This window comes from uncultured Halopseudomonas sp. (assembly GCF_963977355.1).
GTDB lineage: Bacteria > Pseudomonadota > Gammaproteobacteria > Pseudomonadales > Pseudomonadaceae > Halopseudomonas.
Window position 1 is genome coordinate 56909 of the sequence record NZ_CAXBOV010000014.1, and the last position, 55223, is coordinate 112131.

The window sequence follows — 55223 nt, forward strand, 5'->3', positions numbered from 1 at the left end:
ATCCACCGCCACCGGTTATCAACAAAGCCTGCAATGCAGCGCGGCGGGATTCGGATTTTTCGTGGTTGAAGCTGATCAAAAGATAACTGGCAATGCTGGTCAGTTCCCAGAATACGAACATCACGATCAGATTATCCGCCAGCACCAGGCCGAGCATGGCCATCATGAAGGTCAGCAGGTAGGCATAGAATCGACCAAGTTGCGGGTGGCCTTGCAGGTAGGCGCCAGAGTACATCACGATCAGCGTACCGATACCCGTGATCAGCAGTGCAAACAACAGGGCCAGGCCATCGAGTCTTAAAGCCATTTCCACATCAAGTAGTGGCACCCAGGCAAGGCTTTCGTAGATCACACCACCGCCCGCCACGATGGATATCTGGAAAGCAAACCAGGCGAAGCTGGCAGCCGGCACCAACGCCAGAAGCAAACCCGAGAAGCGTCCCGCAAAACGGAACAACATGGGCGCGCAGAGACCGTTAATGAAAATAGCTAGTAGGCTGGCCAACATATCAAACCGGCCCTGGTAGATGGTGTGACGACATCAAGCGCGCTCCCGCAAATTCTGGAAAGCTCAATTTACACTTTAAGGAATTAGGGGAATATCTTGACTAACGACTACAACTGTCAGCACGACCAGTTTTTACGAGGCGTATAAATAAGCAGGAGAGTAATCGGATTTGTAGCATTTTGAATCAAAATGCCCGGGGAAATGGCCACGACAATGCATTAAAAAGGCGTCAGGCCGTTGAATCCAACGCACCCAACACCATGAATAACAACCGCGCTCGGTTTATTTGACCACCCTTGTCTGCCCATTGAGGGTCTGTATCCTGACCCGATCGCCTGGTCGAAAAGTAACCTCGGGAGAGGCTTCCTGCACATAGGCGCGCAAACTGCCGTCTTCTTCCTGAACGGTAATCTCGACACCCTGGGCTCGGGTGATGCCCTCTTCTGCAGCAGCACCAGCCATTCCGCCCGCTACTGCACCGATCACTGTGGCAATCGCCGCGCCACGACCGCCACCCACCCCACTACCGGCCACCCCGCCAATAGCTGCGCCGGCAGCCGGCCCGATAATAGTCTTGCTGCCTTCAATCTGAACCGGGCGCACTGCTTCTACAACACCGGTGCGCACAACCTGTGGCTTGCGAGCGTCGTCGCGACTGTAGGTTTCACCTGTCAGTGACGAGGCGCAGCCTGACAGAACGAGCAGGCTACCGAGCAAACAGATCAACACACATTGCTTTTTCATGGGGAACTCCAATTGATAAGGCCTGAACGTTGGACGACGAAAATCCGCCGATGTTGCGAACTGATGAAATTAATCCATGCCTGGAGCGTAATCCTCCGTCAAGATTACCCCGATTAGGGACGTTAGTATGCCTGTAGAAATGTATCTTCAGCTCGCACACACAATAATTTGCTGCAACAACCTGTCGAAAAAACCAAAGGTGCGCGCTATAATTTCGTCCGTTTTAGAGCGGGCCGCCAACAGTGTGGCAAGGTCGCTCACTTTAATTGAATCTGGGTTTCGTCGTAGCCAGGCCAATACAAGAACAATTCCGGGCAGGTTGCCGAACATCATATTGTCCGGAGGTTTTTGCATGCCCCTGTTTCAGGCAGCCTGGTCGTATTACCTGAGCAACCCGTCGCTGGTCATCAATGGTCTGGCGCTTTTTTACGCACTGTCCGGTAGCTGGCTGGTGTTTGCAGCGCAGTGGCGCTTTGCGCGCGGAAGTGTAAGGCTGGCCGCAGGCTTCGCCAGCAGTCTGGACAATGACGAAATGCCCCTCGACCACCGGGTTAATCGCCTTTTCTACCGAGTTGGCCTTGGTTGCCTGACGCTCGCGCTGATATTGAGCCTGTTAAGCACCCGCATCTGATGCAGCGCTCGGCGCGCTTGTCGCCGTCGCTGGCGCCGCCATGCACGCACTGACAACCGGGTTGGCGTACTGCAACAACCACCAGTGTTGCTCGGAGGCAGAGCACCCAGCCAGACGCCTCTCGAACTGCGCCTTCTCGCTCATCAGTCGCTCGGGCTCAAAGTCTGCGCGCCAGTTGTCGATGAAAGCCTCCATATCCGGCAGCGAAAATACTTCGGGCAGATTTTCTACCGCCATGAAATTGCTCGGCCGAAGTTTGTAATTCTGTAATATTTGCCTGTCTACCTCACGGGCAACGGCTTTTGCATCGGGATAGTCGCCTGTCAGGGGCTCACCAAACGCCACATGCACATGTCCCTTGTAGCCGGTCAATCCCTTGGCGATTGAACGGTCATCCTCCCCCGACTCTTTCGTATAGGTACCTGTGCGATCACGCTGCTCCAACTCGCGCGCCTTCATCTGATCACAGGGGTCCCATTCATAGGCTATGGATACGGGAACTATATTCAGACTGCGAACGACCTGTGCGAAGTCCTCTCCCTTGCGGCTCATGCAGAGCATCTTGATAATCGCGGTATCGGTTTCGTCTACTCCATCCTTGGCGCGGCCCTCGGCCTGGGCGATCCAGATGGAGTTCCCGGTTGCAATGGACTGATTGATATACGCCGACAAGGTCTGATAAACGGTGAGCTTTTCCCGTCGGCCAGTTACTGAACGATGCACAATAAAGCTCTTGTTCAATCGCATCAGATCACTGACAAAAGGCCTCTGCAGCAGATTGTCACCAATGGCAATACGCGGTGTGGGATGACCCGCATGGTAAAGCGCATAGTTGACGAACGCCGGATCCATAACGATGTCACGGTGGTTGGCAAGGAACAGATGAGGACGGTTCTTGGCCAGACCATCCAGCCCGCTGTAGCTGACATCCGCGACACTGCGTTCAATAAGACGATCCAGGTATGGCTCCATGCGATGCTGCAGCTCGTCCACGCTATCTACTCGACGAGTCTGCCGGCGCAAGCCGGCTCCTACCGCTCCTTTGGCCAGGCGCGGAAACCACCGATTCAGCCGTGGAAAGTGATGGCTTGCCAGGATACCCAGAAGCTCATCGTCACGGGTCAGTCGCTGCAGCACTGCAGGGACTTCTTCATCGGTGTAGGGTCTTATAGCGTCGAACTCGAGCATGTCATCCTCGTTTGAACGTGTTTCAGCCGCGCATTATGCGGTTCGACGGCCGGTTTCGCCAGATTGACGATAGGACTACACTGCCGGTAAACCGAAAACAGGAGCAAAATCACATGCAGGCGATCGAAGAAGCTCAATTGAACTGTCCGCACTGTGATGAGCCCATTTCACTGCTGCTGGATCTGTCCGGTGGTACTCAGGCCTATGTTGAAGATTGTCAGGTCTGTTGTCAGCCGATCCATGTCAGTCTCTGGATTGACCATGGTAATGATGAGTACCACGTAGACTTGCGCAGGGAACAGGACTGATCATGTTATGTGCCTACCGACCGCAGGATATGTCTGAAGCCCATCTGTTGCGCCAAATGCTTAACGACCATCAGGTCACCTGTCACCTCAGTGGTGAGTACCTTCAGGGTGGTATCGGCGAACTACCCGCAATGGACCTGCTTGGCCTCTGGGTAACAGCCCAGGATCTCGGGCTCGCAAGGGAGTTGATACATGCCTGGCAACAGGCCACTCCGATCATGCCTGAAATGGACGACATATGAGTGGTCGACTGGCGCAATTTACCGCGCCCTTGAAAGAGATACCGGAGGATTGGAAACCACAGTGGAATCTGGCGCCAGGTCAGCGACTTCTGATCCTGCGCAAAACTGCTGGCAAGCTGGAAGGTGCCAGGGTGCTATGGAACCTCACACCCAGTTGGCTGCGTCAACTCGACCGCGCCGCCTTCAGCGCTCAGGCTGAATTTCTTCACGAAAAACCCATGTTCGGAGAGGCTCTTGCGCAGCGGCGCTGCATCATTCCGGTCGATGGTTTCTTTGTCTGGCATGCCCAGGGCAAGCGCAAGCAACCCTGGTACCTGAGGCGTCATCAGGGTGGACTGGCAATAGCCGGATTGTGGGAGCGCTACAGCCTGGACGATGGTAGTTTCTGGGACAGTTGCGCGCTGGTAACGGCACCTGCCAAGGGGCTTCCTGCTCGTCTGTCAACACGGATGCCAGTGACTTTCAATCAGGCCGAGCAGGCCATCTGGCTGGCCTCCGCGACAGCGGTCAGCGCCCTGCAGCCTTTGCTGCTGAACGCTGCCTCCCAGGTAACCATGATGCACCCGGTCAACCCCTCAATGAGCAGCCCGACAACACTGGGCGCCCAGTGCTGCGCGCCCAGCGGCAAGGCCATCACTCTGGACTGATTCTGGCGAATCAGACCTTGAACTGGTTGATCAATCTGCGCTGCTGCTCAGCCAGGCGCGTCAGGCCTGCACTGGCTTCGGATGCTTCCTGCGCACCACCAGCAACGGATTTGGCTACCTGATCGATGGTCGCCACATTGCGATTGACATCCTCGGCTACCGAACTTTGCTCCTCGGCAGCGCTGGCAATCTGGGTGTTCATCTCGGTAATGATCGATACGGCCTGGGTTATGGATGTCAGTGCAGCGTCGGCTTCTTCTGCCTGGAGCACACTTTCCTCGGTCCGACTGCGGCTTTGCTCCATGACCTTGACGGTATCGCGAGTACCCTTCTGCAATTGTTCGATCATCGTCTGGATTTCTTCAGTCGAACTCTGCGTCTTCTGCGCCAGGTTGCGGACCTCGTCGGCAACCACAGCGAAACCTCGCCCCTGCTCGCCCGCCCGCGCCGCCTCGATGGCCGCATTCAACGCCAGGAGATTGGTCTGCTCTGCGATACCGCGGATGGTCGCCAGAATACCGGTGATGTTATCGCTGTCGCGGGCCAGTGACTGCACACTGGCTACCGCTTTCTTGATGTCCTCCGCCAGGCCCTGCGTAGCGGCCGCACTGGCCTTGACAACATCACGGCCGTGACTCGCCGAGCCATCGGCGTTTCTGGCCGCTTCTGCAGCCTGGGAGGCGTTACGGGCAACGTCCTGGGCAGTGGCCGTCATCTGCGTAACAGCAGTCGCTACCTGATCGATCTCGCTAAGCTGACGCTGAATGCCGTCATTGGTACGCATGGCGATATCTGCGGTGTGCTCGGAAGCGTCGGTGACCTGGGCAACAGATCCGACTACTTCGCGGATCATCGCCTGCAACTTGTCGAGAAATCTGTTGAAGCCTACGGCTATGGAGCCCAGCTCATCCCCCCTGTCTACCGTCAAACGCTTGGTCAAATCGCCCTCCCCCTGGGCAATATCATCAAGCATCGCTACCAGACGGCGCGCTGGGCGAGACAGGCTGAGGCCCAGCAAAACCATTACCAGCAAGCCGGCCAGCGCGACAATAACGCCAATGGCAATCAGGGTTGCAGTATCACTAGCCTGGCGGGATTTCATCTCACCGGTCAACGTAGCCACGTCGCCCATGACAGCATCCAGTGGCAGCGTGATAAGCAGAGTCCAGCGGCTACCCGTCTCACCAATGGGAACCGGCATCACCAGCTCGATATGACCACCCGCTTCATCCACATCGTATATGAGCTCGTCACCCAGGGCTCCGATATTGGCGATCTCATTATCGTCAAGGATCTTGCTTGCGGGATCACCAGGGCGAGCATCATCACCGGTGTATGCAACCAGCCGACCATTACTGCTGATCAGCGCCTGCTCTCCAAGTCCGTTGAAGAGCTCCGCATTGTTTTCCAGCAGGGTCTGCTGAATGAAATCAAGGGACAGATCAACGCCCACGATTCCACGGAATTCGCCATCGGAAATGATCGGTACCGTGAATGAGGACAGCATGACCTGCTTGCCGCCCAAATCGTAGGGCGCAGGATCAATCACGCAGGGTTTGAGGGTGTCGCGCGGGCACAGATAATATTCCCCCGCGCGCACGCCGGTAGCCGTTATGGTCTCACTCTCAAGATCAGAAAGTGCGTCCAGTTCGGGCTCTCCACCTTCGCCTCTGAACCACCAGGGCATGAATCGGCCGGTGCCGTCATACCCGTCGGTTTCAACACCCTCGAAATACTGGTCCAGATCATCGAACGCATTGGGTTCCCAGCCGACATAAACGCCCAATAGCTCAGGGTTTTGCACGAGGGTATTTCGCAACACCCGAACCATTTCCTCCCGGCTCATCATCAGCGTGGATAAGCCGTCAGGCTCAATCTCACCAAGCAAACGGTTAAGCTGCGAGAGTTGATCAGCGACCATGAAAGGGTCACTCAGGCGACGACGTATACGCTGACTTTCAGCAGAAGCGACGGCTGTTAGCTGACCCTGGACCTGGCGCTCGATCAGCTCACGGCTGCTATCCTGTACAAACTGCTGACTACGGTCCGCCGAGTTGACGCTGTAAAGCGTTACCAGGCCAACGGCAGCGAACAGGCACGCCCCTGCTAGTACTACAATAGCGGACTGAATGGATTTGAATTTCATGCGTTACCCCGGCTGGACGTGTTCCCTATGAACTTATCGGCTGGCGCACGCAGATCTTCAGCACCATTTTGAATTGATAGGCATTTTAATCAATCGGCTGATAGCTAACTGACGCACAATGCCAACCATACAAACGGATCAAGCTGTTTGATCCGTGGTATTCACAACACAGGATTATCCCCAAATGCGCAGTCGTCTCATATTACTCTTGTTACCGTTATTGATACTGACCGGGTGCCAGGCAGTGCAAACCACGCAAGGCGGCGCTGTTGGCGTTGATCGCACGCAATACATGTTCGGCGGACTATCCAGCGACGAAGTCGACAAGATGGCAGCGCAGTCCTACGCCAAGCAGTTGGCAGAGGCCCGCGCCAAGGGACTGCTCAATACCGACAAGGCAATGCTCAATCGTCTTCGCCGAATATCGAGCCACCTGATACCCGAGGTTACGCACTTCCGGCCGGATGCGAAAAACTGGAACTGGGAGGTCAATCTGATCAAGAGTGACCAGATAAACGCCAGTGCAGCCCCTGGTGGCAAGATTCTGTTTTATACCGGCATTGTCGACAAGCTTAAACTCAGTGATGCGGAGATAGCCCAGATCATGGGCCACGAGATCGCCCACGCCCTGCGCGAGCACGGACGCGAGGCAATTTCCCGCGCCTACACATCACAGATGGGTACCCAGATCGCCGGCGCCCTCCTCGGCCTCGGAGAAGGCAGCATGCAGGTAGCCGATGCCGCGGTGCAATATGGTCTGATGCTGCCAAACAGCCGCTCGAATGAAACCGAGGCAGATCTGATCGGCATGGAGCTTGCTGCGCGGGCTGGATACTCACCGGAAGCTGCTGTGAGCCTTTGGCAGAAAATGGCCAGCGCCTCCCAGGGCAGTCCACCGCAGTTTCTCAGCACCCACCCATCGACAGGCGGGCGCATCCAAACCCTGCGAGCGACCATACCGAGTGTCAGACCTCTGTATGAGGCATCGAACAAGCGTTGACATACCCAGGTCCAAACATGACCAGCGCCCGCCACCGGTAAGCGCGTAAGGTATAGAAACTGGAACGGCAAAAACCACAAAGCCGGAAGTCGCCTTTGGCACTTCCGGCTTTTGTGCATCTAGCCCGTGTTCAATGCCAGCCAACCGGCATATAGTCCCATCAGCAAAAAGGCGAAGGCTGCGACACTGCGTATCAGGCCCAATGGTAATTTCGCCGCAGCAGCATTGCCCATGAACACTACCGGCACGTTGGCCAGCATCATGCCCAGGGTGGTTCCCATGATCACCCATACATAGGCTTCAAATTGCGCCGCCAGTACCACGGTCGCGATCTGAGTCTTGTCACCCATCTCGGCAATAAAGAAAGCCACCACTGTCGCCATGAAAGCACCGTAATGACTGATAGGTGGAGTGTCGTCATCGTCCAGCTTGTCGGGCACCAGCGTCCAGGCTGCCACGGCAAAAAAGGACACCGCGAGAATGCCGTAGAGCCAGGTATCGGTTAGCAGGGAGCTGACAAATTGGCCGAGAGCACCGGCAAGCGCGTGATTGGCCAGGGTGGCGACGAGAATGCCCAGCACGATCGGCCAGGGTCGACGAAAGCGCAGCGCTAATACCAATGCCAACAACTGGGTTTTATCGCCTATTTCGGCGAGAGCAACGATACCGGTCGAGACCAGAAAGGATTCCACAGATTTTCCAGAGAGGGCGGGTCAGACAAACCATTGACACATGTCTACCCCCCGCCCTCGGTTGGTCGATATGTGTCAAAGGTCTCGTCAAACCCTGTCGGCTTCATGCTGAATACATGAGCGACGGCGGGTCGCAAGTACCATGGTCTGCGGACCAATTATGTTGATACTTGCCTCTATTGAGAGACTACTCCCCTAAGACGAGCTGAAAGATAACCCACACCCGCCACATGGTCAACCGGGAGCGACAGCGGAGTAGACCTTGAATCGGCTGTTCTCCCTGAGTACGTCGCATGGGCCGATATGCGCTTCGATGAGGGCGGGATAGCGCAGAAACCCATTGGCCACGATACGCATTTCGCCGCCGGGTAGCAGGTGGCGCGTCATCTGCTCGAAAAAGCGCTCGGCGATACTGGTGTCGTGTTTGATGCCGGTATGAAACGGAGGATTGCTGACCACTGCTGCCAGCCGCCCGTGCACATCACTCAAGCCATCAGAGGGGTAGACCTCCGCCTCCACGCCGTTGCGCTCCAGTGTCTGACGCGCGCAGTAAAGCGCCAGGGCGTCAACATCGACCATCTCGAAACGGCTACCCGGATTACGCCGGGCCAAAGCGGTGGCGAGCACACCTGCACCACAACCAAAATCCAGCACTTTTCCACTTGGCAACGGGGCAAGTTCTTCAAGGAGCAACTGACTACCTTCGTCCAGCCGACCGTGGCTGAAAACGCCAGGCAGACTGACCAGGTCTATGCTCTGGTCAGCCAATTCGATGTGAACATCACGCTGCCAATTGGCCAGGTCGAATGGCGACGCGCTGCCACTCACCGGCATGCGCCATAACTGGCAGTGCCGCGCGGAGTCGAGTTTCTCTGCACCGCTGCCGTAGGGCTGCATGAGCTTTTCGGCACGGCTGATCCCACCTTTTTTCTCGCCTACCAGATACAGCGGGCAACCGGCGGTCAACATGGGCGCTATTTGCGCCAGTGCATATTCGGCGCGTTCCAGAGCCTTGGGTACGACCAGAATGGCAGCATCAAGGCCTTCGATCTGGGGGCAGAGGTGCGAAAAGCTCAGTTTATCTTCGTCAATCTGACCAACCAGGCTGCGCTGCACCGACCAGTCCCAGGTCCATACCTGCCAGTCGGCGTCGATGCTGCTGACCAGGTCGTCCGCGGGAGGATTGACCAGCAGCACGCGCTTTCCAGCAAAGAGCTCATCGCTGCGCTCAAGTATCTGGCTGATATTTTCCATAAAAACTCCGCTTCTAGGTGAAAGCTGATTGCCCGGGGCTGGAGATTGTAAGCGTGGGCTGCGCAGACTGAAAGCGCAGAAGGAGGTACTTGTCGCCCTTAAGCTTGAATTCAAAACCCATTTTGGTTGAGCTCTGTGATCAACACTCCCAGCCTGCCAGGCTGTGCGCTCAACTGGCATCGGCGTGATGCAGGGTTTGCTGTCCAAGGTCAAAAACAACCCCCACCTGACCGCGGAACGGTTTGGTTTTATCTCGGGCTACTCAGTAGCTGGTAGCAGACGCAGGGCGATAGGACTAAGCCGACCGTCGATGGCAGGGATGCCATCGTCGAGCCTACAGGGACGTATTTACGGCGTGTCGGCGTGGACTTTCGGTCTGGGGATGTTTGACTCGATATTCAAGAATCATTGGGCCTCGCTGTTCAGGATCAAAAGCCAAGCCTCGGCAGGATAGGGATCGCTGGGGTCAGTTTTTGCGGGGCTTGGCGCGCGTGGTTGGCTCTGCCTGCAGGGGATCATCCGGCCAGTAGTGCTTGGGGTAACGTCCTTTCATGTCTTTTTTGACTTCAAGGTAACTACCGGTCCAGAAACCGGCCAGGTCCTGGGTGACCTGCACTGGGCGTCGGGCCGGCGACAGCAGATGGAGCTTGAGCGCGACCTGGCCACCGGCAATCCGGGGGGTATCGCTGCTGCCAAACATCTCCTGCAGACGCACCGCAAGCACCGGCGGGCTGTCACTGTAATCGATACGAATCTGCGAGCCTGTGGGTACCATCCAATGGGTTGGTGCCTGCTCATCCAGTTCACGGGGCAAGGGCCAGGGCAGCAGGCCCGTCAGAATAGAGCTCAGGTCCAGGTTGCCGAAATGCGCCAATCGGGTGACCTTGTCGAGCCATGGCGCGAGCCACTGCTCCAGCGTATCGAGCAATGCCTGGTCGGAAAGGTCAGGCCAACGACTGTCCGCTGTTGTCTGCATATCCAGATCGCGTAGCAGATTGACGCGCGCCTGCCACTGACGCAGGGCCGGTGTCCATGGCAGCAGCTCCAGACCCTGCTTGCGTACTACCTGGCAAAGAGCCTGGCTGCGCTGCGCCGGGTCGATCTGCTTTAGGGGCTGGCGGCTGAAGACCAATGCACCCAGCATCTGCTGGCGCTCGGCAACCAGGGTTTCACTCCGGGCATCCCATTCCAGGGTTTCACGGGAGACAAGCAACTCGGATAAGTGTGCTTCTATCTGCTCTGGCAACAGCGCTGCGGCGAGAAAGATTCGCGCGCTGCTCTGCCCTGCATACCCTCCAAGACTGGCTACCGCTAGCCACTGCTGGCCTTGCAGGCTATCCACGCTGGCAAAGGCGGCGGCCCGGCCGTTGGCCAGTCGGTATTCGCTTCCCGGTTCTGCGCGCCGGCTGGCTATACGATCGGGATAGGCCATGGCCAAGAGCACGCCCGCCCAGGACTCGTTATGCGGATCACTCACAGGGTTGGTAACGGGCGAGCGCTCGACCAGTCTGTGCCATTGCTTTGCCAGGGTTCGCGCCCGCTGCAATGCTCCGCGATCTGCTGAGGGTTCCGCGCGGGGATCGTCAAATAACGCAAGACGGCGAGCCAGGTCAGCATCCTCCACACCACGCAGCAAGTCGCGCTCGCTGACCACTGCTGCCACCCGACAGGCCATTTCGCCCAGACCCAGGCGCTGCCCCTTCAAAAGCATATGCGCCAACCGCGGATGTACCGGCAAACCAGCCATCGCCGCCCCATGCTGCGTTTGCAACCAGCCGGCTTCCCCTTGTTGCAATGCACCCAGGCGCTCCAGTAAGTCACGACCCTGCTGCAGCGCGGCAGAAGGTGGCTGATCAAGCCAGGCCAGCTCGTCCGGATTCTGTACGCCCCATCCAGCCAACTGCAAAGCCAAAGGCGCCAGGTCCGCCTGTAATATTTCCGGTTCGCTGCGCGCCGCCAACTGATCCTGCTGGCTAGCCGACCAGAGACGGTAGGCGACGCCAGGTTCGAGGCGGCCAGCGCGGCCAGCTCTCTGCTCCGCAGTTGCACGGGACACCCGGACTGTATGCAAGCGCGTCATACCCGAGACGGGATCAAAAGCTGGCTGCCGGGCAAGACCACTGTCGATCACTACCCGCACCCCGTCTATCGTCAAGCTGGTCTCGGCTATAGAAGTGGCCAGCACCACCTTGCGCTGCCCCGGGGAGGCGGGCTCGATTGCCTGACGCTGGCTGGCAAAATCCAGCTCGCCGTGCAGCGGAATCACCCGAATCTCGCCCTGCCCCACCAAAGCATCCTCCAGCTGACGCTGCACCCGACGGATCTCGCCGACGCCCGGCAGAAAGGCAAGAAAGCTGCCGCCCTCCTCCACCAACGCCTGGAGAATGCATTGCACCACCAGTGAATCCACAGGCTGACCTGGCCTGAACGGATTTCCGTAACGAACATCAACCGGGTATTGACGGCCCTGACTGCTAATCAGCGGCGCGCCATCGAGAAGATCACACACCGCGGCCGTATCCAGGGTTGCCGACATAATCAGCAATTTCAGCGGCGCGTCATCGCGCAGGTATTGCTGAGTCTGCAAACAAAGAGCCAGTCCCAGGTCGGCATCCAGGCTGCGTTCGTGAAACTCATCGAATATAACCAGCCCGACCCCCGGCAGTTCGGGGTCAGCCTGGAGCATGCGCTGCAAAATACCCTCAGTGACCACTTCAATCCGGGTAGCAGCACTGACCCGACTTTCCAGGCGGATGCGATAACCTACAGTCTGCCCTACCGGCTCGCCGAGCAATTGCGCCAGACGCTCGGCCGCGGCACGGGCTGCAAGCCGGCGTGGCTCGAGCATGATGATCTTCTGACCGCGGAGCCAATCGCTGTCGAGTAGCGCCAAAGGCACCATCGTAGTCTTGCCAGCACCCGGCGGCGCCTGGAGCACAGCGGCAGGATTGGCAGCCAATGCGTGCTTGAGCTCAGGCAAGATCAGATTCACGGGAAAATCATTCATTCGGTTGCAGCACCATCGTTAAAAGCCGCTATCATACCCCTACAGGACTCGGGCTGATGACTGTCGCCCCGTCAACTCTCCTGAAGCTTACCCATCAACACCAAGGGACTTGATCATGCGAATGAAAACTCTGGCCTCCGCCCTGCTAGTAACCGCTCTTACCAGCCAGCTGGCCGCCTGCGGCACCCTTTTCTATCCAGAACGCCGTGGCCAGATAAGTGGGCAGATCGATTCGGGTGTGGCAATACTCAACGGCATCGGCCTGCTGTTCTATGTCATCCCCGGTGTCATCGCCTTTGCCGTCGATTTCGCAACGGGTGCCATTTACCTTCCAGACAACCGCTACAGTATTGCTCCTGAGCAGCTGAACAAGGCCATTGGCGCAGATGGCCAGGTGGACACCGTTAAGCTCAAAGCCCTTATTCAACAGGAGATCGGCGTGGACCTGCCGCTTGAGCGCGCCCAGCAACTGGATCGCCCCGATGCTATGCAGTTGGCAGCATTGGGTCTGCAGCCCCGCGCGTGATGACCCAGCCCCAACATCTGGAGCTCCCGGAACGGGAACGGCTACTCAAACTCGCCACCTACGCTTCGGTAGCTGTGGCCCTGAGTCTGATAGCCCTCAAGAGCGGCGTCTGGATGGCCTCCGGATCAGTGAGCATCCTGGCTTCACTTATTGATTCGTTGATGGATAGTGCTGCGTCTATCATCAACCTGTTTGCTGTGCGTTATGCGTTGAAACCGGCAGATCAGGAGCATCGTTTCGGTCATGGCAAGGCCGAGGCGCTGGCGGGGCTGGCGCAGTCGGCCTTCATCACCGGATCAGCTTTACTGGTTTTGCTGCAGGGCATCGAACACCTACTCAACCCACAGCCCATCGCTGCAACATGGCTTGGCATCGGGGTCATGATTCTTTCGATCGTCGCCACCCTGGGCCTGCTGGCTGTTCAGAAGCATGTGATTGCTCGCACCGGATCTACCGCAATTGGTGCCGATGCACTCCACTACCGCTCAGACCTGCTCCTCAACGGCAGCGTCATAGTCGCGCTACTGCTGGCCAGCTACGGCATACAGCGTGCTGACGCTGTAATGGGACTGGGAATAGCGGTGTATATCGGTTACAGCGCAATGCGAATCGGACAGGATGCAATTCATATCCTGATGGATCACGAGCTTCCCGATGAGGTACGCACGGAAGCCTTGGCTCTGGCGCGTGCGGTACCCGGTGTGGTGGACATACATGATTTTCGCAGTCGACAGTCAGGGCACCACTGGTTCATGCAGATGCACGTGGAGTTGCCCGGCGACATGCCATTACTAGAGGCCCACGAGCTCGGCGAATCGGTTCGTGCGGCGTTGGTTGAGCGCTTTCCGCAGGTCGACGCGCTGATCCACACTGATCCGGTCTAGGGGTGACGACCTGTAATACCTGCTTAAGGGATAGCACTCCAGATAAAAGAACGGCCGACTTCCCATTGGAGCCGGCCGTTCTTTTTAGCGTCCTGTACACATCCGGATAGGAGGCTGCCTGATTCCCGGGCCTTGTGAGCTGGGAGGCCGGCTGGCGAGAATCCGGTAGGATTTTTACCTTCCTCTCCCCGGATAAGGGAGAGGACTGGACGAACCGGCCTTGGCTTCGAACTTGGGACTATATTACCCTGCCACCCATGGCATTTCTTGCCTAATATTGCTCATTTAGACTACCTTAAAGCAATATTATCTGCCTATTACCCTAATATGAGCAATTAGAGGCGAAAACAGGATGAATGAACACAATCTCGACCGTTACGACCTGAAAATACTGGCTGCCCTGCAGAGCGATGCCCGCATCAGCAATCAGGAGCTGGCAGAGCATATCGGTTTGTCACCCTCACCCTGCTCCAGACGGGTAAAGCAATTGGAGGACAGCGGCTATATAAGGCGCCAGGTCGCACTGCTGGAACCTCGTCGACTGGGTCTGACCCTCACAGCCTTTGTGATGATCGGCATGGATCGGCACACGCCCGAGCGATTTGCCGGCTTCGAAGCCGTCATCCGGGACTGCCCCGAAGTGCTCGACTGCTGCCTGGTGACAGGAATGGACGCCGATTATCACCTGCGTGTCGTGGTCCCCGACATGGAGCACTACCAGCAATTCCTGCTGGGGCGCCTGACCCGCATCGATGGCGTATCCAGCGTACGCTCAAGTTTCGTGCTCAATCAGATCGTTGACAGTACAGAGCTGCCGCTTGGGCACCTGCAGAATAAAACGTCCTAGAGCCTCTTCCCTGCGACAAGGCGCCACAGGCCGCGGCATGGAAAATGGTTATAATGCTGATCCAGGTCAATGACATTTATCGCAAGGGAGATCTTTGTGAACTATCAAGAATTTGAAGCCCTCGCCATGCCGCTGATGATCTTCGCCCTTGTAGCATTCATGGGCTATATCGTCTGGGATCTGGCGAAGAAGTCCAAGGCCGGCCGTTATGGAACTATTGTTCTGTTCATGGGGCTGGGCCTCGGCGTCATGGGCTTTGTAATCAAAGCGATCATCATCGAACAGGTCGGCGGCTAAAAACCCCGCCAGATTGGCACATTCCCCTCCTGCTCCAAGACCTGAATCCTGATTCACTGATTTAATCCATGAATCAGGATTCATACAATGGCGTACCGTACTACACAAGCCCGACTAGAACGGGACCATGCCCTGCGCGAACACATTCTGAATTGCGCTCTGCACCAGGTAGCCGACGGCGGCTTTGCTGCGCTGACCATGAATGCCCTGGCGGAAAATGCGGGGATAGCCACTGGCAGTCTGTACCGTTATTTCCCCGGCAAAGCGGCACTGGCCTGCGAGGTGTTCGCCCGCGCCACCCGCATAGAAATAGACAGCCTGAAAATCGCTTTCGCTGGCCAGGGCACAGCCTCCCAGCGGTTGCGCCGGGGTATTGCCCAATTCGCCACACGAGCCTGGCACAGCAGGCAACTAGCCTATGCGTTGATCGCCGAGCCGGTAGAATCGGAGGTGGATGCGCAGCGACTGCGCTACCGCGAAGCCTACGCCGAGCTGTTTACTCGATTGATTCGCGAAGGTAACGCCGACGGTAGTTTCAACGTTCTGAACATCCCTGTCACGGCCGCTTGCATGGTCGGCACCGTGGCCGAATCACTCATCGGCCCCCTCTCACCTCAAGCACGTGCGCTGAGGGCAAGCGGTCTGCCCAGTGAGAGTCTCGAAAGCGTTACCAGCGCCCTCACCCTTTTCTGTCTGCGCGCCCTGGGCGCCAAGGAGCCTGACAATGCAGCCCTCTGAACACGCCATGTCGTTTGCCGAAACCCACGAGGTAACCAACCAGGCTCCACCCCTGGAAGGTATCAATCTGTATCGGGCCGACCTGCCACTACAGGAGTGGCTGCATCGCTTTGGCGGAGGCTGGGCCGAGGACCACCTGGATACCTATGGCAAACTGACCGGGGATCAACTGATGCAGGCAGGATTTCTTGCCAACGAGAACAAACCGGTTTTTAAAAGTCATGATCGCTTCGGCAACCGTATCGACGTTGTCGAATTTCACCCTTCCTACCACGAGCTGATGAACGCTGGCATCACTCAGGGCATTACATCGGCCCCCTGGAACAACCCGCGGCCTGGTGCGCACGTGGCTCGAGCCGCGAGTATGTACCTGCATAATCAGATCGAGTCGGGCACCTGCTGTCCGATGACAATGACCTACGCCTGCATCCCGAGCCTGCGCATGCAGCCAGATCTGGCAAACGCATGGCTGCCAAAAATCCTCTCGGGTCATTACGACCCACGCAACCTGCCAATAGCACAGAAGACCGGCGCGACCATCGGCATGGCAATGACCGAGAAACAGGGCGGCACCGACCTGCGTACCAACACCACCCGCGCGCAGCCGCTTGGTGCTGGTGGTCCAGGCCAGACCTATGAGCTGATCGGCCATAAATGGTTCTGCTCGGCGCCTATGTGCGATGCTTTCCTGACCCTCGCGCAGACCGACAAAGGGTTGAGTTGTTTTTTGCTGCCGCGCCACCGCCCGGATGGCAGCCGCAATCAATTCTACATCCAGCGCCTCAAGAACAAGCTGGGCAACTGGGCCAATGCATCAAGCGAGGTGGAGTACCGTGGCGCACTGGCCTGGATGGTTGGCGAAGAAGGCCGCGGTATTCCAACCATTATCGAAATGGTCTCACTGACCCGATTCGATTGCATGATCGGCTCCAGCTCGCTGATGCGTCAGGCGCTATCCCAGGCAACACACCACTGCGCCCATCGCTCTGTGGGCGGCCGCCCCTTGGCCGAACAACCATTGATGCAGAACGTTCTGGCTGATCTGGCACTGGAGAGCGAAGCAGCGCTGGCTTTGACCATGCGTATGGGTAAGGCGATCGACAGCGGCAGCGACCCGCACGAGAAGAAATTTGCTCGCCTGGTTACAGCTATCGGCAAGTACTGGATCTGCAAACGCGCTCCGGGAATGATCAACGAGGCCCAGGAGTGCCTGGGCGGCGCTGGCTATGTGGAGGAGAACATCATGCCGCGACTGTACCGCGAAGCACCGGTAAACTCGATATGGGAAGGCTCTGGCAACGTGCAATGTCTTGATGTATTACGCGCACTGTCCAAGGAGCCTGGCGTTCTGGAAGTATTGTTCAGCGAACTGGGCGACGGCCACGGTGATGCGAAGCTGACTCGGCATATCGAGAAGATCAAAGCGGATTTCAGCGATACCGACGATATTCAATATCGCGCTCGACAGTTGACTGAGGACTTGGCCGTGGCGCTGCAGGCTAATTTGCTGTTGGAGGCAGGCAATGATGTCGTATCCGACGCCTTTATAGCCAGCCGCCTGGCCGGCCATGGCCGCGCATACGGCACCCTGCCACGCAGTGCTGATGCCGCGGCTCTGGTAGCCAGGGCCACCCCGAGCTGGTGAGCGCCATAGGTGAAAGTCGAGTTACATCTAGACCGGCAGATCGACCCAACATCTTCGGCCGACCTGGGGCTCGGCTTCCGGCGGAATGAGAGACGCGCCTCGACACGATCACTGGCGCACACTAGGATCAACTGCCCACCCACTGTCAGATTCGCGCATGCCTCCAAAAAGTCCACGACGTCCTGTCCGCCCTGCCGCTACTAAATCGGTTCAAATACGCCGCAAGGCACAGCCGCCGCCCGCCGTCAGCCTGCTCGTGGCGCTGAACAAACCGTTCAACGTGCTCACTCAGTTCACCGACGGCCAGGGCCGACAGACTCTGAAGGACTTTGTTGATATACCAGGCATCTACCCAGCCGGCCGGCTGGATCGAGACAGCGAGGGACTATTGCTGCTGACCAACGACGGTCGATTGCAGGCCAGCATCGCGGATCCGCAACACAAATTGCCCAAAACCTATTGGGTGCAGGTAGAGGGAGTCCCATCTGCCGATCAACTTAGCCAGCTCCGCAACGGCCTACAGCTCAAAGATGGCCCTACACGGCCAGCTGAAGTGATACCGATGGAGGCACCCGACCTGTGGCCCAGGCACCCTCCTGTGCGATATCGCGCGAGCATCCCCACCAGTTGGCTAAGTATCTCGATAAGTGAGGGACGTAACCGCCAGGTACGTCGCATGACGGCGGCGGTAGGCTTACCCACACTCAGGCTTGTACGGGTACGAATCGGCGATTGGCAGTTGGACGGACTTCAGCCCGGCCAATGGCGGGAGCTGACACTCAACTGAACCGGACGCCTCAGTAACGCAATCCTAAAGTGCGAAAAAAAGTGCCAATCAGCCAGATAGGGCCTATCAGCAGAAATTGCAGATCCTTGAGGAAGGACGGCTTCTTGCCCTCCAGGTGATGGCCGATGAATTGACCAATCCAGGCCAGTACGAAAATCGCGACGCAGGGCCAGAATACAAAGGTCATATTCCATAGGATCAGCAGCATGAGCAGGCTAACCACTAGCATCACAGCCGCAATCCGCCACGAGAGCATTACATAGAAAGCCATTCCCGCGGCTACTACGATTACCGACACCCACGGATCAATCGCCCAGGATATCCCCAACACACTGAATGTAATCAGTGGCACGCAGATCCAGTGCAACACTTTGTTGATGGGGTTTTGATGACTCTCGCCGTACTGATCGAACCACTGGTCTATCGCACGCATGCTCTGCTCCATCCGTTTTTTGTAGGTTATGCGCTGGGAGTTTGCCTCCGACCCATGGCGGTCGAAGATACGTCCGGTGATAATTACCCGTTGCAAAGCACTGCCGCTACCCTGCCGGCGTCCAACGCATAATGGTAAGCTTAGTCTATGAAAACACTACTCCCTTTTCGTCCCGTCGTACTCTGTCTTTCCGGCCATGATCCAAGCGGCGGTGCCGGACTGCAGGCCGATATCGAGGCTTTGATCGCCCAAGGCTGCCACGCAGCGCCAACAGTAACAGCCCTGACGGTACAAAATACCGTGAACGTCAGCGACTTCCGCGTCCTTGACCGCGAATGGGTGCTGGCTCAAGCCAATGCGGTGCTTGATGACATGCCGGTGTCAGCAGTAAAACTCGGCATGCTCGGCAATATAGCCATGGTAGAGACAGTCATTGAATTGATGCAGGACCATCCGGAACTTCCGCTGGTGTGTGACCCGGTACTGCGCGCGGGTGGTGGTGGCTCATTGGGCAAGGATGATGTCGCTTTTGCTCTGCGAGAAAAGCTCTTGCCCATCGCGCTCATTGCCACACCCAACTTGCCAGAGGCACGCATTCTTGCAGAACTCCCCGACGGCACAGCTGACGAATGCGCCGGCAAGCTATTACCCTACTGTCGCCACTTGCTGATTACCGGCGGGCACGGGGACGAAAGCGAGATTCACAACCGCCTGTATTGCCGGGACGGCAGCCAGCACACCTTTACTTGTCAACGGCTGCCGGGCAGCTACCACGGCTCTGGTTGCACTCTGGCCAGCGCTCTGGCTGGACGTCTGGCATTGGGAGAGGAGCTGGTAAGCGCCGTCCGCTCGGCGCTGGATTATACCTGGCGGACCCTGCGTGACGCTGAACAGCCCGGTCTGGGCCAATACGTACCCCGGCGGCTACCGCTGGATTTCTGTTCATGAGTGACCCGCTTCATGGTCTGTATGCGATCACAGACAGCCAATTGCTCACCGAGGATAGACTTCTGCCCTGGGTAGACGCGGCTCTCGCAGGGGGCGCACGATTACTGCAGTACCGGGACAAGTCAGGGGATTCGGTACGCCGTCTCGACGAGGCCAAACAGCTCAAAGACCTGTGTCAGTATTACGGGGCGACACTGATCATCAATGATGATCTGCCCCTTGCAGCAGAGCTTGGCGTGGGCCTGCACCTGGGCCGTGATGATGGCTGTCTGCGCGAGGCGCGAGAGGCGCTCGGCAATAGTGCAATCATCGGCGCAACCTGCCACGCCGACCTGATGTTTGCCGAGCAAGCCCAGGCCGCCGGTGCAAGTTACATTGCCTTCGGCCGGTTCTTTCAATCCGTCACCAAGCCCGGCGCCCCACAGGCAACTCCGGTACTGCTGGAGCAGGCACGCCAGCAATTCAGCCTGCCCATAGTTGCGATCGGCGGCATCACGCTACATAACGCCCCGCAACTGATTGGCGCCGGCGCCAGCATGCTCGCCGTGGTTAACGGCCTGTTTGGCGCGCCCAGCACGGGCGAAGTCGAACGACGCGCCCGCGGCTTTACCGAACTCTTCCAGTCAACTTCCTGAAGGAACCCTCAATGTCACGCTCCGAAACGCTCTTTGCCAACGCCCAGAAACACATACCCGGCGGTGTGAACTCGCCGGTGCGCGCCTTCAAAAGCGTCGGCGGCACACCGCTGTTCTTCAAGCACGCCGAGGGAGCTTATGTAGTAGACGAAGACGACAAGCGCTATGTCGATTATGTCGGCTCCTGGGGCCCGATGATTCTCGGGCATAGCCACCCGGCGGTGCTGGATGCGGTTCGCGAGCAGTTACAGCATGGTCTTTCCTTCGGCGCACCGACGGCAATGGAAACCGAAATGGCCGACCTGGTATGCAGCCTGGTCCCCTCCATGGAAATGGTTCGCATGACCAGCTCAGGCACCGAAGCCACCATGAGCGCCATCCGACTTGCGCGCGGCTATACCGGACGAGACAACATCATCAAGTTCGAAGGCTGCTATCACGGGCACTCAGACAGCCTGCTGGTCAAGGCAGGTTCTGGAGCCCTGACCCAGGGCGTGCCAAGCTCAGCCGGGGTGCCTGCCGACTTTGCCAAGCACACCCTGACGCTGCCCTTCAATGACATCGCTGCCGTCGAAAAAATGCTCATGGAACTGGGCAGCAGCGTGGCCTGCATTATTGTCGAACCTGTAGCGGGCAACATGAACTGCGTACCACCAGTGCCCGGCTTCCTGGAAGGTTTGCGCCAGCTGTGTGATCAGCACGGTGTGGTTCTGATATTCGATGAAGTAATGACCGGTTTCCGCGTCGCCCTCGGCGGCGCCCAGGCGCACTATGGTGTCAAACCGGATATCACCACCTTCGGCAAGATCATCGGCGGTGGAATGCCCGTTGGCTGCTTTGGCGGCAAGCGCGAGATCATGGAAGTGATCGCCCCAATGGGCCCGGTTTATCAGGCAGGTACCCTGTCAGGGAACCCACTCGCCATGGCCGCAGGCCTGACTACATTGAAGCTGCTGAATCGTCCCGGATTCCACGCGGAGCTGACCGACTACACCGCGCGAATGCTTGCTGGTCTGCAAGCGCGGGCCGACGCAGCATCCATCCCCTTCGTGACCACTCAGGCTGGCGGTATGTTTGGCCTGTATTTCTCCGCGGCCGATGACATTCAGACCTTTGATGATGTGATGGCAGGCGATATCGACCGTTTCAAGCGCTTCTTCCATCTGATGCTCGCTGGCGGGGTTTACCTGGCGCCCAGCGCGTTCGAGGCTGGCTTCACCTCCATTGCCCACGGCGAAACCGAGCTCAAGCTGACACTCGATGCGGCGGAAAAGGCCTTCGCCGCCCTATGACCTCCATCGTCTACCTGCTACTGGGGGCCAGTGCACTAGGACTTTGCTTCTGGCTTTGGCGCCATCGCGCAGACCGACGTGAAGGCGCCCGTGGCGCAATTACCGCCGGCCTGGTAGCTCTCGTAATGGTGGCCGGTAGCGCCCTGCCCCTGGCATTCGTCCAGTGGGATCTGGTTGGCAAGAGCCTCGAGCATGCCCAGCGCATCATGGGTCTTGCTGCGCAGCATATGAGCCTTCCGCTGCTGGGCTTGGCATGCCTCTATCTGGCCAGCGGCTGGCGCTGGCAACCCATTATATGGAGCCGCATCATCCTGGGGATTCTGGCCTTTTATGAGTTGTCCCGGTTTCTGGAATGGCAGACGGGCTACCTCTGGCTATTGACCCTGACAGGCGCGGTGGCACTAGCCATCAGTGGCTTCCTGAATATCGGCCGGGACCGTCGGGTGGGTATTCTCTGCCTGGCTGCGATCGCCTGCCTGCTGGCGCCGTCGCTTATCAACGGGCTTACCGGACAACTGCCGTTACTAGGCCTACTGGACGCGTCCAGTCACGCGAGCTGGTTGATACCCGGTTTTATAGCTGCCGGAATGGCGGTTGGCGTGCTTGCAGAACAGGCGCACAATGAAGACCAGAAACCGCCTGAACACGAGACATCCTGAGAGTCATGATCACTTACATGGGAAAATCCGTTATTTTCGTTTGCCTGCTGGCCGGTATTGCCAGCCCTTCAGCGCATGCGCAGGAGCAGAATGGCAATCCCTTGCTGGTCAGTACGCAGGAAAGGTGCGCCTTCAACCGCGTGGATGACGAGAGTCTGGAGCTGGCACTCGACGCGTGCTACGAAGCCGCTGAAAATGGCGACCTGCAGGCACAATATGAAATGGGGGAGTTTTTTTACCAGGGTGAACGTGTCGAGCGCGATCTGGAGAAAGCCCTTGAGTGGTTCGAGCGTGCTTCAATCCAGGGGCACCCTCGCGCCCAGTACCAGTTGGGTCTTATGCACTACCAGGGCGATGGCGTCACCCGTAACCTGCCCCAGGCCTACATCATTCTGAAAATGTCGGCGGTCAACGGTGAGGAAGCAGCCATGGATGCCAGCGACCGTATAGCGCTGCAAATGAACGAGAACGAGTTATCCGTAGCGACCCATGTTCTGGGCACACTATTTCGGGACTATCTCACCCAGCTTCGAGAGGAGCAGCTTCAGAATCTACAGAGTCAGCCATCTGCTCCGATGGGACCCTCTGTTCCTGCCGCAAACGGAACCGTCGACAACCCCTGAACATAGCAAAATATAGCGTTTGAAGACCGATCAGCTTGGCGGCGGCATCGGGAAGCTCATGACGTTACCGCCGCCCTTTGCCTCGCTGATCTTCGCCTGACCAATCCGCTCTACTTCATCGATACGGACGATCGACTGCAGAGGAATAAAGCTGCGCTCGACACCCTCGAACTGGGTCTTGAGTTTTTCTTCCGCAGGATCCACGAGCAATTGCGAGCGCTCGCCGAAGAGCAGCTCTTCTATTTCGAGAAAGCCCCAGAGATCACTCTGGAATATATTGCGCGCATACAACTCGTATACCTGCCCCTGATTGAGGAAGATCACGCGGAAAATCGGTTGTTTGTCTTTGCTCATAGCTGAACTGTAAGAACCTGTGGCAAGCAAGCCGGACCAGTGCATCCGAAGGGCGCGGATGATACCACAGCGCAGGACATCGGCCCTCCCATCAGTGTATAATTTCGCTTTTGACGAGGCTACGCCCAAGCGCATCCCATGGCCAAGAAACTCTTTATTCAGACCCACGGCTGCCAGATGAACGAGTATGACAGCTCGCGCATGGCTGACCTGCTTGGTGAAAACCAGGCAATGGAACTCACCGATCGTCCGGATGATGCCGACATCATCCTGCTCAATACCTGCTCGATTCGCGAAAAAGCCCAGGAAAAGGTCTTTTCCGAACTCGGCCGCTGGCGTCCGCTGAAGGAAAAGAATCCGGATCTGATCATTGGTGTGGGTGGTTGCGTGGCTAGTCAGGAAGGCAGCGCTATTCGTGATAGAGCGCCCTACGTGGACGTGGTCTTCGGACCCCAGACCCTGCACCGCCTGCCCGAGATGATCGATGCCGCGCGCACCAGCCACCAACCGCAGGTAGATGTCTCGTTCCCGGAAATCGAGAAATTCGATCGCCTGCCCGAGCCCCGCGTTGACGGCCCCACCGCATTTGTTTCGATCATGGAAGGCTGCAGCAAGTACTGCAGCTTCTGCGTGGTGCCCTATACCCGCGGCGAAGAAGTCAGTCGCCCATTTGATGACGTGCTCGCCGAGTGCATTCACCTGGCTGAAAACGGTGTGCGTGAAATCACGCTGCTAGGTCAGAACGTCAACGGTTATCGCGGCCAGACCCATGAAGGCACGATAGCCGACCTGGCCGACCTGATTCGCGTCATCGCCGAGATCGACGGCATCGACAGGATTCGCTATACCACATCGCATCCGCTGGAATTCTCCGACAGCCTGATACGCGCCCATGCCGAGGTACCGGAACTGGTCAAGTATCTGCACTTGCCAGTTCAGTCTGGCTCAGACCGCGTCCTGGCTGGCATGAAGCGCAACCACACTGCCCTGGAATACAAGTCGCGGGTGCGCAAGCTCCGTGCTGCAGTACCGGACATGATACTGAGCTCGGATTTCATCATTGGTTTTCCCGGTGAGACAGACAAGGATTTTGAGCAGACGATGAAGCTGGTGGAAGATGTAGGTTTCGACTTCTCCTATTCTTTCATCTACAGCGCTCGTCCCGGCACGCCGGCCTCGGACCTGCCCGACACAACGCCTGTCGAGATAAAGAAGCAGCGGCTGCAGATCCTGCAGAGCAGACTCAATCAGCAGGGATTCGACAACAGTCGCCGCATGGTCGGTACAGTCCAGCGTATTCTCGTTAGCGATTACTCGAAAAAGGACCCCGGAATGCTCCAGGGCCGGACCGAGCACAACCGTATCGTCAACTTCCGCTGCGACAATCCGCGCCTGATAGGCCAGTTCGTTGATGTGGCTATCGACGAGGCCTTACCCCATTCTCTGCGCGGCACCCTGGTGGCCGAGACCGTCCACTGAACCGTCCATTCAACAATGCACACAATGCTATACGGAACGCGCACTTTTGGTGCGCGCAGACCGCTGATCGCGGCATCTTTGCATCGCGCCTTTGGCGCGCTATGCTGTGATTTCCAGACTTTCACGAGGTTACTGACAGATCATTTTGAACGCTCCCCTGCACATACATCGCTTTAGCATCGAACCCGTCGATCCTCGCCGCCTGGCCAGTCTATGCGGCCAGTTCGATGAACATCTTCTGCTCATCGAGCAGCGCCTGGGCCTGGAAGTTCGTAATCGTGGGAATCAGTTCGAGCTGATCGGCGACGCAGAGCTGGCTCGTTCAGCCGAAGCCGTATTGCGCCAGCTTTATCGGGAAACCCGCGACCAGGCCGAACTGACCCCTGACACCGTCCACCTTTTTCTGCAGGAATCAGGGCTGGAGAATCTCAGCGAGACGCTGCACAACGGCGCAGGTAATGCCCCGGTGGTATTGCGCACCCGACGCATGGCGATTCAGCCACGCGGGCCCAATCAGCAGAGCTATGTGCGCTCGATCCAGGAATACGACATCAACTTCGGTATAGGTCCTGCCGGCACCGGCAAGACCTACCTCGCCGTCGCCTGCGCTGTTGATGCCCTTGAACGCGAACAGGTTCGCCGCATCCTGCTGGTTCGTCCAGCGGTCGAGGCAGGCGAGAAGCTGGGTTTTCTGCCCGGGGATCTCGCCCAGAAGATCGACCCCTATCTGCGCCCGCTATATGACGCCCTGTATGAAATGCTCGGGTTCGAGAATGTCGCCAAGCTGATTGAAAAACAGGTCATTGAGGTAGCACCATTGGCCTACATGCGCGGCCGCACACTGAATAACAGCTTTATCATTCTGGATGAGAGCCAGAACACCACCCTGGAGCAAATGAAAATGTTCCTCACACGGATCGGCTTCGGCTCCACAGCCGTGATTACCGGCGACGTGACCCAGGTCGACCTGCCCCGCGGCACCAAGTCGGGCCTGGCCCACGTAGTGGATGTTCTAAAGGACGTGAAAGGCATTGGCTTCACCCATTTCAAATCCAAGGATGTGGTACGCCACCCGCTGGTTCAACGCATAGTCGAGGCTTACGACCGCTTCGAGTTACGCCAGGAAGGCGAGCGCAAGGAGCGCAGCAATGAGTCCTGAGCCGGCGTCCCTTGACCTTGAACTGGATATTCAGCGCGCAAGCACATCAGCAGACTTGCCCGATGACGAGAGTTTCAGGCTCTGGGCCGGGTTGGCACTTCAGAATCGGCCCGGCCACGAACTGACTATCCGCCTTGTCGACGAAGAGGAAAGTCAGGCCCTGAACCGTGACTACCGTCACAAGGACTATCCGACCAATGTGCTCTCCTTTCCTGCAGACCTGCCCCCCGAGCTGAATATCCCACTGCTAGGCGATCTGGTTGTCTGCGCACCAGTGGTGGCCCGCGAAGCACAGGAACAGGGAAAGCCACTGCAGGCGCACTGGGCACACATGGTTATACATGGCTGCCTGCACCTGACTGGCTATGATCACATTGAAGATGCCGAAGCAGATGAGATGGAGTCCCTCGAGCGCCAACTGCTGGCGCAATTGGGCATTGCCGACCCCTATTTGAGCGAATCCCTGTAACACAACAGTGATTAAAACTGACTTTAAACGCAGTACCCATTTCCACAACGAGTAGAAAGGAACCATGAGCGAAGATCGATCGACCAACGGACACAAGACCTGGCTGGACAAACTGGTCCAGGCTTTTGTCCATGAACCCCAGAACCGCCAGGAACTGCTGGAGTTGTTGCGCGAAGCGCATGCCAACGAAGTACTGGATATCGAGGCCTTGTCGATTATCGAGGGCGCGCTGCAGGTCTCCGACATGCAGGTGCGCGACATTATGATCCCGCGCTCGCAGATGATCACCATTCGATCGAGCCAGTCGCCCCGCGAGTTTCTGCCCGAAGTCATCGAAGCGGCCCACTCGCGCTTTCCGGTCACCGGTGAGAGCCTGGACGATGTGCTGGGCATCCTGCTCGCCAAGGACCTGCTGCCACTGCTGCTCGAGGAAAACACCGAGCGGTTCAATATCAAGGAAATTCTCCGCCCGGCGACCTGCGTGCCGGAGTCCAAACGCCTGAACGTACTCCTCAAGGAGTTCCGTGCCACACGTAATCACATGGCTATCGTGATTGACGAGTACGGTGGTGTCTCTGGCCTGGTGACCATTGAGGACGTACTTGAGCAGATTGTCGGTGATATCGAAGACGAGCACGATATCGATGAGGACAGCCAGATCAAGCCGCTGCACAGCGGGGATTTTCTGGTCAAGGGCCTTACGCCGATCGAGGATTTCAACGAGCATTTCGGCACCGAGTTTCCGGATGAGGAGTTCGACACCGTGGGCGGCCTGGTAATGAACGCCTTTGGTCATCTGCCTCGCCGCAACGAAGTGGTTGAACTGGATGGTTTCCGTGTACGCGTGCTCAACTCAGATAGTCGCCGGGTACACCTGCTGCGCGTAACCGTCGTCGAATCCTGAGAATACCATGCCCCTGCTGAACACCCTTCTCCACTGGCTTCGCGCGCCCGGTTGGCCTGGTCACCTGCTGGCTCTGCTCGCGGGGGCACTGAGCACACTTGCACTCAGCCCTTTCGGTATGTGGCCCCTGGGACTGCTCTCGGTGGCTTTGCTATACCAGGGGCTTGGACAGTTGAAACCCGGCCAGGCTGCTCTGCGCGGCTGGGTCTGGGGGCTTGGGCTGTTCGCCAGCGGTGTATCCTGGGTTTATATCAGTATTCACGTACATGGCTACGCCTCACCTGTTCTTGCCGGATTGCTAACAGCTGCTTTCGTGTCTGGACTTGCTCTGGTAATCGCCCTGATGGCATGGCTTTGGGCCCGCTGGCTTAGGCCCGAAGGCACTCCTTGGTTCGCCTGCCTGGGGTTCGCCGCACTATGGGTGTTGCAAGAGGTCTTCCGCGGCTGGTTTCTGACCGGGTTTCCCTGGCTGTACCACGGATATGCGCACACAGACACCTGGCTGGCCGGGTGGGCACCGGTTGGCGGTGTCTGGCTGTTGAGCTTTTTAAGTGTCCTGACAGCCTGTCTGTTGAGCGATAAAGCGCTCTGGATGCGCATGCGCTCGGCCTGCTCAGGCGCGGCTCTGCTGGTGTTGATCTGGCTGGGCGGCATGGCCCTCTCTACCCTGGAATGGACCCGTCCTACCGGTTCACCCCTGTCGGTTGCATTGATCCAGGCTGATATTCCCCAGTCGCGAAAATGGGATCCGGCCCACATTGATCATACCCTGACACTCTATCGTGATCTTAGTGTCGCACAGGACCCCGTTGACCTGATCCTGTGGCCTGAGACAGCCGTCCCGGTCCTGCAGAGCCAGGCGCTAGCGTTCACCAACGGAATGGCTGCGCGGCTTGCAGAGCAAGGCACCACGCTGATTACCGGCATTCCGGTGGATGAGTACGACAACGATGAACTACAGATCTACAACGGCATCATGGTCGCGGGCAAGGAAGATGAGCAATACCTCAAGCACAAGCTGGTCCCATTCGGAGAGTATGTTCCACTGCAGGAGGTCCTACGGGGTCTGATCGCCTTCTTCGATCTGCCCATGTCGAGTTTTAAACGCGGCCCAGCTGTTCAGGAGCCGTTGCACGCAGCCGGTTATCGACTGGCGCCCTTCATATGCTATGAAGCGGTTTACCCCCATTTTGCCGCACGCCTAGCAGCCCAAAGTGAGTTGCTCATCACCATCAGCAACGACAGCTGGTTTGGCCGCTCGATTGGACCACTACAACACCTGCAAATGGCACGTATGCGCGCCATGGAGAGTGGCCGCTGGATGATACGCGGTACAAATAACGGGGTTACCGCGCTGATCGATTATCGGGGCAGAATTACCCAGCGCATACCGCAGTTTGAACAGGCTGTATTGACTGGCGAAGTGCAACCCCGCAACGGGCTGACACCCTATCTGCGCTGGCCAGACGGGCCCTTGGGTCTAGTGGTGCTGGCCTGTCTCGCTGGCTGCGTTGTAAAGCGCCAGCGAGCCAGCAAGACTGACCCCGCTACCGGAGCCGGGTAGCGAAACGGTAGTCTCGAGTGCCTGCAGAATACGCCAGAGCAGCCTTTGGTCCTCTTGCGTCAGACCGTTGAGCTCCAACTCAGTCAGGGCAGGGTGGCTGCCCTCCATCCATTGGCGCGTGCGCGCCATATCCATTGCCTGATCCAGGCGACGCAATAGTCGCCCGTAGGAGGAATCCCGGCTCCGGTCTTGCGATTCGGGTACCGTCCCTTTCATGAAAACCATCTCCTCTGATAGTGGCCGACGCTCCAAGAATGCGCTCGCCTGATAACCAGAGCATAGTTGCCGTGAGCATTTACGCAGGGTCGCGGCGACGAATGGCATGGGCTACCTGCGCGCAGTCCGGTGGTGTATCCTGCGCTATTGATTTATGCAGCGGCCTGAACAGCATCGATTGACCGCCTCGAAGGCGTCTCAGGGATCACCGCAGACCCGCGCTGCATGACTACCTTTTCCGCCAGACGAGCCCAGACCGTTCACATGCAAGAACAGTATTCTCCCCGTGACATAGAAAGCACCGCCCAGACCGCTTGGGACAGCAAAGACGTCTTCAAGGTAACCGAGACCCCGGACCAGGACACCTTCTACTGCCTGTCCATGTTTCCCTACCCCAGCGGCAAGCTGCACATGGGTCACGTGCGCAATTACACCATTGGCGATGTCATCAGCCGTTATCAGCGTATGCAGGGCAAAAACGTCCTTCAGCCAATGGGATGGGACGCCTTCGGCATGCCGGCAGAGAATGCGGCGATGAACAATAACGTAGCCCCTGCCAAGTGGACCTACGACAACATCGACTACATGCGTACTCAGCTCAAAAGCCTGGGGCTGGCGATGGACTGGTCACGGGAGTTTGCCACCTGCACGCCGCAGTACTACCGCTGGGAGCAATGGTTGTTCACGCGGCTGTTCGAGAAGGGCGTGATCTATCGCAAAAATGGCACCGTCAATTGGGACCCGGTGGATCAGACCGTTCTGGCCAACGAGCAGGTCATCGATGGTCGCGGTTGGCGCAGTGGCGCGTTGATCGAGAAGCGCGAAATCCCCATGTATTATTTCCGCATCACAGACTATGCCGAAGAACTGCTCACCTCACTCGACGACCTGACCGGCTGGCCCGAGCAGGTAAAGACCATGCAGCGTAACTGGATCGGCAAGTCGGTAGGCATGGAAGTACACTTCCCCTACGACCAGGCAAGCATTGGCGAGAACGGCAAACTCAAGGTCTTTACCACCCGGCCAGATACATTGATGGGCGTGACCTATATGGCTGTCGCCGCGGAACACCCGCTGGCCAGCATCGCCGCCAAGGGCAATCCGCAATTGCAAAGCTTTATCGATGAATGCAAGCGCGGTGGCGTGGCCGAGGCCGATATCGCTACCCAGGAAAAGAAGGGCATGCCGACCTCATTGTTCGTCGCGCATCCGCTCACAGGTGAGAAACTTCCGGTCTGGGTCGCCAATTACGTACTGATGACCTATGGCGAGGGTGCGGTCATGGCTGTCCCTGCCCATGACGAGCGCGACTTCCATTTTGCCAGCCAGTACGGACTCCCGATTAAATCGGTTGTGCGAACCAGCGCTGGCGATGAAACCCCGGCACCATGGCAGGATGCGTACGGCGAAAAGGGTGAGCTGATCAACTCCGAGGAATTTGACGGGCTGGACTTTGCCAGTGCCTTCGAGGCCATTGGCGAGGTACTGTCCCAGAATGACCTTGGCGCACCGCGCACACAGTATCGTCTGCGTGACTGGGGAATCAGTCGTCAACGCTATTGGGGCTGTCCGATCCCGATCATTCACTGCACCAAATGCGGCGATGTGCCGGTACCCGAAAACCAGTTACCGGTCGTACTGCCCGAAGATGTGGTGCCCGATGGCAATGGTAGCACCCTTGCCCGTATGCCGGAATTTTACGAATGCACCTGCCCAACCTGCGGTGGGCCAGCCAAGCGTGAAACCGACACCATGGACACCTTCGTTGAGAGCTCCTGGTATTTTGCCCGTTATGCCTCTCCCCACTTCGAACAAGGGATGGTCGACCCCGCAGCAGCTAACTACTGGCTGCCGATTGATCAGTATATTGGCGGTATCGAGCATGCCATCCTGCACCTGCTCTACGCTCGCTTCTTCCACAAATTGATGCGCGATGAAGGCCTGCTTGACTCCGACGAGCCGTTCAAGAACCTGTTGACGCAAGGCATGGTGATTGCCGAAACCTACTACCGCCTGGCCGAAAATGGTGCCAAGGTCTGGTTCAACCCGGCGGACGTACAAGTCGAGCGCGATGGCAAGGGCAAGATAGTCGCTGCTCGTCTGGCCAGCGACGGGCAGCCAGTTGAGATTGGCGGCATCGAGAAGATGTCCAAGTCCAAGAATAATGGCGTCGATCCGCAATCGATGATTGATCAGTACGGTGCCGATACCTGTCGTCTGTTCATGATGTTCGCCTCGCCACCGGACATGAGCCTGGAATGGTCAGATACCGGCGTTGAGGGCGCGCATCGCTTTCTGCGCCGGGTCTGGCGTCTGGCGCACCAGCACGTCACGGCAGGGCCAACCCAGAAACTCGACAAGTCGCGTCTTGATGACGAGCAGAAAACCGTGCGCCGGGCGATTCATCTGGCCATCCGTCAGGCAAGTCAGGATATTGGTCAAAATCACAAGTTCAATACAGCGATTGCCGCCATCATGACCCTGATGAACGTACTGGAAAAAGCCCCCCAAGCCAGCAATCAGGACCGAGCTCTGCTGCAGGAAGGGCTTGAAGCAGTCGTGCTGCTATTGGCGCCTATTACCCCGCATATCAGCCACGGCCTCTGGCAAGCACTTGGGCACCAGGACCAGGCTGTGCAGGCACAATGGCCGACACTGGATGAGTCAGCATTGGTGCAGGACACCCTGCAACTGGTGATTCAGGTGAACGGCAAGCTGCGTGGACATATAGAAGTCGACGCTGCGGCAACACGTGAAGCGATTGAAGCAACCGCGCGTGCGAATGAAAACGTCGTGCGCTTTACCGAAGGTCTGACCATCCGCAAGGTAATTGTGGTGCCGGGCAAACTGGTCAATATTGTCGCCAACTGACATGCAACGGAGAGCCAACATGTTAATGAACCATCCCCGCCAGTTGATTGGCGGCATGCTGATAGCCCTGAGTCTGGTACTCAGCGGATGTGGCTTTCATCTACGCGGTACTGGCGTAGACAACGTCGAACTTGACGAGCTGCAGCTCAGTGCACGCAACAGCTATGGTCAGTTGTACCGCAATATCCGTCAGGCATTGCAGATCGACGGCGTTAAGATAACCAACACAGCGCCCTACCATCTGCAACTGCTCGAAGAGCTTGAGGACAGGACCGCCGTCTCTTATACAAGCCGCGCAACACCTGCGGAATTTGAGCTGGAAACCCGCCTGACCTTTCAGATAAGCGACGAGCGTGGAAGGGCCCTGATAGGCCCGGCCACACTCAAATCCCAGCGGCTGTTCGTCAATGATACCGATAACCTGACCGGTACTAGCGAAGAGGAAGACCTGCTGCGCCGCGAAATGCGCGAGGACCTTACTCGACAGCTGCTGTTTCGCTTGTCCAGCCTGAGTGAAAGTGAACTGTCAGCACGCCAACAGGCGCTCGACAGCCAACAGACACCCTGAGGCCGAATGAAGCTCAATGCTGGACAGTTGGCGCGCCAACTCAAGGAGGGCCTGGCACCGGTGTATGCAATCAGTGGCGACGAGCCGCTGCTCACCGGTGAGGCCGCCGACCAGGTCAGGGCTGCCTGTCGACGCGAGGGCAGCGAGGAGCGCCTGGTCTTTCACGTGGATCGCGCCTTCGACTGGGGTCAGTTACATGACACCAGCCATAGCCTGTCACTGTTCGCTCAGAAACGCCTTGTCGAACTGCGTATAGCCGGTGGCAAACCCGGTGACGAGGGCGCCAAGGCGATTCTCGCCTGGCTTGAAAGCCCTCCGCCTGATACCACATTACTGATCAGCCTGCCCAAGCTAGATGGCAGTACCCAGCGCACCAAGTGGGCCAAGGGGCTAACCGATCATGCCAATAGCCGCTTTGTACAAATCTGGCCAGTGGATGCTCAACAGCTACCGGGCTGGATGCGTGAGCGGCTCGCCGCAGAAGGCATTACACCCAGCGCTGAAGCGCTGGATCTGCTGAGTACTCGGGTCGAGGGCAACTTGCTTGCTGCCGAGCAGGAAATCCAGAAACTCAAACTGTACTGTGATGCCGGCCATCTGGATCTTGAGACGGTACAGCGGGTGGTTGCCGACAGCGCGCGTTTTGATGTCTTCTCGTTGGTCGATGCCATGCTGCTTGGCCAAGCTGAGCAAGCTCTCAGGATACTGCAAGGGTTGCGCGGCGAAGGAGTCGAAGCGCCCGTTGTACTCTGGGCACTGGCTCGGGAGATCCGCAGCCTGGCAAGCATGGCCCATGGACTCAAACAGCAGATCCCCCTCGATCGGATATTTGCCAGCCAACGCCCGCCGGTCTGGGATAAGCGCAAGCCTGTGCTGGGGCAGGCGCTGCAGCGGCACCCTGCAATGGCCTGGGATCAGTGGCTACAGACAGCACAACAGATAGACGAACAGATAAAGGGCCAACAGCCCGGCTCACCCTGGGATGGTCTGAGTGCCATGGTGCTGGCCGTCGCCGGTGTTCGGCTGCATCTTCACGCCGGCGTAGCCCACTGAAGGAAACAGGACCTATCCATGCTGTTCAGGCGGCTCTTACCTTTCCTGCAGGAAAACCCTTCCCTGGCACTGTTTGCGCTGCTCGCAACAGCCTCCTCCGGCTTCGGTCAGACTTTTTTGCTGGGCTTGTTTGGCGATCAGATACGAGAAGCTTTCGACCTTTCCCACTCAGCCTATGGCTTGACCTACAGCCTGGCCACCCTGTGCTCCGCAGCCTTGCTACTCAGATTCGGATCCCTGCTCGATCGCTGGTCCTTGAGTCGGGTCACTCTAATGGCATTGATGGTGTTGAGCGCCGGATGCCTTATGTTGGGGCTATCCCGATACCTCTGGATGTTGGCCCTGGGATTTCTGCTGGTACGTTTTGGTGGTCAAGCGATGCTGTCGCATATCGGCATGACCACTGCTGGACGATATTTCACTCGACATAGGGGCAAGGTTGTCGCCTTTGGCGCCAGCGGCTTTCCTTTGTCAGAGGCTTTGCTCCCGCTGTTGATAGCAGCGCTGGTGGCAAGCGTTGGCTGGCGTGGCAGCTGGATGGTCTCGGCAGGTATCGTGCTGGCAGTGCTGTTGCCCTGCATGCTCTGGCTCAGTCACAACGCAACCCATCCGCAGGCAACCACGGGTAACGGGTCGAGTGATTCGCCGGGCTGGACCCGCGCGGAGGTTCTGCGCGACAGGGGCTTTTACTTACTACTTCCTGCTTCCCTGGCCGTTCCCTTTATCGTAACCGCGCTGTTTTTTCACCAGGGTGCAATCACTGCGCTGAAGGGCTGGAGCCTGGAAGAGTTTGCACGCGCTTTTCTGAGCTATGGCGCGGGCCATCTTGCGAGTTTGTTATTGGCAGGAATTCTGATAGATCGAGTAGGTGCACAGAGGCTTTTACCCTTCTCGCTTATGCCACTCCTGGCCAGCCTTGTGGTGCTTGGCATCAGTGGCGCCATTTGGGCGCCATGGCTCTTCCTCGGCCTGCTTGGTTTGAGCCAGGGCGCGATGAATGCGACCCTTGGAGCGTTGTGGCCGGAGCGCTATGGCGTGCGGCATATCGGCGCGATACGCTCGGTCATGCAGGCGATCATGGTGTTCTCAACTGCACTGGCACCCGTAGCACTTGGGCTTCTTCTTGATACGGGGACAGGCATTACCGGCCTGACAATACTGCTCGCGTCCTATACTACCGGATCAATCCTGCTGGCCAGCTTGGTACGCCGCCCAGGGCTTGCGGGGTAGCGCCGGCAGTCAACCCTGACCCAGATCACCCTGCTTGCCCGCAGCTCGGAATTCACGCTCTATTGGCTAGCGGAGCAACAACACAGGACGTGAGGTTTTCTGCAAAATATTGGTCGTAGTACTGCCAACAAAGAACTGACGAATACGCGAGTGCCCGTAAGCGCCCATGACCAGCAGATCGATATCATGCTCCTGCTCGTAGCCCATCAGCACATCCTCGACCTCCCCGGCACGAATGCTCACATGCACTTCGAAGCCGGCTTTCTCCAGACGCAGTTTGGCGGCATTGATCGCTTCCCAGGCATCATTGGTATCGGCCCCCACCATGACCAGATGGATCGGCAAACCAACGAATAGCGGACTGTCCGCCAGCATCTCGACACCCTTGCGAGTAGTTGCACTGTTATCAAATGCGAGCATGACACTGGCGGGCTTGCGAAACTCACCAGCGGTAACCAGAATCGGACGATGCATGGTCCGGATCACACTTTCCAAATGACTGCCCACGTGCTGACCTACCGAATCCCCCACCTCACCCTGCCGACCGATGACCAGCAAACGAATCTCGTGCTCAAGCTCGTTCAGAGTTTCGACCAGGTCGCCATTACGTTGGCGGCTGAGAGGTTCTGCAACGCCATCAGCGCGGGCACGCTCAACGGCATCCGCCAGCATCAGGCGCCCCTGCTCACGCATCAATTTACCGCGTTTCTCGTCCAGCTCGGCCAACTCCTCAAGCAGATGCTCTCGACTGCCGAGTCCGATATTGCCTGACAGATCACCGCGGGGCTGAGCATGTTGCTGGTCTAGAACGTGGATGAAGACCAGCGGGGCGTCCAGGGACAAGCTCGCCCAGGCTGCGTAATCACATACACCCGTCGAAGAAAGGGACCCGTCGATGCAGGCCAGGACAGTGGTCTTGGTCATCTGTTTATACTCCTTGTTCATTTAATGACCCATTAACTGGTCAACTGCATCCGGCTTGTCGTGGACTCCGAAGCGGTCGACGATAGTCGCGCTCGCCTCATTGAGGCCTATGATCTCAACCTCGGTGCCCTCACGACGGAATTTGATCACCACCTTGTCGAGCGCAGCTACCGCTGTAATGTCCCAGAAATGCGCGCGGGAAAGGTCAATTACCACCTTATCAAGGGCCTCCTTGAAGTCAAAGGCGCCGACGAACTTGTCACTGGAGCTGAAGAACACCTGACCTACCACGCTATAACGGCGCTCGATGTTGTCGATAACGGCCTCGCTACCTATGTGCAGGTAGTGCCCCATCTTGTTGGCAAAAAACAATGCCGCCAGCAGCACGCCAACGAACACACCGTAAGCCAGATTATGCGTGGCAACGACTACCGCAACTGTGGCCACCATCACAATATTGGTCGACAGGGGATGCTTCTTGAGATTTCGCAGGGAGTCCCAGCTAAAGGTACCGATAGATACCATGATCATCACCGCGACCAAGGCTGCCATCGGTATCAGTGAAAGATAGTCACCAAGAAAGACCACCATGATCAGTAGCAGTACGCCGGCAGAGAAACACGATAGCCGAGTGCGGCCACCCGATTTGATGTTGATGATCGACTGCCCGATCATTGCACAACCTGCCATACCACCCAGCAGGCCAGAACCGATGTTGGCGATACCCTGGCCCTTGCATTCACGGTTCTTGTCGCTTGGCGTATCGGTCAGATCGTCCACGATGGTGGCGGTCATCATCGACTCCAGAAGACCTACAACGGCGAGTGCTGCCGAGTACGGAAGAATGATGATCAGGGTTTCGAGATTCAACGGTACTTCAGGCCACAGGAAAATCGGCAAGGTATCCGGCAGCTCACCCATATCGCCCACAGTCCGAATGTCCATTCCCAGATAGACCGCCAGGGCAGTCAACACCAGAATGCACACCAACGGGGATGGAATCAGCTTGCCGATCTTGGGTAGATATGGGAACAGGTAGATAATCGCCAGGCCGCCGGCCGTCATCGCGTAAACATGCCAGGTGACATTGGTCAGCTCCGGCAACTGGGCCATGAAAATCAATATTGCCAGCGCGTTGACGAAGCCTGTCACCACAGAGCGCGACACGAACCGCATCAGCGAACCCAGCTTGAGATAGCCAGCACCGATTTGCAGCAGCCCACACAGAATTGTAGCTGCAAGCAGGTATTCAAGCCCATGCTCGCGCACCAGGGTCACCATCAGCAATGCCATGGCCCCGGTAGCAGCCGAGATCATGCCCGGCCGACCGCCGGTAAAGGCGATAACCACTGCAATACAGAAAGAAGCATAAAGCCCCACCTTGGGGTCCACGCCAGCAATAATGGAAAACGCAATCGCCTCCGGAACCAATGCCAGGGCCACTACGACACCCGCAAGAAAGTCGCCACGGATGTTGGAGAACCACTCTTGTTTTACTGATTGCATAAGGGTCATACAGTCTGTCCACTTGAAAAGATGAGCACTCGCTCTGGAGGCCTGGTGCAAGTTTGCCGAAAAGCCCCGATGGTAAACTGGGCAGTACGGCACTCAAGAGTATTAATCAGGCTTAAGTCGAGCATCAGGGTTAAAGCCGTGGTGAAGCTGGCCGGATCGTGAGGGTCCTGGACACGCGCGCGAGCGTGAGCTCAACAAGTCCGCACAGGACAAAGACACACAAACGAATGTATCGCTTGCCGATGACGAAGTGTCATCCATGGGGAGATGAAACCTATGGTGGCGTGGCGCCGGGGAAGCTGTTCATCGGTTTATCCGGTAGAGGTCCGTTTAAAGGGGGCGTACGGTAGCATAGAAGATAGCTGCAGGCTATCAACCAAACACCCCCAATTTAGCGAGGATAGCGAATTTTACCGTGTTGCCCCTTGCGCTGCATGTTTGTTGTTGCGCCCGCGCGCAAGCGCAAACAGAGGTGCAAAGAAACTGTAGATAACTACAAAGGGATCTACCAGATAATCCCAGTAGTTGTCCGATGGCTTCAAATCAAGCATGAAGGCAAGGGTAGCAAATGCCAGCATGACCACACCCAGGGTGTTTCGTAACACCACAAAGAGCACTGTCAGTGCAGCCACAGCTACTATCAGAATGCGTGGGCTGTAGCCCCACCGGTAAGTATCGATCATGCCAACACCCAGCGCGGCGGGATACAGCACCAGCCCGATGATCGCAAAACAGAGCCATAGCTGCCATTTTGCTGCAAGGGGCACAGGCGGAAGGTAGCCCAACCTGATGATGGATGCAGCGACCAGCCATACGACACTCGTCATCGCCAGATCATCCGTCAACCCGCGCAGCAGGCCGGCTAGCGTCAAACCGGTGGAAAGCGGTATCAATGCTACCAAGACAAGCCCGAGCAACGCAGCCAGGCGATAAGCCGGAGATAGCCGGTGTACCGGTAACAGCAAGAACAGAACTAGCGCAAAGGTAAGTACCGCCTGCAAACTGGCAATAATCATTTTTGCTCCTCCAGCCAGGCCCGATTGAAGGTTACGTGCTTGATAAAACTGTTATTCCAGGAATACACCATATGGAAACGGCCATCATGCGAACGGATCATGTATGGGTACTCATAGTCGAAGTTACACAGTCCCCGGCTGCACACCCGGCCCTCCATCAGCTGCATGTACTCGTCCAGCAGCACCTGACGCTTGGGACCACTGGCCTCGAGAAACTTGTCCCGCATCAATGGTTGATAAGTCGCCAGCGGAATCGGATCGCCGTTCTCGTCTGTCGATTCATCAATGGTATTGATAAGCGACCAATTGCGGAGGTTGAAGCTGGCTTCATCCAGAGTGAGACGGAAACGGCCATCAGCCAGATTATTTTGCGCTACCAGCAAGGTGCCACGGTGGGAACGGACTGCGGCCAGTGATGAGTTGGGATTCCAGGGATCCACAAAACGCTCTTCACTCCAGGTTTGTCCTGCATCAGCGGTCACTGTAGCGAGCACATGGCCCTTCTCCTCACCGGCATAGCGCAAGAGTGCAATAGCCCGAAGCTCATCGAGCGCAACCACGGTTGGCTGCAGCGAGTTGGTGCCGTCAGCCATGCGAAATTTGTCAACTACCCGGCCGTCCGAGTCGAGGTAGAGATACTCGGGAAATTTCCCCAGAAATTCATGGTAAACGGGCAAACCGATGGAGCCGTCCTGATGGAAAAGAGGAGCAGAGCGCACCAGGGTACTGATGTTGATGAACGGCGAGGTAATTAGCTGGCGCGGCTCGGTCCAGGTAATGCCCTGATCTTCGGAGACCATGACATTAATGGCACTACCGGCCCAGCCACCCAGCGATACTGAAACGTAGAAAAGCCAAAGCCGCTCGTCCGGCGCGAGCGCCAGTACCGGATTACCCAGTTTACGGATGGGCTTGCCTACGGACTCACGGGTCATCTCGCGGGTAGCCAGTACCTCTTCGTCACTCCACTCACCACTGGCTGCGTCGAAACGAGCACCCCGTATTTGCACATCGGCTGCGCCTTCCCGTGAGCCTGCGAACCAGACACTGAGAAGATCGCCATTCGGCAAGGTGGTAATGGATGAGGAATGCACAAACTCGTCAAGATCACTGGAAACAAAGCGACGCTCCATGATTGGTTCGGAAGTAATCTCTTCGCTGTCGTCCCAGCGGGTAGTTGTGTCAAACCCGGACATTGTATAGGGCGCACTCAACCACCAGGCCAGGGCGAAAAGCACGACCAGCAGCGCCAGTACAGGAACCCTGTATTGCAAGGACCATGATCGGAAAAGCATACAACTCCTTGTTATTTTAGATCGCTGTCAGAATCAGAGCACGGCACTCAATGATAATGAGCTTCAAGCCAGTGTTCGCTTAATAAGTCGGGCGAAATCATATCCCATGTTACTGAAAATCGCCCTGTATCTTGATGTAACTGAATCAATCCCTCAGAAACACCCAGGTCTGCGCCAGCAACCGACACAACCGGAAACCCTGGCCCTGAATGTGATTGACCAGATCGATCGTGGGCACCTCGCCTATATCAGGCGTATGAATCTCGATCATGATCATACGCAAAGAGACCGGAAGTTCAGCCGGAAATAATCCGCACTCCCCGCCCTCGATATCAAGCACCAGAACAGTGGGGTGGAACTCGTCGAGCAGCGAGGAGAGAGTGCGGGTCGGAACCGTGAGTCTGCGGTCAGCCCTGGCAGGAGTCAGCGCGCTGCTCCACCAGTACTCGTCGTAGATCCCCAGCTCGATATGAACGTCTTTGTATCCATCGGCAACCACCGCCGCCTCAACAAGCTGCAGTGTCTGGCCGTTTGCGGCAAACGTATTGCGAATCTGATCATACATGGCCCGGTTGGGCTCAACGATGACCACCGGGTTTTCCGAATGCATACCCGCAACGGACCCGGTAACACCAGCCCCTGCCCCGCATTCCATTACCCGATCGCCCGGGCGAATCATTTCAGTTATTAGCTGTAGATCAGCCTGCTCGTAGTCGCCAATGGCGAAATAGTAAGCCATCCGCGCACTGAACCCCGATCTGACGGGCAGAACCAGGGAGTAAAATGGATGCTTCAGGCAAACTTCGCCATTCAGGCCATCAAGCCATTGTTGATAGCGCTGGATTTCAAAAGCATCTCCAGCTTCTTCCTGCGGCCACTGATTCAGGCCGCGGGCGTTGACACGCTGGCGCCGTATCTCGACGGCACTGTCTTCTTGCAATGGGATAGGCATCAAATGACCTTGGATTTGGTCCGGCTCTCAATACTAGCATCGTGCCAGGGTCGTATCTACGTGATCAAATACGACTATCAGCTGTCACGAACCCACTGTTTGTCGTGATAGAGTTGCTGGGATAAATCCAAGTTGGAACGCCTCAATGCCTATCAAGACCTCTCGTTCGGCCTTCAATGGCCGCTATCTGGCCACTGCTACGCTGGCTGTGCTGATGGCAGCTTGCGCAGATACACCTATTCAAAAGGCCCACGCCGAAAGCCCTGTTAAAACACCGGCGCCATCGAGCTCCCCCAGCATTCCCATTGCTCAGCCCCCTGAACCTGTTGCCCAGGAGCAGACTTTCAACCAGTGGAAGCAGCAGTTTCGGAAGGAGGCAATCACCTCGGGCATCAACGAAGCTCTATTTGATCGGGCATTCGCAGAGGTTGTGCCTGATCCGGGCATCCTGCGCGCCGACAGCAGTCAGCCCGAGTTCACACGCCCGGTCTGGGAATACCTGGACGGCGCTCTTTCCAGTACGCGCATCAGTCGCGCGCAACGCCTGCTGGGTGAGCATGCGTCAACACTGACTGCCATCGAGCAGGCATACGGGGTAGATAGACATATCCTGGTAGCCATCTGGGGGCTGGAAAGTAACTTTGGCAGTAACATGGGCGACAATTACGTGATACGTGCCCTCGCTACACTGGCTCACCAAGGCCGCCGCCCTGATTTTGCCCACGCGCAGCTACTGGCTGCTCTGGAAATACTTCAGCATGGCGACATCGCCCCTGTCAGCATGCTCGGATCCTGGGCCGGCGCCATGGGACAGACCCAGTTCATACCGACGACCTATAACAGCCACGCAGTGGATTTCGATGGCGACAACAAGCGTGATATCTGGAACTCCTCTGCCGATGCGCTGGGGTCAGCCGCCAACTATCTGAAGGTATCCAACTGGGATAGCGGACAACCCTGGGGCGCAGAGGTCGCACTAGTCGAGGATTTCGATTACGCCTTGGCGGACATTTCTGTGCGCAAGACCCTTGCCGAGTGGACTGCGTTGGGTGTTAGAAGCGCTCAGGGTGGCCCCCTGACGTTTGCGGATGACAACCAGACCGCCTCTCTGCTGCTACCAGCAGGATACCGAGGCCCAGCATTCCTTGTTTTGAATAATTTTCGAAGCATTCTGCGCTACAACAACTCAACCAGTTATGCGCTGGCGATCGGGCTGCTAGCCGAACGCATGCAGGGCCGGGGTGAAATAGCCGCCAGCTGGCCCAAGGGCGACACACCACTGGCGCGCAGTGAACGCCTGGAACTGCAGAGGCGACTCAAGGAAGTAGGCTACGATCCGGGCGGCGTTGACGGCATTATCGGCGCCAATACCCGTCAGGCGCTGAGAAACTTTCAGATCGCGTTGGGCCTGCCGGCTGACGGCTACCCTTCCAAATCACTTCTGGAAAAATTGCGTACATTTCAATAACCGATAGGACCGATACTCGCAGGCGACCTTAACGGCGCCTGTGATAAACTGCACACATCAATCAACGGTAAACGCCGGCCGGCAAGCACCATGATCCGGCGTTCAAGCCGCCTTGGGTCCGGTACAGGAGCAGCTTCGTTTCATGAGCGACCATCCCTCAAAACGCATCGGTAGCGGCGAGAAATTTCGCAACGCCCAAGGCATTGCCGCGATAAAGGACGGCCAGAAGCGGCGAGTCACAAATGACGAGCCCACCCTGTTCGAACCCAAGCCCAAGTGGCTGCGCGCAAAGGCTCCCACCGGAGAGCGCTTCGAGGCCGTCAAACAGAACGTCGCCTCCCATAAGCTGAGCACGGTATGTCAGGAGTCGCATTGTCCGAATATGGGCGAATGCTGGTCCAATGGCACAGCCACCATCATGTTGATGGGTTCTGTCTGTACCCGCGCTTGCCGATTCTGCGCCGTCGACACCGGCAATCCGAATGGTTGGCTGGACGTCGATGAGCCGGAAAACACGGCCAAGTCCGTAGAATTGATGGGGCTGCGCTACATCGTACTCACCTCGGTAGATCGTGATGATCTTCCCGATGGTGGAGCGGGTCATTACGCCGCGGCGGTTCAAGCCATAAAACGACGCACTCCCCAAGTCGTGGTAGAAGCGCTGACACCTGATTTTGACGGTGTACATGCGGCTATCGAGGCAGTGGTCGATTCAGGGTTGGAGGTTTTTGCCCAGAACGTGGAAACAGTCGAGCGTCTCACCCTGGAAGTACGCGATCCCCGAGCCGGCTACGCCAAGACCTTGAAAGTACTCGAACATGCCAAGCGGCACCGGCCTGGGGTTATAACCAAAACCAGTTTGATGCTTGGGCTCGGCGAAACCGAAGAAGAAATACTGGCTACGATGGATGACCTGCGCGCGATCGGCGTGGACATACTCACGCTCGGACAGTATCTGCAGCCAACCAAGAACCATCTTAAGGTCAAGCGCTGGGTCACTCCCGATGAATTCAACCGCTATCGGGAGATTGGACTGGCCAAGGGTTTTATGGAAGTGCCATCGGGTCCACTGGTCCGTTCAAGTTATCGCGCAGACAGGGTCTTCGAAAAGAACAACCTGGGATTGGCCGAGCCCGCTGCGGTACCCGGTCAAGGGGCAAAGTCGCAGCTGATACCAACCCGCTCGGTCAGTTGAAAGGGTCAGGTTCTGGGGTCCTTGTCTGCCGAATATCCCAGTTCCTGCAGCAACGCCCGCTCCAGTCGCTGACCGACTTCGCCAATCAGCGGCCTCTCTTCTAGCTGGTCTCTCATCTGCGTCATCGCCAGGCCGGCGTAGCCACAGGGATTGATCCGCTGAAAGGGCTGCATATCCATATCCACATTCAATGCCAACCCATGGAACGAGCAGCCCCGGCGAATGCGCAGACCAAGTGACGCAATCTTTGCGCTACCGACATACACACCGGGAGCGTCGGCACGTGGCGCAGCATCTATACCAAAGTCAGCCAGAGTAGTTACCAGACCGCGTTCCATTGCAGTAACCAGGTCCCGAACACCTATATTCAGTCGACGAATATCGAGCATCAGATACGCAACCAGCTGGCCCGGTCCATGGTAGGTCACCTGGCCGCCGCGCTCAGCCTGCACCACCGGAATATCGCCCGCGGCCAGCACATGTTCGGGTTTCCCCGCCTGCCCCTGGGTAAACACGGGAGGATGCTCCAAAAGCCAGATCTCGTCTGGCGTTTCGGCATTGCGCCCCTCAGTCAGACTGCGCATCGCCTCTAGCGTGGGCAGGTAATCAGCAAGCCCCAGACGACGGACCACCGGCGCGCTCATCAAAGTACCATCTGCACCCTGCCGGTAGCCTTCAGCTCGGCGTTAAGCGCCTGCAGCTGTTCAGGTCCGGTGGCCGTGATATCCATGCGCAGGGACAGGAAACGACCATTCTTGCTCTCCTTGATATCGATTGATGCAGGGTCCAGACCCGGAGCGTGACGCTCGACGATATCCGCCACCAGCTCGACAAATCCTTCACCGGCGTTACCGATCACCTTGATGGGGTAACGGCAGGGAAACTCGATACGCGGTGCTTCATCATTTTTCACGGTCATGGGCGATCCACTCTCAGTTGAACAGGCCGTAGAAGAACAGCCTGAGACTGTCCCACAAGCGGCCGAAGATGCCCGCCTGCTCAACATCCGCCAATGCCACAAGCGGCGCACTGTGAACGACCTCGTCACCCAGCTTGACCTCGACCTGACCTAGTACGTCACCCGCAGCAATGGGTGCTTTGATCGACGAATCAATGGTAATGCCGGCCTCCAGCTTCTCCGCTTGCCCCTTGGGCAGCGTCATTACCAGCCCGTCTGTCAGACCAAGGGCAACCTGATTCTCCGCACCTGCCCAGACTCTGGCCTGGGACAGAACCTGGCCTGGCTCGTAAAAGGATTTTGTCTCGAAGAAACGGAAACCCCAGGTCAACATCTTCTGGGTTTCAGCCGCTCTTGCCTGCTCGCTGGTTGTTCCCATAACCACGGATATCAGACGCATGCCTTCACGTTCAGCTGATGCCACCAGGCAATAACCTGCTTCCTCGGTGTGCCCGGTCTTGAGTCCGTCAACCGTGCTGTCGCGCCACAACATCAGATTCCGGTTGGGCTGGGTAATGCCATTCCAGACAAATTCCTTTTCCTTGTACAACTTGTAGTGCTCTGGATCGTCGCGAATGATGGCGTGTGCCATGGCCGCCAGATCCCGTGCGGTTGAAAGGTGGCCCTCGGCAGGCCAACCGGTGGAGTTCTCAAAATGGGTATTATTCATACCGAGACGCTTGGCGTGGCTGTTCATCAGATCAGCGAACGCCTCCTCGCTCCCGGCAATATGCTCGGCCATCGCGATGCTGGCGTCATTACCGGACTGGATGATGATGCCACGCAGCAGATCGATAACCGGCACGCGGTTGCCTACCTCGATGAACATCTTAGAGCCACCCTTGCGCCAGGCCTTTTCGCTTACCAATACCAGATCCTCTTCCTTGATCTGGCCACGCAGGATTTCCATACTGGCGATGTAGCTGGTCATCATCTTGGTAAGACTGGCAGGCGGCAGAGGTTCATCCGCATTATGCTCCATGAGCACTTCCCCGCTGCGGGCATCCATCAGCATATAACTGCTGGCAGATAGCTGCGGCGCCGATGGAACTATAGCAGCGCCCTGAGGTGCTGCGTTGGGCGTAGGCACCTGGGCAGAGACGAGGCCTGAAAACGCCAGCGAACCTGAAAGCAGCAGCATGTGGGTCAATTTTTTAAGCATGGTACTCACTATAAAATGAAATAGGACGGTGATTGAGTGTCAGTTTCCGGAAATCAACGCAGGCGTACCCAGGTTGGCGCGCTGCAATACATCGACCAGCTGTCGGGCCTGGTCCTCCGAGCTAAGCGGCCCGATGCGAACCCTGTGTAACGTGATGGCGTTGCTTTGCGTGGTACTGAGAAATACTGGACTGCTGGTTTGAGCCTGCAACTGTGTCCGAAGCTGTTCGGCCGCCTGGATGGATGAAAACGCGCCTACCTGCAGAAAAACCCTGTCGCCGGCTCCAGCTCCCTGGGATGAAATCTCCGGAATGGGTTCGGGCGCTGCGGCCTGCGCAGTAACCAGATACCCCGGATTCCGTTGCTGATGCCAGACTACCGGATCAATGCCTTCGACCCTGACCCGAGCTGTGCCCTTGTCTGCAAACCCGAGTTTCTTGGCGGCGGCATAGGACAGATCGATAATCCGCGTGGAGTAAAAAGGCCCACGATCATTGACCCTTACGACCACCTTACGGTCGTTGGCAAGGTTGGTGACCTGAACATAGGTAGGCAATGGCAATGTCTTATGCGCCGCCGTCATACCGTAGAGATCATAGAGTTCGCCGTTTGCCGTTTTCTGCCCGTGGAACTTGGTCCCGTACCAGGAAGCTTCGCCATCTTCACGGTAACGTCGGCCATCCTGCATGGGCGTGTAATGCTTACCCAGCACCTTGTACGGCGATGCTTTGTATGGACCATTATGAACCGTTGGCACCGCATCCGGGATAACCGAGACATCCATAAGATAGTCCGGCGCGCCGTCTACCAGAGGCCTGAGGGCAGAATCCGCGCCACCGCCGGATTGCTTCTGGGGTGCACTCGAGCAAGCCGCCAGCAATACCAGCGCACTCATAACCAAGGCGCATCTTACACGGCATGTAACGCTGCTATTCATTGGCTCCGGCCTCTCCTATCAGCTCGGACAACTGATGCACCACCATCGCATACATGACACTTCTATTATAACGGGTAATCACGTAGAGGTTATCCAGCCCGATCCAGTACTGCATGTGGTCCCCAGCATCAAACTCGTAAGCCATGACCTGAAGATCGGACGCAAGTTCCTTCCCTGGTTGCCAACCCAGCGACTTTAATTCCCCTACGCTACGACGTGCTTCGAGGCCTTGATCAAGTGTAACGCCCTTGGCGAAATCATCACCTGTAACTGTGACGGGGACCGCAACACCTTTGCCAAGCTGCCAATCATGTTCACTGAAATAATTCGCCACGCTGCCGATCGCGTCAACCGGGTTATTCCAGATATCAACCTTGTCGTCACCATCGAAATCAACGGCAAAGGCCTGATAACTGCTGGGGATAAACTGGGGGTATCCCATTGCTCCAGCGTAGGAGCCCGTGAGTGTCAGCGGGTCCATCTGCTGTTCGCGGGTCAATACCAGAAAAGCCTTGAGCTGACGGCGGAAAAAGTCAGCCCGGGGCGGATAGTCGAACCCCAGTGTGGTGAGCGCATCAATTACACGGTGGTTGCCCTTGTTGCCGCCGTAGGAGGTTTCCACACCGATAATCGCAGTTATCACTTCGGCCTCGACACCGTATTCCTGCTCGGCGCGGGCCAGGGCATCCGCATGGGTGCGCATGAAGGCAAGACCATCGGCAATGCGTTTATCAGTAATGAATATGGCACGGTACTCATGCCAGGGGCGCACGCGCTCCGCGGGTCGGGAGATCGCATCAAGAATAGCTTGCTTGCGCTCGGCATTGGCGAGTAGCCCACTCACGTAGGCGGGGGGAAAACCATGCTCGATCTGCATTTCCTGTACAAACGGCGTCACCGCTGGATGCTCGGCAGAGTAATCAGCAGCCAACAGCGGTGCACCAGTGGACGCCAAGGCGGCGGCGACAAACAGGTTCAGACGACGGAATAAATTTGCCTGCATTATTGAGCCATCCATTTTCGATGCGTGTGAATCGACATCAGAATGCCGAATCCGGATAGAAGCGTTACCAAGGAGGTTCCGCCGTAGCTGATCAGCGGCAAGGGTACCCCGACTACCGGTAACAGGCCACTGACCATACCGATATTGACCAGCACATAGATGAAGAATGTAAGCGTGATGCTCCCGGCCAAAAGCTTGCTGAAGGTGTCCTGCGCCTGCAGAGTGATGAACAAACCCCGCGCTACTATCAGCAGATAGATCACAAGCAACAGACACACGCCAACCATGCCGAATTCCTCGGCCAATACCGCAATAATGAAATCGGTATGCCCCTCGGGCAGGAAATCAAGGTGCGATTGCGTCCCCTGCAACCAGCCCTTGCCGAATACACCTCCGGAGCCTATCGCGGCCTTGGACTGAATGATGTTCCAACCGGCCCCCAGTGGATCGCTTTCAGGGTTGAGGAAAGTCAGCACGCGGCGCTTTTGGTACTCTTCCATCACAAAGAACCACATTGCCATTGCCACGGGGACCAGCAACACGGCAGCCCCGATAATGTAACGCCAGCGCAATCCCGCCAGCAGCAGCACGAAAAGACCCGATAAAGCTACCAGCAGCGAGGTACCCAGATCCGGCTGCTTGAGGATCAGAACCATGGGTATGAGGATGATAGTCATCGTCCCGCAAATATAGCGGAAACTCGGCGGCAGATTTCGGCGCGCAAGATACCAGGCTACTGCCATTGGCATCACCAGCTTCATGACTTCCGAAGGCTGGAAGCGCAACACCCCGGGGATGGTCAGCCAACGCTGAGCCCCTTTGGCTTCCGTGCCAATAACCAGGACAGCCACAAGGAGCAACAAACAACCAAAATAGGCAACCGGTACCCAGCGCTCCATAAAACGCGGCTTGAACTGGGCAATAGCCAGCATCACGGCCAACCCGACGCAATATGCTGCGCCCTGACGATAGAGTATCGCCATACTCTTGCTGCCAGCCGAATACAGCACGAAACCCGCCACTGTGGCCAGCACCAGGATCAACAGCAGCAACCATGGATCAACATGAATCCGCTGCCAGAATGGATCCCGTCGCGGCAATCCGCCACCTCCGGTTGCCATCGCAGAGAGAACGGCTTTCATTCTGCTACCTCCTCTGTGAAAGCGGTTGGTTCCGGCTCAGGCACTAACCATGCGTCGAAAAGCTGGCGGGCCACCGGCGCTGCAACACGACCGCCAGATTCCCCATTTTCAACCATCACAGCTACTGCAATTTTCGGCGCCTCGGCCGGCGCAAAGCCCACGAAAAGGGCATGGTCGCGATGGCGCTCCTGCAACGCCTCCGAATCGTACCTCTCGCCCTGGGCAATCGCCACGACCTGCGCAGTGCCGGTTTTACCCGCCATGCGGTAAGGCGCATCTACCGCAGCACTGCGCGATGTCCCGTGCGGGGCATGCATGACGTCCTGCAGAGCATCGACGATAAAGTCCCAGTCGTCCGGGTTCTTGAGTTCAATATCCGCAGGTGTGTCCTCTACCAGAGGCGGCACACCTTCGGCATGCATCAGCAGACGTGGTCTGCGCCAAACGCCTCTATTGGCCATCAGCGCAACCGACTGGGCGAGCTGCAGCGGCGTGGTCAGCATGTAACCCTGGCCTATGCCGGTAATCAGCGTCTCACCCGGATACCAGGGTTGACGTCGGGCCTCGCGCTTCCAGGCGCGCGAAGGCATCAGTCCAGCCGATTCTTCATACATGTCATGGGACACCCTGGTCCCCAGGCCAAAACGGGTCATGTAATCATGCAGCCGATCGATCCCGAGCTTATTAGCCAGATCGTAAAAATAGGTGTCATTGGACCGCGCAATGGCATAAGCCATCGACACCCAGCCATCACCCGATCTGTTCCAGTTCCGGTATTTGTGACTATGATTGGGCAGTTGATAAAAGCCTGGGTCATACACACGACTTTCGCGCGTGGTGACACCACTGTCCAATCCGGCCAGGGCAACGATCTGCTTGATCGTCGACCCCGGCGGATACAATCCGCGCAACACGCGGTTGAAAAGCGGCTGATCAAGGGAGTCACGCAGGGCACCGTAGTCAGCATGGCTGATGCCAGTCACAAAGAGATTGGGGTCGAAACCGGGCTGACTGACAAACGCAAGTACCCCTCCGGTTTCTGGCTCGATCGCTATGACGGCGCCCCGACGATGACCCAAAGCCTCCTCCGCCACCGCCTGCAACCGGCTATCCAGATGCAAGGTGATGTCCTTGCCAGGTAATGGGTCTGTGCGCTTGAGCACCCTGAGAACGCGTCCCCGAGCATTTGTTTCCACTTCCTCATAGCCCACAGTACCGTGCAGGGTATCTTCATAAAACCGTTCCACACCGGTCTTGCCTATATAGTGGGTGCCGGCATAGGCCACCTGATCGATGGTGGTCATTTCCTTCTCGTTGATACGGCCTACATACCCCACCGCGTGGGCAAAATGCTCCGCAAGGGGATAGTGCCGCACGAAGCTGGTCTGCACCTCAACGCCGGGCAGGCGAAACTGATTGATGGCGATTTGTGCTATTTGCTCCTCGGTCAGCCCAAACATCACCGGGACGGCTTCAAAGGGTCGACGCGCCTGGTTCAGCTTGCGTTCCGCGCGCTCCATGTCTTCATCTGTCAATTGCAGCAGGGAGCCGAGAAGCACAAAGGTTGCATCCAGGTCAGGCACCCTTTCTCTGGTGATACTGAGACTGAAACTGGGACGGTTTTCAGCGAGCACGATGCCGTTGCGGTCATATATCCGGCCACGACTCGGGGGCACCGGCTGAATATGCACACGGTTATTCTCGGACAGCGTCGAATGATGTTCGTACTGCGTGACCTGCAGGAAGTACATACGGCCGACCAATGCCATCGCCAGCGCTGCAACGAACACCGAGGCAAGCACTACCCTTCTCTGGATAACACCGGCGTCACTGGAATGGTCCTTCAGGTGAATAGGTCTGGCCATGTATCACTTGTGGTAGGGGTGGCGATTGAGAATTGTCCAGGCTCGGTAAAGCTGTTCAGCCAATAGTATCCTTACCAGAGGGTGCGGCAGGGTTAACGCCGACAACGACCAGCGCTGCTCGCTACGAGCAGCCACTTCAGCCGCCAGACCTTCAGGTCCGCCAACCATAAGGTTGACGTTGCGCGCTTCCAGACGCCAGGCGTCGAGATGTGCGGCTAAATCTTCGGTACTCCAGCTGCGGCCCGTCACCTCGAGGGTGACGATTCGCTCACCCGGCTGCGTGGCAGCAAGCATCTGTTCGCCCTCCCGACGCATCAGCCTGGCAATGTCGGCGTTCTTGCCGCGCGTTGCCAGAGGCACCTCCACTAGGTCCAGCGGCAGGTCCGCGGGCATGCGCTTGGCATACTCATGATAACCCTGCTCAACCCAGCGCGGCATGCGCGACGCCACACTGATCAACCGAATACGCAATGCCGATTACTCGGAGGGTTGCTGCTGCTGAGCCCGGCGGGACTCCGCACTCTGCCACAAACGTTCCAGGTCATAGAACTGGCGGGTAGCAGGCTGCATCACATGTACAACGATATCGCCGAGATCCACCAGAACCCACTCGCCGGACTCTTTGCCTTCGACGCCCAGGGGTCGATTACCCGCCGCCTTGGCCTTCTCCAGCACGTTGTCACTGAGTGCACTGACGTGCCGGTTCGAGGTGCCACTGGCGATAATCATAAAATCGGTAACGCTGGTGAGTTCGCGGACATCGATGCGCACCACATCCTTTGCCTTGAGCTCGTCCAGGGCATCTTCTATTACTTTGACCATTTCGTCGATCTGCATAGGTAGTTCAAATCCTTCGGTGTCAGGGCCGGTACAGCCCATGGGTTTCAATATAATCGAGTACGGCATCGGGCAACAGGAAACGCGGCGATCGATCAGCCGCCACCAGTTGGCGAATGTGGGTGGCCGAAATCGCTAACGGCGTCTGCGACAGGCAGATAATCTGTCCCGTTTTCGCATTGGCGCCAGCCGGTTCGCTGACGCTGCGGGCGGCCAGCAGATCCTTGAGCACTTCAGGCAACTCCGGATCGTAATCCGGACGCTGTAATACCACCAGATTGCTCAGTTCCAGCAATTCTTCCCAGCGATGCCAGCCCGGCAACCCACCGAAGGCATCCCAACCAAGAATCATGAACAGGGTAACAGTATCGCCGAGCTCGCTGCGCAGGGATTCAAGAGTTTCCACGCTATATGACGGGCGGTCACGCCGCAGCTCGCGGTCGTCGACCTGCAGGTCACAGCCACCGAGGGCGGCCAATCGGACCATATCCAGGCGCTGCTCAGCGGTCGCACCCGGTTGTCCGCGGTGGGGTGGTCGTGCACTGGGGATCAGCCGCAGTTGGTCCAGACCCAGGCATTCTGCCGCTTCCAATGCACCGCGCAGATGCCCATAGTGAATCGGATCGAAGGTTCCTCCGAGCAGGCCTATACGTTGGCTCATCCGCACATCATTGACGGATATGTCCGTCACCGAACACAACGTACTTCTCGCTTGTCAGGCCTTCGAGCCCAACCGGGCCGCGTGCATGGATCTTGTCCGTTGAGATACCTATTTCGGCTCCGAGTCCGTACTCGAAACCGTCAGCAAAGCGTGTCGAGGCATTGATCATCACGGAACTGGAGTCCACCTCGGCCAGGAAGCGCCGCGCACGGGTGAAGTCTTCCGACACCATAGCATCAGTGTGCTGGGAGCTATAGGTGTTGATGTGCTCGATCGCTGCATCCATATCATCGACTACCCGTATTGAAAGGATCGGCGCCAGATACTCTGTTGTCCAGTCTTCTTCGCAAGCCACAAGGGCCTCGGGCAGGATCGCACAGGTAGCAACGCAACCGCGCAACTCCACCTGCTTCTCGGCGTACGCCTTCGCTACCCGGGGCAGAAAAGTGGCTGCGACGTCCTGATGTACCAACAGGGTTTCCATCGCATTACAGACGCCGTAGCGATGCGTTTTGGCGTTGACGGCTATCGCTTCTGCCTTATCCAGATCGGCACGATCGTCTACATAAACGTGACAAATACCATCCAGATGTTTGATCACAGGCACACGCGCATCACGGCTGATCCGCTCAATCAAGCCTTTGCCACCGCGTGGCACAATCACGTCGACAAATTCCGGCATGGTTATCAACGCGCCGACCGCTGCACGGTCTGTAGTTTCTACTACCTGAACCACCTCGGCTGGCAACCCGGCCGCTGCCAGGCCCTGGGCGATGCAGCGGGCAATGGCGCGATTGGAATGAATCGACTCTGAGCCACCGCGCAAGATGCAGGCGTTGCCCGATTTAAGGCACAGGCTTGCCGCTTCGACGGTCACATTGGGCCGCGACTCATAAATGATGCCGATCACACCCAGGGGCACACGCATCCTGCCAACCTGAATCCCGGAAGGCAGGAACTTCATATCACGTATGGCGCCAATAGGATCGTCCAACCCCGCCACTTGGCGCAGGCCTTCGAGCATGCCCTGTATCCGCGCAGGAGTAAGCGCCAGGCGGTCAAGCATCGCCGCATCCAGACCATTATCCCGTGCCGACTGCAGATCCAGCTCGTTAGCTTCCACCAACTGGCTCTGAGCCGCTTCGATTGCATCTGCAGTTGCCAGCAACGCATGATTCTTCACCGCCGTAGTAGCGCGACCAATCACCCGAGATGCCTGCCGGGCCTTGAGACCCAGCCCCTGCATGTAATCTGTTACCTGTTCCGCACCCATGCCTGCCACCGATTGCCTGTTACCGAGACTAAAGGCCGCATTATAGCTGTCTGCCCAGGCACTGGACAGGGCAGAGCTGCTATGATCTTTAATATGATTGAATCACGCCAAGACAGACACCCCTCCGGCCCAAGGGCTCTCGCAACCGAGAGGATGCAAGGACCATGGATAACCTGCTGACGAGCAGCCTGCTCGAATGGCTTGGTGACCATCGGCAATGGCTTGGACTGGCCATATTTCTGATCGCGCTACTGGAGTCGCTCGCCGTCGCGGGCTTGGTAATACCAGGCGTATTTCTGCTGCTCGGCGTCACGGCCATGGCTGGAGGTGGGGGCATGCCATTTGCTTCGGCTCTGGCATGGGCCTTTTGCGGTGCAGTACTGGGCGACATGTTCAGCTTTGCATTGGGTCGCTTTTTTCATGAGGACATTCGCCGCCTGAGTCTGTTTCGTCGTCATCCGCAGTGGATTGCCCGCGGAGAGATCTTTTTCCGGCGCTACGGTCTTTTTGGGATCTTCATTGGGCGGTTCGTGGGCCCAATACGCCCAGTCATCCCCATGATCGCGGGCATGCTCGATATGCCTTCGATCCGCTTCGTTACCATTAATTTGCTCTCGGCTCTGGCGTGGGCGCCGGTGTACGTTACACCGGGCTTTCTGGCGGGACGCGCGGTCAAATGGCCAGTGCCCGAGTTCTTCTGGCAGCATGCGCTGACGTTACTCGGGCTGCTGTCCGGGTTGCTGCTGGCCGTCATCCTGATTCTACGAGCCCAAAAGCGCTGGAGTAACATACTAGCTGGCCTGCTGTGCCTGGCAGCTTTAGTATTGGTGTCTGTCAACGGGGAAAGGCTGGCAATCCTCGATCAGAGTCTCGCGGTATGGCTTTCCATAGCCGACACCAACGGGTGGCTGGCCGGCGCTATGGCAGACCTGGCCAGCCCACTCTACCCTGCCGCCCTTTTCTTCCTGCTTGCCGTTAGTCTGACTGCCTCACAAGCTTGGCGCGCACTGAGTTTCACTCTTCTCGCTTTGGTGACAGGTGGGCTGCTTGCAGTGGCGCTGGATGCATCACAGCAAGCGACGGTGTTGGCGGCCAGCCTGGTACTGATCGCTATCGCCGCATTGCTGAAAAATCGTCCCCATGCTTTCTGGACACGAGCCGCTTTCATGTCCGGGGTCGCCCCGCAGGCGATCCTGCTTGGAGCTATTAGCCTTGCTGTAATGCACCTGTCGTTGATGGGCCTGATTGACGCCTTTCTACTGGCGGCAACCAGTCTGCTTCTATCCCTCTGGGTTGTCGAGCGGGCCGGACCGGTAGAATGTCCTGCATCCCCGGCCAGGCATCTGCTCCTGTGGGTGCCACTGGCGTCTGCCATCGGCGTGGTTTCAGGCTTGCATTATTTCTAGCCACTCATTGATCTGCTGCAGCCGCGCCTGGGGATGATCAATATTTAGCAGCGCGACCTTCTGGTCCAAGGAAAAAGGCAACAGAAAAGCTAGCTGGTAACTCAGACGTTGCTGGCTACCAGCAACGTCAGGTAGCCCCAGCCCCTCCGCTAGCGGGTGCTGCATCAACGCTTCATGAAGCACCACCAGATCATCGTGTGCCTCGTAAAGCGGCGCATCTGCCTGCTCGGGCAACCAACTGATTTCGCCGCTGACCAACCCATCAGCCGCCACATCAGCAGCCTCGATACGGCCCCGCCGGCCGCCCTCAACTCGAATTCCCAGCAAACCGTTGTCGCGCTGTTGCCAGTCGGTTATCTGCGCCTCACACCCCAGGGCATTGAAACGAAGATCGCCGGATCCCGTTTCAGGTCCGGACTCCAGGGCAACAATCAGAAAGCTCTCGCCTTGTTTAAAACAACGACTGAGCATATCCAGATAGCGCGCCTCGAAGATCTGCAAATCAATCACGCAGCCGGGCAAAAGAATACTCTGCAGTGGAAATAATGGGTGTTTCTCGGTCATGCCCACCTCGCACGGGTTAGAAAATAGGCCGCCAGCGTTCCTGTGCGGCGGTTATGGCATTCAGCAAACCTATTCAGGTATGTGCCGATTGACCCGGCCAACAACCCTTGTAACCATGGCAAATGACCCGAACTTGTGTCTATAGTTTTGCCTGCACTCATTGCAAGCGCCTGTTTCACACAGCTCCGCCTGGGGCACCACAACAACAGCCATGGAGAACGCCATGACCGCCGTACCCGTTTCCGAACTGACCTCCTACATTGGCAAGGATCTTGGCCATTCAGAATGGATGACCATTGATCAGGAGCGCGTCAACCAATTTGCCGACTGCACCGGTGACCATCAATTCATTCACATCGATGAAGAAAAGGCGAAGCAAACGCCGTTCGGCGGCACAATCGCCCACGGATTCCTTTCGCTGTCCTTGCTGCCGACCCTGTCAGCCGGACTGTTGATTCGCCCCGAGGGCCTGAAGATGGCGGTCAATTACGGGATGGACAGCC

At 57.4% G+C, this 55223-nt stretch carries 58 protein-coding genes and 1 riboswitch (2 of these 59 running past the window's edge); of the genes, 30 read left to right on the forward strand and 28 right to left on the reverse strand.

All coding sequences use genetic code 11. From position 1 onward, the window contains the following. The 3 genes from mbhE to AAC076_RS09480 form a co-directional block, all read right to left on the reverse strand. Window positions 1-508, reverse strand: the beginning of a protein-coding gene (gene mbhE, locus AAC076_RS09470; RefSeq protein ID WP_339844852.1) for a hydrogen gas-evolving membrane-bound hydrogenase subunit E. It extends 2216 nt beyond the left edge of the window; 508 of the gene's 2724 nt are visible here — the first part of the coding sequence; it begins with the start codon at window positions 506-508; the stop codon falls past the left edge of the window. A gap of 282 nt (window positions 509-790) precedes the next feature. After that, the gene (locus tag AAC076_RS09475; protein ID WP_339844856.1) at window positions 791-1252 is read right to left on the reverse strand and encodes a hypothetical protein; all 462 of its coding nucleotides are present in this window, start codon (window positions 1250-1252) and stop codon (window positions 791-793) included. A gap of 147 nt (window positions 1253-1399) precedes the next feature. Further along, window positions 1400-1606, reverse strand: a complete 207-nt coding sequence (locus AAC076_RS09480; RefSeq protein ID WP_339844858.1) for a hypothetical protein — start codon at window positions 1604-1606, stop codon at window positions 1400-1402. Here AAC076_RS09480 and AAC076_RS09485 point away from each other — a divergent pair. Beyond that, window positions 1605-1883 (forward strand): hypothetical protein, encoded by a 279-nt coding sequence (locus AAC076_RS09485; RefSeq protein ID WP_339844861.1) that lies wholly within the window; start codon window positions 1605-1607, stop codon window positions 1881-1883. The genes AAC076_RS09480 and AAC076_RS09485 overlap by 2 nt on opposite strands. On the opposite strand, the gene AAC076_RS09490 is transcribed toward AAC076_RS09485, so the two are convergent. Next, a complete protein-coding gene (locus tag AAC076_RS09490) occupies window positions 1866-3071 on the reverse strand; it encodes a 1-acyl-sn-glycerol-3-phosphate acyltransferase (RefSeq protein WP_339844864.1) in 1206 nt (401 codons plus the stop codon). The genes AAC076_RS09485 and AAC076_RS09490 overlap by 18 nt on opposite strands. 113 nt (window positions 3072-3184) lie before the next feature. Here AAC076_RS09490 and AAC076_RS09495 point away from each other — a divergent pair, with 113 nt between their 5' ends. The 3 genes from AAC076_RS09495 to AAC076_RS09505 are packed head-to-tail and all read left to right on the forward strand — an operon-like array spanning window position 3185 to window position 4268. Further along, on the forward strand, window positions 3185-3379 hold the full coding sequence (locus tag AAC076_RS09495) for a CPXCG motif-containing cysteine-rich protein (RefSeq protein WP_339844866.1): 195 nt from the start codon (window positions 3185-3187) through the stop codon (window positions 3377-3379). A gap of 2 nt (window positions 3380-3381) precedes the next feature. Further along, window positions 3382-3621, forward strand: a complete 240-nt coding sequence (locus tag AAC076_RS09500) for a DUF2007 domain-containing protein (RefSeq protein WP_339844868.1) — start codon at window positions 3382-3384, stop codon at window positions 3619-3621. After that, window positions 3618-4268, forward strand: a complete 651-nt coding sequence (locus tag AAC076_RS09505; RefSeq protein ID WP_339844872.1) for an SOS response-associated peptidase — start codon at window positions 3618-3620, stop codon at window positions 4266-4268. Before AAC076_RS09500 ends, AAC076_RS09505 begins: the two co-directional genes overlap by 4 nt. A gap of 10 nt (window positions 4269-4278) precedes the next feature. Here the strand turns inward: AAC076_RS09505 and AAC076_RS09510 are convergent, their stop codons facing one another. Then, window positions 4279-6414: a methyl-accepting chemotaxis protein gene (locus AAC076_RS09510; RefSeq protein ID WP_339844874.1), complete on the reverse strand. Its 2136-nt coding sequence runs from the start codon at window positions 6412-6414 to the stop codon at window positions 4279-4281. 184 nt (window positions 6415-6598) lie between these two features. Between AAC076_RS09510 and AAC076_RS09515 the strand changes: the two genes are divergently transcribed. Then, window positions 6599-7414, forward strand: coding sequence for a M48 family metallopeptidase (locus tag AAC076_RS09515; RefSeq protein WP_339844877.1), 816 nt, complete (start codon window positions 6599-6601; stop codon window positions 7412-7414). Window positions 7415-7533: 119 nt separating this feature from the next. Here the strand turns inward: AAC076_RS09515 and AAC076_RS09520 are convergent, their stop codons facing one another. From AAC076_RS09520 to hrpB, 3 genes are all read right to left on the reverse strand, one after another. Continuing rightward, entirely contained in the window at window positions 7534-8106 is a 573-nt protein-coding gene (locus tag AAC076_RS09520) for a TMEM165/GDT1 family protein (protein ID WP_339844880.1), read from the reverse strand. Window positions 8107-8196: 90 nt separating this feature from the next. Next, window positions 8197-8314: riboswitch (yybP-ykoY riboswitch) on the reverse strand. A 26-nt stretch (window positions 8315-8340) separates the two neighbouring features. Beyond that, window positions 8341-9360: a methyltransferase gene (locus AAC076_RS09525; RefSeq protein WP_339844882.1), complete on the reverse strand. Its 1020-nt coding sequence runs from the start codon at window positions 9358-9360 to the stop codon at window positions 8341-8343. A gap of 466 nt (window positions 9361-9826) precedes the next feature. Next, on the reverse strand, window positions 9827-12367 hold the full coding sequence (hrpB, locus tag AAC076_RS09530) for an ATP-dependent helicase HrpB (protein ID WP_339844884.1): 2541 nt from the start codon (window positions 12365-12367) through the stop codon (window positions 9827-9829). Window positions 12368-12482: 115 nt separating this feature from the next. Here hrpB and AAC076_RS09535 point away from each other — a divergent pair, with 115 nt between their 5' ends. The 7 genes from AAC076_RS09535 to AAC076_RS09565 all read left to right on the forward strand — a co-directional run bounded on the left by AAC076_RS09535 (window position 12483) and on the right by AAC076_RS09565 (window position 18091). Beyond that, on the forward strand, window positions 12483-12893 hold the full coding sequence (locus tag AAC076_RS09535) for a polyribonucleotide nucleotidyltransferase (protein ID WP_339844887.1): 411 nt from the start codon (window positions 12483-12485) through the stop codon (window positions 12891-12893). Then, the gene (locus AAC076_RS09540) at window positions 12893-13777 is read left to right on the forward strand and encodes a cation diffusion facilitator family transporter (protein WP_339844889.1); all 885 of its coding nucleotides are present in this window, start codon (window positions 12893-12895) and stop codon (window positions 13775-13777) included. The genes AAC076_RS09535 and AAC076_RS09540 overlap by 1 nt, the downstream gene beginning before the upstream one ends. Window positions 13778-14129: 352 nt before the next feature. Further along, complete coding sequence (locus AAC076_RS09545) at window positions 14130-14624, forward strand: Lrp/AsnC family transcriptional regulator (protein WP_339844891.1); 495 nt, start codon at window positions 14130-14132, stop codon at window positions 14622-14624. Between the two features lie 126 nt (window positions 14625-14750). Beyond that, entirely contained in the window at window positions 14751-14921 is a 171-nt protein-coding gene (locus AAC076_RS09550) for a DUF2788 domain-containing protein (protein WP_339844976.1), read from the forward strand. Between the two features lie 87 nt (window positions 14922-15008). Next, window positions 15009-15659 carry a TetR/AcrR family transcriptional regulator gene (locus tag AAC076_RS09555; protein WP_339844893.1) on the forward strand — a complete coding sequence of 217 codons (651 nt, stop codon included), beginning with the start codon at window positions 15009-15011 and terminating at the stop codon, window positions 15657-15659. Continuing rightward, window positions 15646-17304, forward strand: a complete 1659-nt coding sequence (locus AAC076_RS09560) for an acyl-CoA dehydrogenase family protein (RefSeq protein WP_339844894.1) — start codon at window positions 15646-15648, stop codon at window positions 17302-17304. The genes AAC076_RS09555 and AAC076_RS09560 overlap by 14 nt, the downstream gene beginning before the upstream one ends. 157 nt (window positions 17305-17461) lie before the next feature. Beyond that, a complete protein-coding gene (locus AAC076_RS09565; RefSeq protein WP_339844896.1) occupies window positions 17462-18091 on the forward strand; it encodes a pseudouridine synthase in 630 nt (209 codons plus the stop codon). Window positions 18092-18101: 10 nt separating this feature from the next. On the opposite strand, the gene AAC076_RS09570 is transcribed toward AAC076_RS09565, so the two are convergent. Continuing rightward, a complete protein-coding gene (locus AAC076_RS09570; protein ID WP_339844897.1) occupies window positions 18102-18524 on the reverse strand; it encodes an Mpo1-like protein in 423 nt (140 codons plus the stop codon). A gap of 147 nt (window positions 18525-18671) precedes the next feature. On the opposite strand from AAC076_RS09570, the gene AAC076_RS09575 reads away from it, so the two are divergent. Genes AAC076_RS09575 through AAC076_RS09595 form a run of 5 tightly spaced genes read left to right on the forward strand, consistent with a single transcriptional unit; the run spans window position 18672 to window position 22681 of the window. Further along, complete coding sequence (locus AAC076_RS09575) at window positions 18672-19472, forward strand: hydroxymethylpyrimidine/phosphomethylpyrimidine kinase (protein WP_339844899.1); 801 nt, start codon at window positions 18672-18674, stop codon at window positions 19470-19472. After that, the gene (thiE, locus tag AAC076_RS09580; RefSeq protein WP_339844901.1) at window positions 19469-20107 is read left to right on the forward strand and encodes a thiamine phosphate synthase; all 639 of its coding nucleotides are present in this window, start codon (window positions 19469-19471) and stop codon (window positions 20105-20107) included. The genes AAC076_RS09575 and thiE overlap by 4 nt, the downstream gene beginning before the upstream one ends. An 11-nt stretch (window positions 20108-20118) precedes the next feature. Then, window positions 20119-21399 (forward strand): glutamate-1-semialdehyde 2,1-aminomutase, encoded by a 1281-nt coding sequence (gene hemL, locus AAC076_RS09585; RefSeq protein WP_339844903.1) that lies wholly within the window; start codon window positions 20119-20121, stop codon window positions 21397-21399. Then, window positions 21396-22058: a hypothetical protein gene (locus AAC076_RS09590; protein WP_339844906.1), complete on the forward strand. Its 663-nt coding sequence runs from the start codon at window positions 21396-21398 to the stop codon at window positions 22056-22058. The genes hemL and AAC076_RS09590 overlap by 4 nt, the downstream gene beginning before the upstream one ends. Before the next feature lie 17 nt (window positions 22059-22075). Then, on the forward strand, window positions 22076-22681 hold the full coding sequence (locus AAC076_RS09595; RefSeq protein ID WP_339844907.1) for a tetratricopeptide repeat protein: 606 nt from the start codon (window positions 22076-22078) through the stop codon (window positions 22679-22681). Between the two features lie 30 nt (window positions 22682-22711). On the opposite strand, the gene AAC076_RS09600 is transcribed toward AAC076_RS09595, so the two are convergent. After that, window positions 22712-23035 (reverse strand): DUF1820 family protein, encoded by a 324-nt coding sequence (locus AAC076_RS09600; protein WP_339844908.1) that lies wholly within the window; start codon window positions 23033-23035, stop codon window positions 22712-22714. A 138-nt stretch (window positions 23036-23173) separates the two neighbouring features. Between AAC076_RS09600 and miaB the strand changes: the two genes are divergently transcribed. The 5 genes from miaB to lnt all read left to right on the forward strand — a co-directional run bounded on the left by miaB (window position 23174) and on the right by lnt (window position 28610). Beyond that, window positions 23174-24514, forward strand: coding sequence for a tRNA (N6-isopentenyl adenosine(37)-C2)-methylthiotransferase MiaB (gene miaB, locus AAC076_RS09605; protein ID WP_339844909.1), 1341 nt, complete (start codon window positions 23174-23176; stop codon window positions 24512-24514). Window positions 24515-24659: 145 nt separating this feature from the next. Continuing rightward, window positions 24660-25673, forward strand: a complete 1014-nt coding sequence (locus tag AAC076_RS09610) for a PhoH family protein (RefSeq protein WP_339844911.1) — start codon at window positions 24660-24662, stop codon at window positions 25671-25673. After that, on the forward strand, window positions 25663-26142 hold the full coding sequence (gene ybeY, locus AAC076_RS09615) for an rRNA maturation RNase YbeY (RefSeq protein WP_339844913.1): 480 nt from the start codon (window positions 25663-25665) through the stop codon (window positions 26140-26142). Before AAC076_RS09610 ends, ybeY begins: the two co-directional genes overlap by 11 nt. Before the next feature lie 64 nt (window positions 26143-26206). Further along, window positions 26207-27046 carry a transporter associated domain-containing protein gene (locus AAC076_RS09620; RefSeq protein ID WP_339844916.1) on the forward strand — a complete coding sequence of 280 codons (840 nt, stop codon included), beginning with the start codon at window positions 26207-26209 and terminating at the stop codon, window positions 27044-27046. Window positions 27047-27053: 7 nt separating this feature from the next. After that, entirely contained in the window at window positions 27054-28610 is a 1557-nt protein-coding gene (gene lnt / locus AAC076_RS09625; protein ID WP_339844918.1) for an apolipoprotein N-acyltransferase, read from the forward strand. On the opposite strand, the gene AAC076_RS09630 is transcribed toward lnt, so the two are convergent. Continuing rightward, window positions 28527-28934: a hypothetical protein gene (locus AAC076_RS09630; RefSeq protein WP_339844920.1), complete on the reverse strand. Its 408-nt coding sequence runs from the start codon at window positions 28932-28934 to the stop codon at window positions 28527-28529. The two genes, lnt and AAC076_RS09630, sit on opposite strands and share 84 nt — an antisense overlap. 156 nt (window positions 28935-29090) lie before the next feature. On the opposite strand from AAC076_RS09630, the gene leuS reads away from it, so the two are divergent. Genes leuS through AAC076_RS09650 form a run of 4 tightly spaced genes read left to right on the forward strand, consistent with a single transcriptional unit; the run spans window position 29091 to window position 34548 of the window. Beyond that, on the forward strand, window positions 29091-31697 hold the full coding sequence (gene leuS / locus AAC076_RS09635) for a leucine--tRNA ligase (protein ID WP_339844978.1): 2607 nt from the start codon (window positions 29091-29093) through the stop codon (window positions 31695-31697). Window positions 31698-31716: 19 nt separating this feature from the next. Further along, a complete protein-coding gene (lptE, locus tag AAC076_RS09640) occupies window positions 31717-32265 on the forward strand; it encodes an LPS assembly lipoprotein LptE (RefSeq protein WP_339844922.1) in 549 nt (182 codons plus the stop codon). 6 nt (window positions 32266-32271) lie between these two features. After that, window positions 32272-33318 (forward strand): DNA polymerase III subunit delta, encoded by a 1047-nt coding sequence (gene holA, locus AAC076_RS09645; RefSeq protein WP_339844923.1) that lies wholly within the window; start codon window positions 32272-32274, stop codon window positions 33316-33318. Window positions 33319-33336: 18 nt separating this feature from the next. Then, a complete protein-coding gene (locus tag AAC076_RS09650) occupies window positions 33337-34548 on the forward strand; it encodes an MFS transporter (protein WP_339844924.1) in 1212 nt (403 codons plus the stop codon). 66 nt (window positions 34549-34614) lie between these two features. Here AAC076_RS09650 and AAC076_RS09655 read toward each other — a convergent pair whose 3' ends face one another. From AAC076_RS09655 to AAC076_RS09675, 5 genes are all read right to left on the reverse strand, one after another. Further along, window positions 34615-35472 carry a universal stress protein gene (locus AAC076_RS09655; protein WP_339844926.1) on the reverse strand — a complete coding sequence of 286 codons (858 nt, stop codon included), beginning with the start codon at window positions 35470-35472 and terminating at the stop codon, window positions 34615-34617. Window positions 35473-35493: 21 nt separating this feature from the next. Then, window positions 35494-36987 (reverse strand): SulP family inorganic anion transporter, encoded by a 1494-nt coding sequence (locus AAC076_RS09660; RefSeq protein ID WP_339844928.1) that lies wholly within the window; start codon window positions 36985-36987, stop codon window positions 35494-35496. A 410-nt stretch (window positions 36988-37397) separates the two neighbouring features. After that, window positions 37398-38003: a hypothetical protein gene (locus AAC076_RS09665; RefSeq protein WP_339844930.1), complete on the reverse strand. Its 606-nt coding sequence runs from the start codon at window positions 38001-38003 to the stop codon at window positions 37398-37400. Beyond that, window positions 38000-39298 carry a sialidase family protein gene (locus tag AAC076_RS09670; RefSeq protein ID WP_339844933.1) on the reverse strand — a complete coding sequence of 433 codons (1299 nt, stop codon included), beginning with the start codon at window positions 39296-39298 and terminating at the stop codon, window positions 38000-38002. The genes AAC076_RS09665 and AAC076_RS09670 overlap by 4 nt, the downstream gene beginning before the upstream one ends. Window positions 39299-39443: 145 nt before the next feature. Continuing rightward, window positions 39444-40250 carry an FkbM family methyltransferase gene (locus tag AAC076_RS09675; RefSeq protein ID WP_339844935.1) on the reverse strand — a complete coding sequence of 269 codons (807 nt, stop codon included), beginning with the start codon at window positions 40248-40250 and terminating at the stop codon, window positions 39444-39446. A gap of 145 nt (window positions 40251-40395) precedes the next feature. Here AAC076_RS09675 and AAC076_RS09680 point away from each other — a divergent pair, with 145 nt between their 5' ends. After that, window positions 40396-41718 (forward strand): lytic murein transglycosylase, encoded by a 1323-nt coding sequence (locus tag AAC076_RS09680; RefSeq protein ID WP_339844937.1) that lies wholly within the window; start codon window positions 40396-40398, stop codon window positions 41716-41718. Between the two features lie 142 nt (window positions 41719-41860). Further along, window positions 41861-42913, forward strand: coding sequence for a lipoyl synthase (lipA, locus tag AAC076_RS09685; RefSeq protein ID WP_339844939.1), 1053 nt, complete (start codon window positions 41861-41863; stop codon window positions 42911-42913). A gap of 5 nt (window positions 42914-42918) precedes the next feature. Here lipA and lipB read toward each other — a convergent pair whose 3' ends face one another. From lipB to AAC076_RS09740, 11 genes are read right to left on the reverse strand one after another with little or no spacing between them, the layout of a single operon-like run. After that, window positions 42919-43557 carry a lipoyl(octanoyl) transferase LipB gene (lipB, locus tag AAC076_RS09690; RefSeq protein ID WP_339844941.1) on the reverse strand — a complete coding sequence of 213 codons (639 nt, stop codon included), beginning with the start codon at window positions 43555-43557 and terminating at the stop codon, window positions 42919-42921. Then, complete coding sequence (locus AAC076_RS09695; protein WP_339844943.1) at window positions 43557-43832, reverse strand: DUF493 family protein; 276 nt, start codon at window positions 43830-43832, stop codon at window positions 43557-43559. Before AAC076_RS09695 ends, lipB begins: the two co-directional genes overlap by 1 nt. Before the next feature lie 13 nt (window positions 43833-43845). Then, on the reverse strand, window positions 43846-45012 hold the full coding sequence (locus tag AAC076_RS09700; RefSeq protein WP_339844979.1) for a D-alanyl-D-alanine carboxypeptidase family protein: 1167 nt from the start codon (window positions 45010-45012) through the stop codon (window positions 43846-43848). 60 nt (window positions 45013-45072) lie between these two features. After that, window positions 45073-45927, reverse strand: a complete 855-nt coding sequence (locus AAC076_RS09705) for a septal ring lytic transglycosylase RlpA family protein (RefSeq protein ID WP_339844945.1) — start codon at window positions 45925-45927, stop codon at window positions 45073-45075. Between the two features lie 34 nt (window positions 45928-45961). Further along, window positions 45962-46972: a lytic murein transglycosylase B gene (gene mltB / locus AAC076_RS09710; protein WP_339844947.1), complete on the reverse strand. Its 1011-nt coding sequence runs from the start codon at window positions 46970-46972 to the stop codon at window positions 45962-45964. Continuing rightward, the gene (gene rodA / locus AAC076_RS09715; protein ID WP_339844981.1) at window positions 46972-48093 is read right to left on the reverse strand and encodes a rod shape-determining protein RodA; all 1122 of its coding nucleotides are present in this window, start codon (window positions 48091-48093) and stop codon (window positions 46972-46974) included. The genes mltB and rodA overlap by 1 nt, the downstream gene beginning before the upstream one ends. A gap of 17 nt (window positions 48094-48110) precedes the next feature. After that, window positions 48111-49979 carry a penicillin-binding protein 2 gene (mrdA, locus tag AAC076_RS09720; protein ID WP_339844949.1) on the reverse strand — a complete coding sequence of 623 codons (1869 nt, stop codon included), beginning with the start codon at window positions 49977-49979 and terminating at the stop codon, window positions 48111-48113. Window positions 49980-49982: 3 nt separating this feature from the next. Beyond that, the gene (gene rlmH, locus AAC076_RS09725) at window positions 49983-50450 is read right to left on the reverse strand and encodes a 23S rRNA (pseudouridine(1915)-N(3))-methyltransferase RlmH (RefSeq protein WP_339844951.1); all 468 of its coding nucleotides are present in this window, start codon (window positions 50448-50450) and stop codon (window positions 49983-49985) included. 6 nt (window positions 50451-50456) lie between these two features. Next, entirely contained in the window at window positions 50457-50816 is a 360-nt protein-coding gene (rsfS, locus tag AAC076_RS09730; protein WP_339844953.1) for a ribosome silencing factor, read from the reverse strand. 22 nt (window positions 50817-50838) lie between these two features. Continuing rightward, window positions 50839-51477: a nicotinate-nucleotide adenylyltransferase gene (nadD, locus tag AAC076_RS09735; protein WP_339844955.1), complete on the reverse strand. Its 639-nt coding sequence runs from the start codon at window positions 51475-51477 to the stop codon at window positions 50839-50841. Window positions 51478-51484: 7 nt separating this feature from the next. Continuing rightward, a complete protein-coding gene (locus AAC076_RS09740; RefSeq protein WP_339844957.1) occupies window positions 51485-52750 on the reverse strand; it encodes a glutamate-5-semialdehyde dehydrogenase in 1266 nt (421 codons plus the stop codon). A 164-nt stretch (window positions 52751-52914) separates the two neighbouring features. Between AAC076_RS09740 and AAC076_RS09745 the strand changes: the two genes are divergently transcribed. Continuing rightward, window positions 52915-54156, forward strand: a complete 1242-nt coding sequence (locus AAC076_RS09745) for a DedA family protein (RefSeq protein ID WP_339844959.1) — start codon at window positions 52915-52917, stop codon at window positions 54154-54156. Here AAC076_RS09745 and AAC076_RS09750 read toward each other — a convergent pair. Then, the gene (locus AAC076_RS09750; RefSeq protein WP_339844962.1) at window positions 54136-54720 is read right to left on the reverse strand and encodes an LON peptidase substrate-binding domain-containing protein; all 585 of its coding nucleotides are present in this window, start codon (window positions 54718-54720) and stop codon (window positions 54136-54138) included. The two genes, AAC076_RS09745 and AAC076_RS09750, sit on opposite strands and share 21 nt — an antisense overlap. 223 nt (window positions 54721-54943) lie before the next feature. On the opposite strand from AAC076_RS09750, the gene AAC076_RS09755 reads away from it, so the two are divergent. Then, window positions 54944-55223 carry the 5' portion of a MaoC family dehydratase gene (locus tag AAC076_RS09755; RefSeq protein ID WP_339844964.1) on the forward strand. It continues 176 nt past the right edge of the window, so the window shows 280 of its 456 coding nt (coding positions 1-280); it begins with the start codon at window positions 54944-54946; its stop codon lies off the right edge, out of view.

What these genes read in the sequence shown, in the direction of transcription:
- rsfS (WP_339844953.1), bottom strand. Translation starts at nt 50,816, where the DNA reads ATGCAGATCGACGAAATGGTCAAAGTAATAGAAGATGCCCTGGACGAG.
- AAC076_RS09630 (WP_339844920.1), bottom strand. Translation starts at nt 28,934, where the DNA reads ATGCCATTCGTCGCCGCGACCCTGCGTAAATGCTCACGGCAACTATGC.
- AAC076_RS09660 (WP_339844928.1), bottom strand. Translation starts at nt 36,987, where the DNA reads ATGACCCTTATGCAATCAGTAAAACAAGAGTGGTTCTCCAACATCCGT.
- nadD (WP_339844955.1), bottom strand. Translation starts at nt 51,477, where the DNA reads ATGAGCCAACGTATAGGCCTGCTCGGAGGAACCTTCGATCCGATTCAC.
- AAC076_RS09675 (WP_339844935.1), bottom strand. Translation starts at nt 40,250, where the DNA reads ATGCCTATCCCATTGCAAGAAGACAGTGCCGTCGAGATACGGCGCCAG.
- AAC076_RS09705 (WP_339844945.1), bottom strand. Translation starts at nt 45,927, where the DNA reads ATGAGTGCGCTGGTATTGCTGGCGGCTTGCTCGAGTGCACCCCAGAAG.
- AAC076_RS09525 (WP_339844882.1), bottom strand. Translation starts at nt 9,360, where the DNA reads ATGGAAAATATCAGCCAGATACTTGAGCGCAGCGATGAGCTCTTTGCT.
- AAC076_RS09545 (WP_339844891.1), top strand. Translation starts at nt 14,130, where the DNA reads ATGAATGAACACAATCTCGACCGTTACGACCTGAAAATACTGGCTGCC.
- AAC076_RS09475 (WP_339844856.1), bottom strand. Translation starts at nt 1,252, where the DNA reads ATGAAAAAGCAATGTGTGTTGATCTGTTTGCTCGGTAGCCTGCTCGTT.
- leuS (WP_339844978.1), top strand. Translation starts at nt 29,091, where the DNA reads ATGCAAGAACAGTATTCTCCCCGTGACATAGAAAGCACCGCCCAGACC.
- AAC076_RS09510 (WP_339844874.1), bottom strand. Translation starts at nt 6,414, where the DNA reads ATGAAATTCAAATCCATTCAGTCCGCTATTGTAGTACTAGCAGGGGCG.
- AAC076_RS09695 (WP_339844943.1), bottom strand. Translation starts at nt 43,832, where the DNA reads ATGACCGTGAAAAATGATGAAGCACCGCGTATCGAGTTTCCCTGCCGT.
- AAC076_RS09650 (WP_339844924.1), top strand. Translation starts at nt 33,337, where the DNA reads ATGCTGTTCAGGCGGCTCTTACCTTTCCTGCAGGAAAACCCTTCCCTG.
- AAC076_RS09745 (WP_339844959.1), top strand. Translation starts at nt 52,915, where the DNA reads ATGGATAACCTGCTGACGAGCAGCCTGCTCGAATGGCTTGGTGACCAT.
- AAC076_RS09480 (WP_339844858.1), bottom strand. Translation starts at nt 1,606, where the DNA reads ATGCAAAAACCTCCGGACAATATGATGTTCGGCAACCTGCCCGGAATT.
- mltB (WP_339844947.1), bottom strand. Translation starts at nt 46,972, where the DNA reads ATGCAGGCAAATTTATTCCGTCGTCTGAACCTGTTTGTCGCCGCCGCC.
- hemL (WP_339844903.1), top strand. Translation starts at nt 20,119, where the DNA reads ATGTCACGCTCCGAAACGCTCTTTGCCAACGCCCAGAAACACATACCC.
- AAC076_RS09560 (WP_339844894.1), top strand. Translation starts at nt 15,646, where the DNA reads ATGCAGCCCTCTGAACACGCCATGTCGTTTGCCGAAACCCACGAGGTA.
- holA (WP_339844923.1), top strand. Translation starts at nt 32,272, where the DNA reads ATGAAGCTCAATGCTGGACAGTTGGCGCGCCAACTCAAGGAGGGCCTG.
- AAC076_RS09500 (WP_339844868.1), top strand. Translation starts at nt 3,382, where the DNA reads ATGTTATGTGCCTACCGACCGCAGGATATGTCTGAAGCCCATCTGTTG.
- AAC076_RS09600 (WP_339844908.1), bottom strand. Translation starts at nt 23,035, where the DNA reads ATGAGCAAAGACAAACAACCGATTTTCCGCGTGATCTTCCTCAATCAG.
- AAC076_RS09535 (WP_339844887.1), top strand. Translation starts at nt 12,483, where the DNA reads ATGCGAATGAAAACTCTGGCCTCCGCCCTGCTAGTAACCGCTCTTACC.
- lnt (WP_339844918.1), top strand. Translation starts at nt 27,054, where the DNA reads ATGCCCCTGCTGAACACCCTTCTCCACTGGCTTCGCGCGCCCGGTTGG.
- AAC076_RS09550 (WP_339844976.1), top strand. Translation starts at nt 14,751, where the DNA reads ATGCCGCTGATGATCTTCGCCCTTGTAGCATTCATGGGCTATATCGTC.
- AAC076_RS09590 (WP_339844906.1), top strand. Translation starts at nt 21,396, where the DNA reads ATGACCTCCATCGTCTACCTGCTACTGGGGGCCAGTGCACTAGGACTT.
- AAC076_RS09575 (WP_339844899.1), top strand. Translation starts at nt 18,672, where the DNA reads ATGAAAACACTACTCCCTTTTCGTCCCGTCGTACTCTGTCTTTCCGGC.
- AAC076_RS09490 (WP_339844864.1), bottom strand. Translation starts at nt 3,071, where the DNA reads ATGCTCGAGTTCGACGCTATAAGACCCTACACCGATGAAGAAGTCCCT.
- AAC076_RS09595 (WP_339844907.1), top strand. Translation starts at nt 22,076, where the DNA reads ATGGGAAAATCCGTTATTTTCGTTTGCCTGCTGGCCGGTATTGCCAGC.
- AAC076_RS09555 (WP_339844893.1), top strand. Translation starts at nt 15,009, where the DNA reads ATGGCGTACCGTACTACACAAGCCCGACTAGAACGGGACCATGCCCTG.
- AAC076_RS09655 (WP_339844926.1), bottom strand. Translation starts at nt 35,472, where the DNA reads ATGACCAAGACCACTGTCCTGGCCTGCATCGACGGGTCCCTTTCTTCG.
- rodA (WP_339844981.1), bottom strand. Translation starts at nt 48,093, where the DNA reads ATGGCAACCGGAGGTGGCGGATTGCCGCGACGGGATCCATTCTGGCAG.
- AAC076_RS09485 (WP_339844861.1), top strand. Translation starts at nt 1,605, where the DNA reads ATGCCCCTGTTTCAGGCAGCCTGGTCGTATTACCTGAGCAACCCGTCG.
- AAC076_RS09740 (WP_339844957.1), bottom strand. Translation starts at nt 52,750, where the DNA reads ATGGGTGCGGAACAGGTAACAGATTACATGCAGGGGCTGGGTCTCAAG.
- AAC076_RS09505 (WP_339844872.1), top strand. Translation starts at nt 3,618, where the DNA reads ATGAGTGGTCGACTGGCGCAATTTACCGCGCCCTTGAAAGAGATACCG.
- lipA (WP_339844939.1), top strand. Translation starts at nt 41,861, where the DNA reads ATGAGCGACCATCCCTCAAAACGCATCGGTAGCGGCGAGAAATTTCGC.
- AAC076_RS09665 (WP_339844930.1), bottom strand. Translation starts at nt 38,003, where the DNA reads ATGATTATTGCCAGTTTGCAGGCGGTACTTACCTTTGCGCTAGTTCTG.
- AAC076_RS09620 (WP_339844916.1), top strand. Translation starts at nt 26,207, where the DNA reads ATGAGCGAAGATCGATCGACCAACGGACACAAGACCTGGCTGGACAAA.
- AAC076_RS09565 (WP_339844896.1), top strand. Translation starts at nt 17,462, where the DNA reads ATGCCTCCAAAAAGTCCACGACGTCCTGTCCGCCCTGCCGCTACTAAA.
- AAC076_RS09700 (WP_339844979.1), bottom strand. Translation starts at nt 45,012, where the DNA reads ATGCTGCTGCTTTCAGGTTCGCTGGCGTTTTCAGGCCTCGTCTCTGCC.
- miaB (WP_339844909.1), top strand. Translation starts at nt 23,174, where the DNA reads ATGGCCAAGAAACTCTTTATTCAGACCCACGGCTGCCAGATGAACGAG.
- lipB (WP_339844941.1), bottom strand. Translation starts at nt 43,557, where the DNA reads ATGAGCGCGCCGGTGGTCCGTCGTCTGGGGCTTGCTGATTACCTGCCC.
- AAC076_RS09570 (WP_339844897.1), bottom strand. Translation starts at nt 18,524, where the DNA reads ATGCGTGCGATAGACCAGTGGTTCGATCAGTACGGCGAGAGTCATCAA.
- AAC076_RS09540 (WP_339844889.1), top strand. Translation starts at nt 12,893, where the DNA reads ATGACCCAGCCCCAACATCTGGAGCTCCCGGAACGGGAACGGCTACTC.
- thiE (WP_339844901.1), top strand. Translation starts at nt 19,469, where the DNA reads ATGAGTGACCCGCTTCATGGTCTGTATGCGATCACAGACAGCCAATTG.
- hrpB (WP_339844884.1), bottom strand. Translation starts at nt 12,367, where the DNA reads ATGAATGATTTTCCCGTGAATCTGATCTTGCCTGAGCTCAAGCACGCA.
- AAC076_RS09670 (WP_339844933.1), bottom strand. Translation starts at nt 39,298, where the DNA reads ATGCTTTTCCGATCATGGTCCTTGCAATACAGGGTTCCTGTACTGGCG.
- ybeY (WP_339844913.1), top strand. Translation starts at nt 25,663, where the DNA reads ATGAGTCCTGAGCCGGCGTCCCTTGACCTTGAACTGGATATTCAGCGC.
- AAC076_RS09680 (WP_339844937.1), top strand. Translation starts at nt 40,396, where the DNA reads ATGCCTATCAAGACCTCTCGTTCGGCCTTCAATGGCCGCTATCTGGCC.
- lptE (WP_339844922.1), top strand. Translation starts at nt 31,717, where the DNA reads ATGTTAATGAACCATCCCCGCCAGTTGATTGGCGGCATGCTGATAGCC.
- AAC076_RS09495 (WP_339844866.1), top strand. Translation starts at nt 3,185, where the DNA reads ATGCAGGCGATCGAAGAAGCTCAATTGAACTGTCCGCACTGTGATGAG.
- AAC076_RS09750 (WP_339844962.1), bottom strand. Translation starts at nt 54,720, where the DNA reads ATGACCGAGAAACACCCATTATTTCCACTGCAGAGTATTCTTTTGCCC.
- AAC076_RS09515 (WP_339844877.1), top strand. Translation starts at nt 6,599, where the DNA reads ATGCGCAGTCGTCTCATATTACTCTTGTTACCGTTATTGATACTGACC.
- mrdA (WP_339844949.1), bottom strand. Translation starts at nt 49,979, where the DNA reads ATGGCCAGACCTATTCACCTGAAGGACCATTCCAGTGACGCCGGTGTT.